The following is a 57671-nucleotide window of genomic DNA, read 5'->3' as shown; positions in this document are numbered from 1 at the left end:
CCTGTTGCATGCGGCCAGGCTTTGCGGCAAAAGCACGGCCGCCGGAAAGCCGGTGGCGTCGGGCTGCCAACTGACGGCCCAGGGCCTGCGCAATGCCGATGCGTTGGCGTTGCTGGCCGAGTGTTCCGTGCCGCTCAGTTATGCCGAGGTCAACCCGGTGGCCTTCGAGCCAGCTATCGCGCCGCATCTGGCAGCGCGCGAGGCGGGCGTCGGGCTCACGGTGCAATCGCTGCTCAAACCGATGCAGCAGATCTTGGCACGGGGCGCGGACTTCACCTTGATCGAAGGGGCAGGCGGTTGGCGCGTGCCCTTGGCCGACCAGGCCAACCTGTCGGACCTGGCCATGGCGCTCAAGCTGCCGGTGATCTTGGTGGTAGGCGTGCGCCTTGGGTGCATCAGCCACGCGTTGCTCACCGCCGAAGCCATCGCACGGGATGGCTTGCCGCTGGCGGGCTGGGTGGCAAATATCATCGACCCCAAGACCTCTCGTCTGGAAGAAAACCTCGCCACCCTGGCTGAGCGCCTGCCCGCGCCTTGCCTGGGGCGAGTGCCTAAACTCAAGCATGCCGGGGCTGCCGCGGTGGCCGAGTACTTGGAGCTGGACCTGCTTGACTGATTTTGGCTATCGCTAAGGCAATATGCCATTAGTGTTTTTGACGGGCCTTTTGCCAGGATGTCTGGTTCAATCGGGCTTCACGATTCTCTAAAGGCAGGCTTACGCCATGGACATCTCTGGAAGCAGCGCGTTTTATTCGGGCCTGAGCACTATTCAGACCGGGCAGAACCGTGTCGACCAGGCGGCCGGCAAGATTGCCAGCGCCGGAACCACCCAGCCATCTGCCGCGCAAAGCGACCGTCTGCAAGCCAATGACCGCGCCCAAGCGTCCAACTCGGCGAGCAACATGGTGGAAATGGCCCAGGGCAAGTTTCAAGTCGAGCTGGGGGCGAAAGTCGCCAAGGCTTCGGACGAAATGCTCGGTACCTTGATCGATACCTACGCTTAACTTCTCTATCGCTTGCCCGCTCCTCTCTGTGGGAGCTGGCTTGCCTGCGATAGCATCAACGCATACTGCCTGATAGATACACCCTGGCGTCTGCATCGCAGGCAAGCCAGCTCCCACAGTCGTTCCGCGACATTCTGCTTTCCTTAAATCATGAGGCATCCCGCCGCAGGCCTCGCCGTGCCTGGCTGACCCGCGTCAAGACAAACGGCATCTGGCCGACGCTTGACAACCCTGGGTGGTAAACGTATGTTTCAAACACCTGTTTGACCGCCATAACAAATCCACGCGGTTGTTCATCCCAGTTACATCAGCAGAGGTTTATCGCTATGCCTGACTACAAGGCCCCCTTGCGTGATATTCGCTTCGTTCGTGACGAACTGCTCGGTTATGAAGCGCACTATCAGAGCCTGCCGGCTTGCCAGGACGCTACCCCGGACATGGTCGACGCCATCCTCGAAGAAGGCGCCAAGTTCTGTGAGCAAGTACTGGCACCGTTGAACCGCGTGGGCGACATCGAAGGGTGTACCTGGAGTGAGTCAGGCGTTAAGACCCCTGCGGGTTTCAAAGAGGCCTACAAACAATTCGTCGAAGGCGGCTGGCCAAGCCTGGCCCACGACGTGGAGCACGGTGGCCAAGGCCTGCCGGAATCCCTGGGCCTGGCTGTGAGTGAAATGGTCGGCGAAGCCAACTGGTCGTGGGGCATGTACCCTGGCCTGTCCCATGGCGCGATGAATACCATTTCCGAGCACGGCACTCCCGAGCAGCAAGACGCTTACCTGACCAAGCTGGTGTCGGGCGAATGGACCGGCACCATGTGCCTGACCGAGCCACACTGCGGCACCGACCTGGGCATGCTGCGCACCAAGGCCGAGCCTCAGGCTGACGGTTCCTACAAAGTCTCCGGTACCAAGATCTTCATCTCGGCCGGTGAACACGACATGGCCGACAACATCGTCCACATCGTACTGGCCCGCCTGCCGGATGCACCGGCTGGCACCAAAGGCATCTCGCTGTTTATCGTGCCCAAGTTCCTGCCCAACGCCGATGGCTCGGTGGGCGAGCGCAACGCGGTCACCTGTGGTTCCCTGGAACACAAGATGGGCATCCACGGCAACGCCACCTGCGTGATGAACTTCGACGCGGCCACCGGTTTCCTGATCGGCCCGGCGAACAAAGGCCTGAACTGCATGTTCACCTTTATGAACACCGCTCGGCTGGGCACCGCGCTGCAAGGCCTGGCTCACGCCGAGATCGGCTTCCAGGGCGGCTTGAAATATGCGCGTGATCGCCTGCAAATGCGCTCCCTGACCGGCCCGAAAGCGCCAGATAAAGCCGCTGACCCGATCATCGTGCACCCTGACGTACGCCGCATGCTGCTGACCATGAAGGCCTTCGCCGAAGGTAACCGTGCGATGGTGTACTTCACTGCCAAGCAAGTGGACATCGTCAAGTACGGTACCGACGACGAAGCCAAGAAACAGGCGGATGCCCTGCTGGCCTTCATGACTCCGATCGCCAAGGCGTTCATGACCGAAGTCGGTTTTGAATCGGCCAACCATGGCGTGCAGATCTACGGTGGCCACGGCTTTATCGCTGAGTGGGGCATGGAGCAGAACGTTCGCGACAGCCGCATTTCGATGCTGTACGAGGGCACCACCGGTATCCAGGCGCTGGACTTGCTCGGCCGTAAAGTGCTGATGACCCAAGGCGAAGCGCTCAAGGGTTTCACCAAGATCGTGCACAAGTTCTGCCAGGCCAACGAAGGCAACGAAGCGGTTAACGAGTTCGTGGCACCGCTGGCGGCACTGAATAAAGAGTGGGGCGAGTTGACCATGAAGGTCGGCATGGCCGCGATGAAAGACCGTGAAGAAGTCGGTGCTGCTTCGGTGGACTACCTGATGTACTCCGGCTACGCCTGCCTGGCGTACTTCTGGGCCGACATGGCACGCCTGGCCGCCGAGAAACTGGCCGCTGGCACCAGCGAAGAGGCGTTCTACACCGCCAAGTTGCAGACTGCGCGCTTCTACTTCCAGCGCATCCTGCCGCGTACCCGCACCCACGTGGCAACCATGCTGTCGGGCGCCAACAACCTGATGGACATGAAAGAAGAAGACTTCGGCCTGGCTTACTAAGCCTTACCGGGTTCTTCTGAAAACCGCCGCCTCCTTCGGGACGCGGCGGTTTTTTTGTACGTGTGTAGGCGCGAGTCTAAAAAACCACAGCAATGCACTCAGGGATTGCGATGAGCTGCCGTTACAGTGATGGCAATGTGATACATGCCCGGTCGGTTGTGCTTAACTGACCGCCTAGAAGCACAGTGCCATTATTTGTTTGCGGGTCGGAGTTTTACCCTTGTCACGCGTGTCCGCTGTACGTTTCAGCCATTTCCTACCGTCGCTGCTGCTGTTGCTGGCCGGGCTCTCGGCTGCGTACGTCAAGGACCTCAGCGTCTTCTTCACCTCGCTGTTCAACGTACTGCCCACCCTGGTTCTGCTGCTCGGTGGCGCTTACTGCGCGGTGTATCGACGCCAACGTGAACTGTTCCTGATGGTCACGGTGTACGTCGCCTATTTCCTGCTGGACACCCAGACCGACTTCTACCGCGACAATGGCCGCGTGCGTGAAGACGCTGCGGTGGTGTTCCACCTGTGTTGCCTGCTGTTGCCCTTGCTGTTCAGCATTTATGCGCTGTGGCAGGAAAAAACCCATCTGTTTCGTGACTTCGTCGCCCGCTGCGCGGTGCTGCTGGCGGTGGGCAGTGTGGCGCTGGCCCTGGAGCAAAGTTTTCCCCAGGCCTTGCTGGGCTGGTTGGCGGAGATCCGTTGGCCGATGCTGCATGGCGCCTGGATGAGCCTGATCCAACTCTCGTACCCAATGTTCCTGATCGGCTTTCTCACCCTGGCCGCTCAATACTGGTACCAGCCGCGCCCGCTGCACGCCGCACAACTGGTGGGGCTGCTGGGCATGTTCTGGATGTTGCCGCAAACTTTCATCCTGCCGTTCACCCTCAACATCATGTGCAGCCAAGTGATGCTGATGATCGCTGCGGGCGTGGCGCACGAGGCGTATCAAATGGCGTTCCGTGATGAACTCACCGGCTTGCCGGGGCGCCGTGCCCTCAACGAGCGCATGCAGCGGCTAGGTCGCAACTATGTGCTGGCGATGAGCGACGTCGATCACTTCAAGCGTTTCAATGACACCCACGGCCACGACGTGGGCGACCAGGTGCTGCGCCTGGTGGCGAGCAAGTTGTCCAAGGTCAATGGAGGCGGGCGGGCCTACCGTTACGGCGGTGAAGAGTTTGCCGTGGTGTTTGCCGGCAAGACCCTGGATGAGTGCATGCCGCACCTGGAGGAGATCCGCGAGATCATCGCCAGCTACGACATCAAGTTGCGCAACCCGGACCGCCCCCAGGACGATCATCAAGGCCGCCAGCGCCGTGCCGGCAGCGGCGCGTCCAGTGTGTCGGTGACGGTAAGCATCGGCGTGGCCGAGCGCCAGGCCGAGCAACGCAGCCCCGACGAGGTACTCAAATCCGCCGACCAGGCGCTTTACACCGCCAAGGGCGCGGGGCGTAACTGTGTGGTCGCAGCCGGGCAAACCCGCCGTGGCGCGGTGCGCATGGAGAGCGCTGCCGGTTGAGTAATGGCGCTGTATTCAGCAGCGCTACAGTGATTGTCCACGGCCATGGCCGGCAGTAGGTTAACCCTATCTGCTGCCGGAGACATTGCCATGCCTGAGTACAAAGCTCCCCTGCGCGACATGCGCTTTCTGATCGACAACGTATTCGATTTCCACGGCCACTACGCGGCCCTGGGCGCCACGGATGCCAGCCCGGACATGGTCAGTGCGATCCTCGAAGAAGGCGCCAAATTCTGCGAAAACGTACTCGCGCCGCTCAATCGCAGCGGCGATGAAGAGGGCTGCCATTTCGATAATGGCGTGGTGACCACGCCCAAAGGCTTCAAGCAAGCCTTTGCCCAGTATGTGGACGGCGGCTGGCACGGCGTGGCGGCAGACCCAGCCTACGGTGGCCAGGGCCTGCCCCATTCCCTGGGCCTGGTGCTGAGCGAGATGATCGGTTCCAGCAACACCTCCTGGGGCATGTACCCTGGCCTGACCCACGGTGCCATGTCCGCCATCCACGCCCACGGCACCGACGAACAGAAAGCCACTTACCTGAGCAAACTCACCGCCGGCGAATGGACCGGTACCATGTGCCTGACCGAAGCCCACTGCGGCACCGACCTGGGCTTGATCAAGACCCGCGCCGTACCGCAGGCAGACGGCAGTTACGCGGTCACCGGCAGCAAGATCTTCATCTCGGCCGGCGAGCACGACATGAGCGCCAATATCATCCACCTGGTGCTGGCCAAACTGCCGGATGCGCCGGAGGGCACCAAGGGCATTTCGTTGTTTATCGTGCCCAAGTTCCATGCCGACTCCGGCGAGCGCAATGCGGTGCACTGCGGCTCCATCGAACACAAGATGGGCATCAAGGCCTCGGCCACCTGCGTGTTGAACTTCGATGGCGCCAAAGGCTATTTGATTGGCGAGGCGAACAAGGGCCTCAACTGCATGTTCACCATGATGAACCACGCACGCCTGGGCACCGGCATGCAGGGCCTGTGCAACGGCGAGGCGAGCTTCCAGGGCGCGATCAAGTACGCCAATGACCGTTTGCAGATGCGCTCGCTGACCGGCGCCAAGGCTCCGGAGAAAGCTGCCGACCCGATCATCGTGCACGCCGATGTACGCCGCATGCTGCTGACCATGAAAGCCTTCAACGAGGGCAACCGCGCGTTGACCTATTTCACCGCGCAACTGCTCGATACCGCGCACCTGGGCCGCGACGCTGGCCAACGCCAGGAAGCCGAGGACCTGTTAGCCTTCCTCACGCCGATCTGTAAAGCCTTCATGACCGAAACCGGCCTGGAGGTGACCAACCACGGCATGCAGGTATTCGGTGGCCATGGCTATATTCGAGAGTGGGGCATGGAGCAACTGGCCCGTGACGCACGGATTGCGCCGATCTATGAAGGCACCAACGGCATCCAGGCCCTCGACCTGCTTGGGCGCAAGGTCCTGGGCAGCCAGGGCAAGTTGCTGCGTGGGTTTACCAAGATTGTGCATAAGTTCTGCGCGGCCAATGCCGAGCATGCGCAACTCAAGGCCCATGTGGCGCAACTCAATGAACTGAACCAGCAATGGGGCGAACTGACCCTGAAGGTCGGCACGGCAGCGATGAAAAACCCTGACGAAGTGGGCGCGGCGGCCATGGATTACCTGATGTACAGCGGTTACATCATCCTCGCCTACCTGTGGTTGCGTATGGCGATCGCGGCGCACGGCCACGACGACCAAGAGTTTGCCCAGGCGAAGCTTGCGACCTGCGACTTTTATTTCAAGCGCTTGTTGCCGCGTACGGCCATGCACCGTGCTGCGGTAGAGGCAGGGAGCGAATGCCTGATGAAATTACCAGCGCAGGCCTTCGCACTGTAGAGGTCACTGATTGTTCGGGGCAAAATGTGGGAGCGGGCTTGCCCGCGAATGCGCTGATCCAGTCAAAGATGTACCGACTGGCACGCCGCATTCGCGACCAAGGCCGCTCCCACAATGAGTTTATGTGACTTATAAATACTTAGCGGTCACGAACTGACCCTATGTGTCTGAAAAGTTGTTCGGGTACACTCGACGTCTGTAAAACCGATCCTATCGAATTACTTTTCACGTTCTCACGAGGTTTGCCATGGCTGATTACAAAGCGCCGTTGCGTGATATGCGCTTCGTCCTCAACGAAGTGTTTGAGGTCGCTAATACTTGGGCCCAGTTACCGGCATTGGCAGACAGCGTTGACGCCGAAACCGTCGAAGCGATCCTGGAAGAGGCCGGCAAAGTCACCGCCAAATCCATTGCCCCGCTCAGCCGCGGCGGCGATGAGCAAGGCTGCCACTGGGCGGACGGCGCCGTGACGACTCCCGACGGTTTCCCCCAGGCCTACAGCACCTACGCCGAAGGCGGCTGGGTCGGTGTGGGCGGCGACCCGACCTACGGCGGTATGGGCATGCCCAAGGCCGTGTCGGCGCAGGTTGAAGAGATGATCAACTCGTCGAGCCTGGCTTTCGGCCTGTACCCGATGTTGACCTCCGGCGCCTGTGTATCGATCAACACCCACGCCAGTGAAGAACTCAAGGCTACCTACCTGCCGAAGATGTATTCCGGTGAGTGGGCCGGTTCCATGTGCCTGACGGAAGCCCATGCCGGTACCGACCTGGGCATGATCCGCACCAAGGCCGAGCCTCAGGCGGACGGCTCCTACAAGGTCAGCGGCACCAAGATCTTCATTACCGGTGGCGAGCACGACCTCACCGAAAACATCATCCACCTGGTGCTGGCCAAACTGCCGGACGCACCGGCCGGGCCCAAGGGCATCTCGCTGTTTCTGGTGCCGAAGTTCCTGGTAAATGCCGATGGCAGCCTGGGCGCGCGTAACCCGGTAAATTGCGGCTCCATTGAACACAAGATGGGCATCCAGGCCTCCGCTACCTGTGTGATGAACTTCGACGAAGCCGTGGGTTACCTGGTCGGTGAGCCCAACCGTGGCTTGGCGGCGATGTTCACCATGATGAACTATGAGCGCCTGGGTGTTGGCATTCAGGGCTTGGCGTCGGGTGAGCGGTCCTATCAGAACGCGATTGAATATGCCCGCGACCGTCTGCAGAGCCGTTCCCCGCTGGGCGCGCAGGCCAAGGACAAGCCGGCAGACCCGATCATCGTGCATCCGGATGTCCGCCGCATGTTGCTGACCATGAAGGCGGCGAACGAAGGCGGCCGGGCGTTCTCCACCTACGTGGCGACGCAGTTGGACATCGCCAAGTTCAGCGACGATGCCCAGGCGCGCGAGCGTGCCGATAACCTGGTGGCGTTGCTGACGCCGGTGGCCAAGGCGTTCCTCACCGACCTGGGCCTGGAAACCACCGTACTTGGCCAGCAGGTGTTTGGTGGCCACGGTTACATCCGCGAGTGGGGCCAGGAGCAATTGGTGCGTGACGTGCGCATCACTCAGATCTACGAAGGCACCAACGGCATTCAGGCCCTGGATCTGATGGGCCGCAAGATCGTTGGCAGCGGCGGTGCGTTCTATACCTTGTTCGCTGATGAGATCCGCCAGTTCATCGCCGCATCGGGCCCTGAGTTGGCCGAATTCACCAAACCGCTAAGTGCGGCAGTGGATAACCTGGATGAGTTGACGGCCTGGGTGCTGGACCGCGCCAAGAGCAATGCCAATGAAATCGGTGCGGCCTCGGTGGAATACCTGCATGCGTTCGGCTACATGGCCTATGCCTATATGTGGGCGCGCATGGCCAAGGCGGCGTTGGGCAAAGAAGGCGAAGAGGATTTCTACGCCAGCAAACTGGGAACTGCGCGTTTCTACTTTGCCCGACTGTTGCCGCGTATCCACTCGTTGAGTGCATCGGTAAAAGCCGGCAGCGAATCACTGTTCCTGATGGATGAAGCCCTGTTTTAAGGGCGAGGAGGGCGTGTAAGCATTCTCTTACATGACGTGCTGCTAATCGTCCTCTATCGCCACATTGGATCCACGGCTAATCTACTTCACATGGACGTCGCGCAGGAAGCGCAAAGCAACAACACGGACACGTAGGATTCTGCCAGGACGGCGGAGTGAAATGGATGTCAGGGAAACAGTCTGCAAAGCCCCGCTTCGGCGGGGTTTTCTTTTGGTGCGCCAGGCATGGCGCGTTGCGCGCAAGCGCAACCAGCTTGGCTGTGGTGGCCACGCTGGTGACTGGGAGGTGAAAGTCCTCTACACACCCGGCAAGGGGAAGTGTTAGCCAGAGGCAAGGGTGTCGCGGGTGACTGCGAATCTGAAGGAAGCCCGAGGCAAAATGCTGGCCTGACGAACAGGAAGCGGATAGAGGCGGCGCAGCGGGGTAAGAAGGCCAAAATCTTCAAAGCCCAATACTTGCACGGAACGCTGTGACGTAGATCCGACAGGCATAAGCAGGAAGGTCGCGCGAATTACCCTGGGAGATCTGCACGTTTGCCAGTGTGCTACCGAGCGTCGAGAGGCGATGGGATGAGCGTGCAGAAGTCAGCCGAAGCCGTAGTAAGTGGCGAATAACCGCGCCACCAAGGGCCGAACAGGTTATGCCGCCAGTAGGCGTCAGAGTCTCGTTGAATACCGAAATGCAGAAATTTCTCCAAGAGAAGACTGTGACTCCGAGTCCCGGACAGAATCCGAGGATGACGGCTGACAGCGCAAAGGTATCGACGGCATCTGTGACGTGGACGAACGCGGAGCCGGACACGCTGATGGCGCGGGTGCTTGCACCGGCCAACCTCAGACGTGCGTATCAGCGCGTGGTCAGCAACAAGGGCGCGCCGGGTGCCGATGGCATGACGGTCGACGACTTGGCGGACTACGTGAATCAGTATTGGCCGATCCTCCAGAGGAGGTTGCTGGCCGGCGAATACCACCCGCAAGGTGTACGCGCCGTCGACATCCCCAAACCCAAAGGCGGCACCCGACAACTGGGCATTCCCTGCGTCGTGGATCGCCTGATCCAACAGGCACTGCTGCAACAGCTCACGCCGATCTTCGACCCGCTGTTTTCGGATTACAGCTACGGCTTCCGTCCGGGCAGAAGCGCCCACCAAGCCATCGAGACAGCCCGCGCCCATGTGGCGGCAGGGCATCGCTGGTGCGTGGAACTCGATCTTGAGAAATTCTTTGACCGGGTCAACCACGATCTCCTGATGGCGTACGTGGCGCGCCAAATCGTAGATAAACGCGTGCTCAGACTGATCCGGCGGTACCTCCAAGCCGGTGAGATGTCGGGTGGGATCGCCAGCCGACGGCAGGAAGGGACGCCGCAAGGCGGCCCGCTCTCGCCGTTGCTGTCGAACATCCTGCTCAACGAACTCGACCGCGAGCTGGAACGGCGGGGTCATCGCTTCGTGCGTTATGCCGACGATGCGAACATCTATGTGCGCAGCCCTCGTGCTGGCGAACGAGTGATGGCCAGTGTTGAGCGCTTCCTGAATCAGCGCCTGAAACTAACGCTGAATCGGGATAAGAGCCGAGTAGCCGGGTCTTGGATGTGTGATTACTTGGGTTACGGGATGAGCTGGCATCAGCAACCGAGACTGAGAGTGGCGACGATGAGCCTGGGTCGCTTGCGCGACCGGCTCAGAGAGCTGCTACGTAAAGCGCGGGGCCACAAGGTGGCGACTGTCATCGAGCGGATAAACCCCGTGCTGCGCGGATGGGCGGGCTACTTCAAGCTGAGCCAGAGCAGACGGCCACTTGAGGAATTGGACGGCTGGGTGCGTCACAAGCTTCGCTGTATCGTCTGGCGTCAATGGAAGCGGCCCTCTACGAGGGCGCGCAACTTGATACGCTTGGGACTTAATGCGGCGCGGGCGTGGAAATCGGCAGTCAATGGCCGAGGCCCATGGTGGAACTCGGGAGCGCCCCATATGAATCAGGCGTTGCCGAAGAAGCTGTGGGACCGCCTCGGGCTGGTCTCGATACTGGATACGATAAACCGACTTAACCGTATAACCTGAACCGCCGTATACGGAACCGTACGTACGGTGGTGTGAGAGGACGGCGGATGTGAATCCGCCTCCTACTCGATCCCGCGAAAAAGTCAGGCGGTTGTCGACGGGGCATTCATCACGTCTTCCAGCAGGGTGCGCAGCAACGCCACCGTCGCCTGCTGGCGTTGCACATCGCGGCATACCAATCCTACTTTCAGCGGTACCCTGGGCTCGCTCAAGGGTTTCCACAGCAGCGCCTTGCTGTTGTGTTCATCCTGGGACCGCCCAGGCAGCACGGTCGCCAAACGGGTGTGAGGCAGGCTGTCGAGAATGCCCACCATGGTATTGAGTTCCGCCTGCACTTGCGGACGCCGCCCGAGGTTGGACAGTTGGCCTTGCCAGATCTGCCGAACCTGAAACTCTTCCCCCAGCAGCAACATCGGTAATTCGGCGGCTTGTTTGAGCGAGACTTTCTTGAACTCGCGCAACGGATGATCTTCGGGTATCACCACCTTCAACTCGTCTTCATACAGCAACACGCCGTGCAGGCCCGGCTGACGGGGTGGCAGATAGCTGATGCCGATATCGAGTGAGCCATTGAGCAACCGCCGCTCAATCTCAAGCCCGGTCAGCTCGTAGATCTGCACCACCAGATGGGGCTGGGCCTTGCGCACGCGCTCAAGCATCTGCGGTACCAGGCTGGTGTGCACGGTTTGCAGCACGCCGATGGCCAGGGTGCGCATGGCCTGGCCCTTGAAGTTGCGCAGTGCCTCCACGGCTTGCTGCATCCCATCAATGAGCGGCAACGCGTGGTTGTATAAAGTGTGCGCCGCCAGCGTTGGCAGCAGACGCTTGCTGCTACGTTCGAACAGACTTACATCAAGGTTCTGTTCCAGTTGGCGAATCTGTTGCGACAACGCTGGCTGGGAGATCGACAGACGCTCCGCGGCACGGCCTACATGGCCTTCCTCATACACCGCGACGAAATAACGCAGTTGCTTGAAATCCATAAGGTTTGCTTATCGAAAAAGCTGGAAAATCGAAATGGCCGCTGGCCCCCGAGGCGCCTAGTCTAGCGCCTATTCGCAGGGCTTACAGGGCCGGATCGGACAATGAACAGCGTTTTTGTTGATAGCGTTTACATAGGCAACGCAAAAAATCTGAAGGCCTTATTGGCAGGCGGCATCGACCAAGGTCAGGTTGCCAACGGAGGTGAAGTGTGAACTTGTTCCGTCGCTTCGCGCCGAGTCTGGATGACCTGCTTGTGCATGCCCCGCGTGCAGAGGTTTCCAGCCAGTGCCTGATGCCCACTGTGGCGCGCCCGCCCCAGGTGTTTGTGCAGGGGCAGGGCTCCTGGCTTTCGGACGCTGACGACCGCGCCTATCTGGATTTCAGTCAAGGCGGCGGCGCCAACAGCCTGGGCCACAGTCCTCAGGCCGTGCGCGACGCCATTGCCGAACAGATGCACACCGTGATCAACCCTGGCCTGGGTTTGCACAACCGCGCGCAACTGGACCTCGTCGACCGTCTGTGCCACCACACCGGCAGTGATCAGGCCTACTTGCTCAACACGGGTGCCGAAGCCTGTGAAGCGGCCATCAAGTTGGCACGCAAGTGGGGCCAGCTGCATCGTGGCGGCGCTTACCACATCCTCACGGTAAGCAATGGCTGCCACGGCCGGAGCCTTGGGGCGATGTCGGCGTCGGCCATGGCCTGCGAAAACCGGTTCGAACCGCAGCTGCCAGGTTTCAGCCAGGTGCCGTTTAACGATCTGCCGGCCCTGCATGCAGCGGTCGATGCGCAGACCGTCGCCATCATGCTGGAGCCGATACAAAGCGGCGGCGGTGTCGTCCCTGCGACAGAACATTACCTCAAAGGCGTCGAACGCCTGTGCCGTGAGCTCGGGATCCTGCTGATCTTCGACGAAGTGCAAACCGGTATCGGCCGCTGCGGCAGCCTGCTCGCCGAACAGCAATACGGCGTGCGCGCCGACATCATTGCCCTGGGCAAAGGCCTGGGCGGCGGTGTGCCCTTGGCGGCGCTGGTGGCGCGTGGTAATGCCTGTTGCTTCGAACCGGGCGAGCTGGACGGTACACATCACGGCAATGCACTGATGGCATCTGCGGGTATCGCCGTACTCGACGCTCTATTGGAGAACGGCTTTCTCGAGCACCTACGTGAATCTGGCTTGTACCTGGCAGAAGGCCTTGCCCGGCTGGCCTACCGTTACGACCATGGGCCCTTGCGCGGCAACGGGCTGCTTTGGGGCCTGACACTGTCGGACGATTGCGCCGCAGCAGTGGTCAAGGCCGCGCTGCACGAAGGCCTGATTCTCACTGCCTCACAACCTGACTGCCTGCGCTTTACCCCTGCGCTGAACATCAGCAAAACCCACATCGACGAAATGCTGCTGCGGCTTGCCCGCGCCTTTTCTCGGGTGCGCACCGCTCAAGTGCAATGCCGCAAGGGCATCGCCGTTTGACCCCAGTTTCCTGAACCGTCTCGCGGCATACGCGGCGCCTCCAGCCTGATTCTTTTGGCTGGGGGCGTTTTTTTGTCTGGGTAATTTCTGGTGTGAAAACGTTGATTGAGCCTCCCTGGGAACAGTGGTTTCTTAGCGGACGTCGGCAAGGACCGCCGATGGGGCACAGCGTGCTCGACTTTTAATCTATACCACTGGGTGGTATGTTTTTGGGAAGGGACCTCCATGAAGCTCAGGTTGTTTAAAACACGGCGATTTGCCGAGGCGGCCAACAAAGCCTGGATCTGCGATTCGGAGTTGAGGGAGGCGTTTGGCGAAATGCTGAGGGGGCAGGCAGATAATCTGGGCGGTGGTGTCTGGAAAAAACGCCTCAATCAAAATCGACATCGTTCAATCATATTGGCCAAGGGTAGGCACTATTGGGTTTATCAGTTGCTGTTCGCGAAGAAGGATCAAGGCAACATTACGCAGAGCGAACTTGTTTGGTTTCGATCACTGGCCAAAACTTATGAAAGGTTAAACGAAGCACAGATTCAGCAAATGCTGGATCTCAAGGAGTTTGTGGAGATACATCATGACCAAGAAGTATAAAAGCGAGGCGTTTGAGTCCATTCACCAGTCAGCCAAGGCACTTCATGCTGTCGGCGCCATCAGCAAAACCACTCTGCGAGAATATGATGAGGCGTGCTTATCCATGCCAGACCAAATACCTGCCGAACAGATCAAGCAACTACGTGAAAGCAGCCATGTCAGCCAACCTGTGTTCGCCCGCTACCTGAACACCAGCGCGTCCACCGTCAAAAAATGGGAGTCGGGAGAGAAACGGCCTAGCGGCATGGCGCTCAAATTATTGAGCATCGTGCAAAAGCATGGCCTGCAGATTCTGGCCTGAGATGGCCCAATGCCAGAATCCACTGAACCCTCACGAACCGCCAAGGTCGATTAGCTACACGGCTCACACGAGCCGATTTTCTGGAGCTGACCCATGGACATCATTCGTATCATCATCGCCATTCTGCTGCCGCCATTGGGTGTGTTCCTACAAGTAGGTTTCGGCGGTGCCTTCTGGCTGAATATCCTGCTGACCCTGTGCGGTTACTTCCCGGGCATCATCCACGCGGTGTACATCATCGCCAAGCGTTGAGGCGCTCAGCCTTTTGCAATGAGCCTTGAGTTGCGCTCATTGCGAAAGGCCAGTTGCTCGATGGTCTGGGTGGCCTGTTCGGCTTCTTCCCGCGCCTGAAGGATGATGCCGTGCTGCTCGGATTTGCTGCATACCGGGTCGGCGTTGCTGGCGTCACCGGTGAGCATGAAGGCCTGGCAACGGCAGCCGCCGAAATCCTTTTCTTTTTCGTCGCATGATCGGCACGGCTCGGGCATCCAGTCGTAGCCACGAAAGCGATTGAAGCCAAACGAGTCGTACCAGATGTGCTGCATGCTGTGGTCGCGCACATTGGGAAACTGCACGGGCATTTGCCTTGCGCCGTGACAAGGCAGGGCGGTGCCGTCGGGTGTGACTGTCAGGAAGATGCTGCCCCAGCCGTTCATGCACGCTTTGGGGCGCTCCTCGTAATAATCCGGTGTCACGAAGATCAGCTTGCACGGGTGGCCTTCGGCTTCCAGTTTGGCGCGGTACTCATTGGTGATGCGTTCGGCGCGCACCAGTTGCTCGCGGGTGGGCAGCAAACCCACGCGATTGAGCTGTGCCCAGCCGTAGAACTGGCAAGTGGCGAGCTCGACGAAATCTGCTTCCAGCGCAATGCACAGCTCGATGATGCGGTCGATCTTGTCGATATTGTGCCGATGGGTGACGAAGTTCAGCACCATCGGGTAGCCGTGGGCTTTCACGGCTCGGGCCATTTCCAGTTTTTGCGCGAAGGCTTTTTTGGAGCCGGCCAGCAGGTTGTTCACCTGTTCGTCACTGGCCTGGAAGCTGATCTGGATATGGTCCAGGCCGGCTTTCTTGAAGTCGCTGATTTTTTGTTCGGTGAGGCCGATGCCAGAGGTGATCAGGTTGGTGTAGAAACCCAGCTTGCGAGCCTCGCCGATCAGTTCGGCCAAGTCCTGGCGCACCAGCGGCTCACCGCCGGAAAACCCCAGCTGCGCAGCACCCATTTCACGGGCTTCGCGAAATACCTTGATCCATTGTTCGGTGCTCAACTCCTTGCCCTGCTCGGCGAAATCCAGCGGGTTGGAGCAATACGGGCACTGCAACGGGCAGCGATAGGTCAGCTCGGCCAGCAGCCACAGCGGTAGGCCGATGGCGGGTTTTTCAGGCAAGGGTGATCCAGTGCTCAGCACGGGCGACCTCCATGAATTGCTCGATGTCGTCACCCAGCTCCGGTACGCCGGGGAACTGCTTGTCCAGCTCGGCAATGATGGCCGCCACGTCGCGCTCGCCGTCGATCAGGCCGCCGATCAATGCGGCGCTGTCGTTGAGCTTGATCATGCCTTCGGGGTAGAGCAACACGTGGCCTTTCTGTGCAGGCTCGTACTGGTAGCGATAGCCCTGGCGCCAGGTCGGTTTTTTGCTGCGATCAAAGCTCATAGGGTAATCCCTTTATGCCATACCCGCTGTTCGGTCACGCTGTGATACGGCGGGCGTTTGAGTTCGTAGGCCATGCTCATGGCGTCCAGCATGCTCCAGAGGATGTCCAGTTTGAACTGGAGAATGTCCAGCATGCGCTCCTGCCCCTCGCGGGTGGTGTAGTGCTGCAGGGTGATCGCCAAGCCGTGTTCCACATCGCGCCGGGCCTGGCCCAGGCGGGTGCGGAAGTACTCGTAACCGGCCGGGTCGATCCACGGGTAGTGCTGCGGCCAACTATCGAGGCGCGACTGGTGGATTTGCGGCGCGAACAGCTCGGTCAGCGAGCTGCTGGCGGCTTCCTGCCAGCTGGCGCGGCGGGCGAAGTTGACATAGGCGTCCACGGCGAAGCGTACGCCGGGCAGCACCAACTCTTGGGAGCGCAGTTGATCGGGGTCCAGGCCCACAGCCTGGCCCAGGCGCAGCCAGGCTTCGATACCGCCGTCTTCACCGGGCACGCCGTCGTGGTCGAGCAGGCGCTGGATCCATTCGCGACGGATTTCACGGTTTGGGCAGTTGGCCAGGATCGCCGCGTCTTTCAGCGGGATATTCACTTGATAGTAGAAGCGATTGGCGACCCAGCCCTGGATCTGCTCACGGCTGGCGCGGCCTTCGTACATCGCCACATGGTAGGGGTGATGGATATGGTAGAAGGCGCCCTTGGCGCGCAGGGCGGCTTCGAACTCAGCCTTGCTCAACGGTGTGTCGGTCATTTCGATCGCTCCTACAATTCAATGCTCATGCCGTCGTAAGCCACTTCGACATTGCGCCGCACCAGCTCCGCTCGCTCGGGGGAGTCTTCATCGAGGATCGGGTTGGTGTTGTTGATGTGGATAAGCACTTTGCGCTGTTTGGGCAGTTGCTCGAGCACTTCAAGCATGCCGCCGGGGCCGTTCTGTGCCAGGTGGCCCATCTCACGCCCGGTGCGGGTGCCGACGCCACGGCGCTGCATTTCATCGTCGTCCCACATCGTGCCGTCCACCAGCAGGCAGTCACTGCCGGCCATGATGTCCAGCAGCGGTGCGTCGACCTTGCCCAGGCCCGGGGCGTAGAACAATTTGCCGCCGGTGCGCAGGTCTTCGACGATCAGGCCAATGTTGTCACCGGGGTGCGGGTCGAAACGGTGCGGCGAATAGGGCGGTGCGGCGCTGCGCAACGGCAGCGGGGTGAAGCGCAGGTTGGGGCAGGCCGGGATGGTGAAGCTGGCGTCCAACTCGATGCGGTTCCAGGCCAGGCCACCGTTCCAGTGGGTCAGCATGGTGAACAACGGGAAACCGGTGCTCAGGTCTTCGTGGACCATGTCGGTGCACCACACCTGATGCGGGCAGCCTTCGCGCAGGCTCAGCAGGCCAGTGGTGTGGTCGATCTGGCTGTCCATCAGGATGATTGCGCTGATGCCGGTATCGCGCAGGGCGCGGCCCGGTTGCATGGGCGCAAAGCCCTGGAGTTGCGCGCGGATATCCGGCGAGGCATTGCAGAGCACCCAATTCACGCCATCGTCGGAGATCGCGATGGACGACTGGGTACGCGCGTGGGCCCGCAGGCTGCCATCGCGAAAACCTGCGCAGTTCACGCAGTTGCAGTTCCACTGCGGGAAGCCACCGCCGGCGGCGGAACCTAGAATCTGGACAAACATGATCGCTCCATCAAGCACAGCTCAAAACAAAAACGCCCCGGGCGAACCGAGGCGTTGTATCACTCAGCCAATCAACGGCTGGCGAAGTACATGGTGACTTCGAAACCAATACGCAGATCAGTGTAAGCAGGTTTGGACCAGGTCATATTCTTACTCCTATCAAGGGATGGGACGTTCACTACCAAGTAATACATATAGTCCACCTCCTGTTGGAGATGTTCAGATATTGCTGCGCAATGTTACGCAATTTTATTCAAGTTAGCGCTGTCTCGGTGGAGAAAGCCTGTTGCAGGGTTGGCAATGATCACGGCGCTGCTTGCCAGTCGTCGCTGATACGCGGCCCGTTGGCCACGCATTGCCAGCCGCCTGCCGCGTCATTGAGTTGTTGCGCGGCGCGCTGCACATCCTCGCGTGTGCACGCTTGGATCAACTGTTGAAGCTGATCCAGATAACCCGACGAATGACCTGCCAGGTGCGCATGCCACAGCAAGTCGGCAGCTTCGTTGATGGGCAGCGTCTGGGCCGCGAACTGCTGTGCGAGGGCCTGGTTACCCAAGTCGGGGCTGCGTTCGATCAACGACGGCAGTTGCCCCAGGAAGGCCTGCAACTGTTGGACGATGCCGTCCAGGGAGGCGCTCGGCGATTGCACCCCAAACAGCAGGCCGGTTTGGCCGTTGATATGTCGGATGCCGCTGAACACGGCGTAGCCGATTTGCAGTTCGACTCTCAAACGCTGGTAGAACAGCCCCTGGAGCACGTGCCCGAGCAACCGCCAGTGGGCTTCATCGGCGAGGGATTGAGTCGGCGTTGGGCAAAATAGCAGTAGCGCTGCTTCGCTGGATTCGGTGCTGACTGCGTGCCAGCGCTTTCGTCCGTCAAGGGACTGAGGTGTAGAAGGCACGCTTGCCGGTTGCCCAGGCAGCCGGACCGCTGCGGCTTTGATCGCGGCTTCACAGGCGGGTGGCAGGCCTGCGCCCAGCGCCTGCCAGCGCGCGGTAGCCCATGATGCTGTCGTCTCCTGAGGCTGGGGCTGAACACCCGCGCAGCAAGCGGGCAACGCCTTGAGCAGTTCCCGGATGGCGATCATCGGCACGGGAGCGGTCGGTGGCAAAGGTTCATCCGAGTCACTCAGACACCGCGCCAACGCTTCGAGCACCGCCGGCATGGGCTCGTGGAGGCCGTGCATCTTCACCTGCCAATCCGTGGCGCAGGTTTCGCAAGACAACTCGACGCCGGCCTGGCGTGCCTGCTCGCGCAACGGCCGCAACAGACTTTCCAGCCCGCTGGGTACCGCCGAGTCAAACCGCCAGTGCAGGTACAGCGCGCCTTCGCCAGTGTCATCCGCCAACGCCTGGCTGAAGGTCAACGCTGACAGCTCCCGTCGGCCCCGTGAGCGATCCTGGGCAAAGGTGCGCAAGCCACGGTGGGCGCTGGTTTGGCCACGAATCAGGCCAGCGCGTTCTTCCTTGGCGGGCGCACGAAGCAAGGGGTTATTGGGCGGCAGTTGCCAAGGGTGCCGGGAGGCGGGCAGGTGCAGTGAATCGAGTATGGCCTTGAGGGCAACGACGCCTTGTTCCGACAGGTCTTGGGCATCGTTGCGCGCCAACGCCAGGGCGCCTTGGACCTGTTGCTGGCGAGCATTGAGCAAGGCGAACTCTTCGCGTAACGCTGTCCAGTCGCTGTGTGCGAAGAAACCCAGCCAGTCGTGCAGCAACTCTTCAATCTGCGTAGCCGGTTCGCGTTCGCTGGCGAGGGTGAAGTCTATATCCAGCACGGCTTGATCCGCGAATTGGTACAGCACGGACGCCTGCAGCGCGGTGGCGAGTCGTCGCGCTTGCAGTTCAGCGAGCAACCCGCCGGGGGCCGAGGCGTTGAGCCAGGTGCAGAGAAACGCCAGCGCTTCCCGTGGCGCGTTACACGTAATGACCTGATGCAGGTGTTGGCCGGCGACGTGCTGATAACGGCGCGCCGGGCCATGCATCAAGGCCGGTGGAGCGGCCTGCGGGTGCAATGGGCCGGGCGTCAGTTGGTCACTGAACTGCTGGGCCAAGGCCTGCAGGTCGGCCAGCGATTGTGGACCGGCGAGGCTCAGGGTCATCTGCCCGCTTTGATAAAAGCGTGCGTGGAACCCTCGCAAGGCGTGCTGAAACTCGTCGCTTTCCACCGGCAGGCTGTCGCGGTTGCCGGCATGAAAACCTCGTAGAGGATGATCCGCCGCCAAGCCTTGCAGCAGCGCCACTTGCTGTTGGGCCTTGGCATCCTGGGACCAGGCGATGAACTCCGCCTCCAGCACTTCGCGTTCACGTTGTTGATCGTCGAGGGCCAGGCGCGGGTGAGCCAGCATATCCGCCAAACGCGCCAGCCCGTCTGCAAAAGCCGGCACCGGCAGTTCAAAGAAGAACTCGGTGGTGCGCTCACGGGTGCTGGCGTTGACCTGCCCACCGTGGCGCTGCACGTAGGCCATCAGCCCTTCGCCGACTGGGAAACGTTCGGTACCGAGAAACAACAAGTGCTCAAGAAAATGCGCCAGGCCAGGCCAGGCCAATGGCACGTCATGGCTGCCGGCAGCCACGTGTAAAACGGCGGCGCAGCGCTTCAAGCGTGGCGCATGGCGCAGGCAAACCCGCAGGCCATTAGCGAGAGTCAGGTGAAGGGGATGAGGGTGAACCGGCGCAGGCATGGGCACTTCCGAGGCGTGGGAAGTGCCTATGCTAGCAAACCCAATGGGTCAGGGCTTGTGCAGTGCGCCGTAGAGTTCGGCGCGACGGTCTTGCAGGTAGTGGTTGGCGGCGCGGGCGTCGACAATAGATTGGCGCTCCAGGGTGCCGACGATCAAGGCTTCAACCAGGCCGGCCTGGGCAATTCGCTGGCCGTCCGGCGCGGCAATGCTGCTTTGCCCGCAGTAGTGAATCTCGCCTTCGTGCCCGCAATAGTTGGCATAGGCCACGAAGCATTGGTTTTCAAAGGCTCGCGCCCGCACGGTGACGTCGGCAACGAAGTCGAACGGCACCATATTAGCGGTGGGCACCAGAATCAGTTCGGCACCGGCGAGGGCCAGGCGCCGGGTGTTTTCCGGAAACTCCAGGTCGTAGCAAATCAGCATGCCCACCTTCCACCCGTTCAATTCCACCACCGGGAAATCATCGGGGCCGGCGCTGAACATTGAGTGGTCAAGATCGCCAAACAAGTGGGTCTTGCGGTAGTTGCACAGGCGCTTGCCCTGGGCGTCGATCAACTGCACGGCGTTGTAGACCTGGCCGTCTTCGGCCCGCTCCGGGTAGCCATACAGGATCGCCAGCCCGGCACTTTGCGCCAGTTCGGCAATCGCCTGCGCCGATGGCCCATCCTGTGCCTCTGCCAGTGCGCCAACGGCTTCGGCGCCAATGTTATAGCCGCTGAGAAACATCTCTGGCAGCACCAGCACATCGGCGCCGTGTGCCTCATGGGCCAGTTGATGCAGGCGCTGCAGGTTAGCGGCCACATTCAGCGGCAGCGGCGGGCATTGGTACAGGGCGACACGCATGCTCAACTCCTTATTCTGCCAGGGCGATTGGCCCTATTTCATCGAACACGTCGCCTGGGCCTGGGTTCTCCGGGTGGGTGCTGCCACCGAAGTGATTCATGATGCCCCATACCGCGTTGAGCGAGGTTTGTACCGCGCCTTCGACCCAGGCGGGCGTCCACGATACATCATCACCCGCGATGAAGATCCCGCGTTGTTCGGCGGGCATATCCTTCTGCATGAAGTGCGCATACATCCGCTGGTTATAGCGATAGTGACCGGGCAAGGCGCCTTTGAAGGCCCCGAGGAAATGCGGATCGGCCTCCCAGGACACGGTGATCGGGTCGCCGATGATGCGCGCCTTGATATCAACGTTGGGGTAGATCTTCTTCAGCGCATCGAGGGCCAGTTTCACCCGCTTGTCGATAGGCTGGGGCAGCATCTTCAGTGCGTCGCTCATCCACGAGTAGGACAGGCAGATCACCCCCGGCTTGTCGTCACCGTTATCGAACAGGTAGGTGCCCCGGGTCAGGCGGTCGGTGAGGGTCATGCTCATCAGGTCGCGGCCGGTTTGCGGGTCTTTGTCTTTCCAGAATGGGCGATCAACCATCACGAAGGTTTTCGATGACTGCATGTAGCGAGTGCGATCCAGGGCCATCCACATTTTTTGTGAGAACAGGGTTTCGTCGCATTCGATCTGTGTGGTCAGCAGCCAACTCTGGCAGGTGGTCAGCACCGCCGCGTATTCGCGCGTGTCGCCATAGTTGTCGGTAACAGCAAAGCGGCCATCGGCGGCGTGGGCAATGCGCTTCACGCCTGCCCGTGGTGCGCCTCTATGCAACGAGCTCAGGCTGGTGCCGGCCGGCCAATGGGCGCAGCGCTCTGGCACATGGCGCCAGATGCCCATGGGCACTTGTGCCACGCCACCGACGATCAGGTGTTGATGATCATCGCAGTTGGTCATTACCACACGGAAGATTTCCAGCATGGAGTTGGGAAAGTCAGAGTCCCAACCGCCGGTGCCGAAACCGACCTGGCCAAACACCTCGCGGTGGTGGAAGGACAATTTGGCGAAGGCTTTGGAGGTGGCGACGAAGTCGTAGAAGGTACGGTCATCCCACAGCGGCACGAGCTTGTTCCACAGTTCCTTGAGCCGTGGCACGTCGCGGTCGCGGATTGCCTGCTGGATATCGCCGAACTGCGAACCGGCCTCCAAGGCGTCGGCCCAGGCATCGGCGACTTCCTGGAACAGTGCCGGTAAATCGGAGAGTTTTTGCGCATAGTGAGTCTGGCCTTCCAGATCGATCACGGTGCTGCCGGACGCCGGTGTCAGCGGGTTGGGAAAGGGCTTGGTCTCCAGTCCAAGTTTGTCCACGTAATGGTAGAACGCCGTGGACGATACCGGGAACCGCATGCCGCCCAACTCGGCGATGATGCCTTCGGCGCCTTCAAAGGCCTGCGAGCGCAAGCGGCCACCCATCTTCGAGGCTTCATACACAACGGGCTTGAGCCCGAGTTTCATCAGCTCGTAGGCCGCAACCAGGCCCGCGATCCCGGCGCCGACGATCGCCACTTCGGCGCCATGATTGGCCGCAGGAATACTGCCCAGCCCGGCGGGGTGTTCGATCCAGTCATCAAAGGCAAACGGGAAGTCCGGGCCGAAAATGGTGATGGGTTTCTTACCGTCGCCCGGGTGGCGATTGGGCTTGCTGAGGGTGCTGGACGGAATGCTCATGGCTGACCTTACTGACGGCTCGGCGGGAGGAGGGCCCGTTGAGTATAGGAAAAGATGGCAGCCAGTTTAGGGAGCGTTGCGCTCGTTAATAAGACGCAATGTGTCGTCGGATTGTACTGGTTTTAGTCAATATGACGAAGGTAGTGATCAGATTGGTTGTCCGCGATCCAATTTGTTACTGAGGATGATCGAGGTGGTGGTTTTTTCCACGCCGTCAACACTGCCGATCTGGTCCAGCAATTGGTCCAGTTGCTCTGGCGAATCGGTGCGCAGCCAAGCCACGTAATCGAACTCTCCACTTACCGCGCACAACTGCTGCACTTGCGCCATGGCGCTCAGCCTGCGCAACACCTCTTTGCCCGAACGGGGTTGCACGGTAATGCCCACATAAGCTTGCAACCCCCCATCCGCAACGCGCTGGCCCAGGCGCACGCCGTAACCGGTGATGACCTGGGTTTTCTCCAGGCGGGCCAGACGCGACGTGACGGTGGTGCGCGCGATGCCCAACTGCCTGGCGAGCATGGCCACGCTTTCACGGGCGTTGAGCTGCAGGGCGGCGATCAGTTGGCGGTCGATTTCGTCTAGGGCGGGCAAGGGGGGCTCCAGTGCGGGGGCAATGAGCAAGCATGGTACAGGCTTGGCCTGGCTGAAAGAACCGTGATGCCAGATACGCAAAAGCCGCGCAATGCGCGGCTTTTTTTGGTGCGCCAGGCATGGCGCGTTGCGCGCAAGCGCAACCAGCTTGGCTGTGGTGGCCACGCTGGTGACTGGGAGGTGAAAGTCCTCTACACACCCGGCAAGGGGAAGTGTTAGCCAGAGGCAAGGGTGTCGCGGGTGACTGCGAATCTGAAGGAAGCCCGAGGCAAAATGCTGGCCTGACGAACAGGAAGCGGATAGAGGCGGCGCAGCGGGGTAAGAAGGCCAAAATCTTCAAAGCCCAATACTTGCACGGAACGCTGTGACGTAGATCCGACAGGCATAAGCAGGAAGGTCGCGCGAATTACCCTGGGAGATCTGCACGTTTGCCAGTGTGCTACCGAGCGTCGAGAGGCGATGGGATGAGCGTGCAGAAGTCAGCCGAAGCCGTAGTAAGTGGCGAATAACCGCGCCACCAAGGGCCGAACAGGTTATGCCGCCAGTAGGCGTCAGAGTCTCGTTGAATACCGAAATGCAGAAATTTCTCCAAGAGAAGACTGTGACTCCGAGTCCCGGACAGAATCCGAGGATGACGGCTGACAGCGCAAAGGTATCGACGGCATCTGTGACGTGGACGAACGCGGAGCCGGACACGCTGATGGCGCGGGTGCTTGCACCGGCCAACCTCAGACGTGCGTATCAGCGCGTGGTCAGCAACAAGGGCGCGCCGGGTGCCGATGGCATGACGGTCGACGACTTGGCGGACTACGTGAATCAGTATTGGCCGATCCTCCAGAGGAGGTTGCTGGCCGGCGAATACCACCCGCAAGGTGTACGCGCCGTCGACATCCCCAAACCCAAAGGCGGCACCCGACAACTGGGCATTCCCTGCGTCGTGGATCGCCTGATCCAACAGGCACTGCTGCAACAGCTCACGCCGATCTTCGACCCGCTGTTTTCGGATTACAGCTACGGCTTCCGTCCGGGCAGAAGCGCCCACCAAGCCATCGAGACAGCCCGCGCCCATGTGGCGGCAGGGCATCGCTGGTGCGTGGAACTCGATCTTGAGAAATTCTTTGACCGGGTCAACCACGATCTCCTGATGGCGTACGTGGCGCGCCAAATCGTAGATAAACGCGTGCTCAGACTGATCCGGCGGTACCTCCAAGCCGGTGAGATGTCGGGTGGGATCGCCAGCCGACGGCAGGAAGGGACGCCGCAAGGCGGCCCGCTCTCGCCGTTGCTGTCGAACATCCTGCTCAACGAACTCGACCGCGAGCTGGAACGGCGGGGTCATCGCTTCGTGCGTTATGCCGACGATGCGAACATCTATGTGCGCAGCCCTCGTGCTGGCGAACGAGTGATGGCCAGTGTTGAGCGCTTCCTGAATCAGCGCCTGAAACTAACGCTGAATCGGGATAAGAGCCGAGTAGCCGGGTCTTGGATGTGTGATTACTTGGGTTACGGGATGAGCTGGCATCAGCAACCGAGACTGAGAGTGGCGACGATGAGCCTGGGTCGCTTGCGCGACCGGCTCAGAGAGCTGCTACGTAAAGCGCGGGGCCACAAGGTGGCGACTGTCATCGAGCGGATAAACCCCGTGCTGCGCGGATGGGCGGGCTACTTCAAGCTGAGCCAGAGCAGACGGCCACTTGAGGAATTGGACGGCTGGGTGCGTCACAAGCTTCGCTGTATCGTCTGGCGTCAATGGAAGCGGCCCTCTACGAGGGCGCGCAACTTGATACGCTTGGGACTTAATGCGGCGCGGGCGTGGAAATCGGCAGTCAATGGCCGAGGCCCATGGTGGAACTCGGGAGCGCCCCATATGAATCAGGCGTTGCCGAAGAAGCTGTGGGACCGCCTCGGGCTGGTCTCGATACTGGATACGATAAACCGACTTAACCGTATAACCTGAACCGCCGTATACGGAACCGTACGTACGGTGGTGTGAGAGGACGGCGGATGTGAATCCGCCTCCTACTCGATTGTGGTGGGCCCAGTAGGACTCGAACCTACGACCAAGGGATTATGAGTCCCCTGCTCTAACCAACTGAGCTATAGGCCCTCAGTAGGTCGCGGATTATAGCGATGGTTTGTTCACTGTGCCATCCGAAAAATCCTTGTGCCGTGTACGAAGGAAGCTGGCGGCAAAAAGCTCCGGCGGCAGGGGCAGGCTGACGATGTAGCCTTGCATCTGTTCACACCCCTCGCTTGCGAGGAATGCTTGTTGCGCCGGAGTCTCCACGCCTTCGGCGATGATGGTGAATTGCATGCTGTGGCCGAGGGCGATGATGGCGCGCACGATGGCTGCATCGTGAGGGTCGTCGGGCAAGCCGCGCACGAAGGATTGGTCGATTTTGAGGAAGTCCAGGGGCAGGCGTTTGAGGTAGCTGAGGGACGAGTAGCCGGTGCCGAAATCATCGATCGCCAATTGGACGCCCAGGCGCTTGAGTTGGTGCAACACCGCGAGCGCTTCTTCGGCTTGGCTCATGATGAAGTTTTCGGTGATTTCCAGTTGCAGGCAGCCGGGTTCGAGGCGGTAATCGTGCAGCAGTTGTTCGATGCGTGATAGCAGGTTGGGGTGACGCAGTTGCGCGCCTGCGAGGTTGACCGACAGGGGGCCGAAATCCTCGAAAGCCGCTTGCCAGGCGTGCAGCTGCCGGCAGGCCTGTTCCAGTACCCAGTCGCCGATTTGCAGGATCATGCCGTTCTCTTCGGCCAAGGCGATAAAGTGTTCGGGCGGGACGTCGCCCAGAGTCGGGTGGTGCCAGCGGATCAAGGCTTCGGCGCCGATCAGTTGTTGGGTGACCAGGTTGCGCTTGGGTTGGTAATACAGGCTCAATTCTTCACGTTCGATGGCGCGGCGCAGTTCGTGCTCCAGCGCTACGCGTTCATTGGCTTGGGCAGTCAGGTCGCGGGTATAGCGCTCGACCCGGTTACGCCCCTTGGCCTTGGAGCGATACATTGCGGCGTCGGCATTTTTGACCAGGGTGGCGACGTCGGTACCGTCTTGCGGATACAGGCTGGTGCCGATACTGGCGCTGATAAAGAACTCATGCTCGCCGGCTTGGAATGGCGGGGTAAAACAGTCGAGCAGTTTGTTCGCCAAGTGCTGGGCGTCGCTGGCCTGTTGCAAGCCGGGCAACAGGATAATGAATTCGTCGCCGCCCAAGCGAGCAACGGTGTCTACGTCCCGCAACTGCTCCTTGAGGCGTACGGCGATGTCTTTGAGCAGCAGGTCGCCGACCGGGTGGCCGAGGCTGTCGTTGATGTGTTTGAAGCGATCAAGGTCGAGAAACAACACCGCGCCCTGTTTACCACTTTCTTGCTGGCCGTTGAGTGCGGCCTGCAGCCGGTTTTCAAACAGGGTGCGGTTGGGCAGGCCGGTCAATGGGTCGTGGTGGGCCTGATAATCCAGGCGTGCCTGGGCCAGCTTGAGGCTGGAGATGTCGGCGAACACGGCAACGAAGTGCGTGACCAATTGCTCGCGGTTACGCACGGCGCTGATGGTCAGCCAGCTCGGATACACCTCGCCGTTCTTGCGGCGGTTGGAGATCTCTCCTTGCCAATGACCGTGGGCCGTCAACTGGTGCCACATCGCCGCATAGAACGCGCTGTCATGCAGGCCGGAGGCGAGCAGGCGCGGGGTATGGCCAAGGGCTTCAACCTCGCTGTAGCCGGTTATCTCAGTGAAGGCGCGGTTGACGGCGCTGATGTTCTGCCGTGTGTCGGTGATCAAGACGCCTTCGGCGGTGCTTTCGAACACCGTGGCGGCCTGCTGCAGTTTTTCCTGCATCAACTGGCGTTCGGTGATGTCCCGGGCGATGGTCAGCATGCAATCTTCGTCGCCAATCGGCAGTGGGCGGCTGGACACTTCGCACAGGCGAATCTGGCCGTCGGCACGACGGATATGACAGATGAAATCGCGGACAAAGCCGTCGCGCTGCATCAACTCCAGCATGTGCTTGCGTTCGTTGAGGTCGACCCAGATGCCTAGGTCCAGGGTTGATTGGTCAAGTGAGGAGGCGCTGGTGAAGCCGGTCAGGTGGCTGAAACCTTCGTTCACTTCAATCAGCAGGCCATCGCTTTGGCGACTCAGTAGTAAACCGTCGGGGGAAGCATGGAATGCCTTGGCGAATTTCTCTTCGGAGGTTTGCAGCTGCTGTTGGGTTTCCTTGAGCTCGGTGATATCGCGCACCACCACCACCAGGGCTTCAGTGGTATCGAGTTGGAACGGCTCAGCTGAGATCAGCCCGGTAAATGCCTGACCATTGCTGCGCAGAAAGGACATTTCCAGGTTACGGATACTGGTGGTCTGTACCCGCTGCAGCAAATCCGGACCGACGCCCTGAATGCCCCATATATTCAGATCTGAGGCGGTTTTGCCTACCACCTCGTCGGCGCGCAGCCCAATCTGGTCCTCGAATGCCTTGTTGACCTCCAGCAGGCAGCCATCAGACAACTGGGCAATCACCAGGATGTCCGGGCACTGCTGAAACACCGAGGCAAATTTCTGCTCGGACAGTTGCAGGGCTTCCTCGGTGCGCTTGGCTTCGCTGATGTCGATCATCAGGCCGCGCAGCACTGGCTCGTGGCCGTGTTCGATCAGGCTGACAATGTCACGTACCCACAGACAGCGGCCATCAGCGGTGATGACCCGGTAATCAATGCTGTGATCACGGTTAGCGCGAGTTTCCCGATAGCAATAGGCCTCGGCGCGGGTCAGGTCGGCGGGGTGGATGATGTTGCGCCAGAAGCCTGGAATCAGCCAATGGGCGCGGGGATAACCGAGCAGGTCTTCGGCATGGGGCGACACGTAGCTGTAGGTGAAATCGCTGATGCTTGCTTCCCAGGCGATGGCGGACAAGCTCTCCACCAAGCCGCGATAGTGGTACTCGCTGCTTCGCAGTTCTTGTTCAAGGGCGACCCGGCGAGAAATTTCCGAACTGAGCCGGCGATTGATCCGAATAACGATGGCCAGCACCGTACTCAATAGCAGCACCGCTGGCAGGCCGTACGTGAGCAAGTCAGCCCAGAAGGTGCGGTGATCGGTGAAGCTGCCGACCCAATGTTGCTGGATTGCATCCGTTTCGGCTGAGCTGAGGTCGGCGAGGACTTTGTCCAGGATGCCCACCAGGATTTTTTCATCCCGCGGGACACCCATCGCCAGTTGGTAGCGGTAGGGCGTTTCGCCGCTGACGTATAAACCGTCGAGCTTGAGTTGGCGCAGGCTCCAGACGCTGGAGGCGAGGTCGCCGACCACGGCATCCACTTCATCGGTGGCCAGGGCTTGCAGCGTCGAACTGACGTTGGGCAGGGCGACCAGATTCAGGTCCGGATGGTGGGTGCGGAGCAATTCATGGGGCGCGTAGTTTTCCACCACGGCAATTTTAAGCCCGTACAGATCCTTGAGGCTGCGTGGTTTCGCGCCGCCTTCATGTGCCAGGATGACGATTGGAAAGTCGAGATAGGGGCGTGTGAACGCCAGGAAGTTTTGGCGTTCGGGGGTGGACATGATGCCAGGCAGCAGGTCGAGCTGATTATTGCGGGCTTGTTCAAGCACCGCAGTCCAGTTAACCGGTTCGATCAGTTTGATACGCACACCCAGGCGGTCCTGGAGCAGGCGTACGTAATCGGCTGCCAAGCCCTGATATCGGCCATTTTCATCGCGATATTCAAAAGGTGGCCAAGACGCATCCACGCCTAGGCGCAGCTCCTGATGGTCCGCCAACCAGCTACGCTCATCATCCGTAAGAGTCAACGCGCCAGCCGTTGCGGTCCAGGTCAGCAGCGACAGCAGTATCACGGTCGGCAATCTGGGCATAACGGTCTCGTTATGGCACGGGGAATGTCTCGAGTGTAGACGGGCATTGTGAGGGCGGGGTGGTGCGGGGCAGTTAATCTGTGCAAAGCAATCGGTAGAAAGCAAAACCCCCGGCCTGGGCCGGGGGTTCTGGTATCACTCGTCGAGGAAGGAGCGCAGATGCTCGCTTCGCGTCGGGTGGCGCAACTTGCGCAGCGCCTTGGCTTCGATCTGACGGATCCGCTCACGGGTCACGTCAAACTGCTTACCGACTTCCTCAAGGGTGTGGTCGGTATTCATGTCGATGCCGAAACGCATGCGCAGTACCTTGGCTTCACGGGCAGTGAGGCCGGACAGTACGTCGCGAGTCGCTTCTTTCAAGCTCTCAACAGTGGCGACATCGATTGGCGACTGCATGGTCGAGTCTTCGATGAAGTCACCCAGATGGGAGTCTTCGTCATCACCAATCGGTGTTTCCATGGAGATCGGCTCTTTAGCGATCTTCAATACCTTGCGGATTTTATCCTCAGGCATTTCCATGCGTTCGCCCAGCTCTTCCGGGGTCGGTTCGCGGCCCATTTCCTGCAACATCTGCCGGGAAATGCGGTTGAGCTTGTTGATGGTCTCGATCATATGCACCGGAATACGGATGGTGCGGGCCTGGTCGGCGATCGAGCGAGTGATCGCCTGACGGATCCACCAGGTGGCATAAGTCGAGAACTTGTAGCCGCGACGGTATTCGAACTTGTCCACCGCTTTCATCAAGCCGATGTTGCCTTCCTGGATCAGATCAAGGAATTGCAGGCCCCGGTTGGTGTACTTCTTGGCGATGGAGATCACCAGACGCAAGTTCGCTTCAACCATCTCTTTCTTCGCGCGGCGGGCCTTGGCCTCACCGATCGACATGCGACGGTTGATGTCTTTGATTTCTGCAATGGTCAGGCCGGTTTCGGCCTCAAGCGCGGTCAGCTTCTGCTGGCAACGGATGATATCGGGCTGCAGGCGACCGATGGCTTCGGCGTATTTCGCCTTGCCCTTGGCCAGTGCGTCGCTCCAGCTTTCGTCAACTTCGTTGCCCGGGAACTGGCGCAGGAAATCGGTACGCGGCATGCGCGCATCACGCACACAGAGCTGCATGATCGCACGCTCTTGTGCACGCAGACGCTCAAGGGCGCTGCGAACACGCTCAACCAGGCCTTCGAATTGCTTGGGCACCAGCTTGATTGGCATGAACAGCTCAGCCAGGGCCACCAGCTCGGCAATCGCCTGCTTGTTGCCACGACCGTGCTTCTTCAGGGCCTTGCGGGTGATTTCCATTTGATCGGAAACCGCACCGAAGCGCTGGGCAGCGATGACCGGGTCTGGACCGCTTTCGGCTTCTTCTTCGTCGTCGCTGCTTTCAGCTTCGTCGTCGTCGGAGTCGTCGTCCGCTTTTGCGGCTTTCGCATCAACAGGCGGCGGTACTTCGGCGGCAGGCGGCGCAATGCCGTCGTCCGGGTCGATATAACCGCTCAGGACGTCAGACAGGCGGCCACCTTCGGTGGTGACGCGAGTGTACTCGGAGAGAATGTGGTCAACCGTGCCAGGGAAGTGCGCAATGGCGCCCATCACTTCACGTATGCCCTCTTCGATACGCTTGGCGATTTCGATCTCGCCTTCGCGTGTCAGCAGCTCGACGGTACCCATTTCGCGCATATACATGCGCACAGGGTCTGTCGTGCGACCGATATCGGTCTCCACCGCAGCCAACGCGGCGGCAGCTTCTTCAGCGGCGGCTTCGTCGGTATCGGCGTCGGCCAGCATAAGGGAATCCTTATCTGGCGCAGTTTCGAATACGTTGATCCCCATGTCGTTAATCATGCGGATGATGTCTTCCACCTGCTCAGGATCTGAAATATCCTCAGGCAGGTGGTCGTTGACCTCCGCGTAAGTCAGGTAACCCTGCTCACGACCAAGAAGTATCAACTCTTTGATACGAGACTGCTGTTGCGCTTTTCCGGACATAACACCCTATCCACTGAAGGTCTTGGCGGGCAAAAAACAAGCCGAGGATTATACCCGAGCTATGACCTCACACGCCAGCTGAGGTCGGGTTTGATGCGTAAACATTCTGTTTTAAGAGGTCGCGCATCTGTTTTGCTATCTGAATTTGCTCTTCAGCCGATAATCCCGGCTGCCTTGCTCTCTTGATAAGTTCGTCGAGGGTCTGAGTGTGTTGACCCGCGGATAACCTATTAATGGTGTCTAAAAACTGTTGTTCAAGGTTGTCGCCGTCAATTAGCCACTCCTTTTCCGCCAGTGCCCGCAATAAACGGCCCTGTTCCGTGCCATGCCAGCGAGCCATCAACTGGATTGAGTTTAGCTTAGGGTTTTTCTGCACGGCTTCGATCAGTGCAATAAGCACCTGAGCATAGGTATTGCTCTCGTTGGCAAAGTGGTCGGCACTTTCAACCTTGCCGGCCAATTGTGGGTGGTGAATCAGTGTGCGCAGTGCAATCAGTGTGGGGGCTTCCACCGCTACGGGCGTGCGTGGCGCGTAGGCTTCATCGCGATCACCGCGCTTGCCGTTTTTGCTCCACGGCTTTTTATCCCACTTCTTGCCACCTGCGCCGGGCTTCTTTGGCGTCCATTCCTGCTGGGGCGCGAAGGCCTCCTGAGGTTGGTGGAAGTCGGCATAGTCCGACATGGCGTCGTAATCCATGCCGGGGTCGTAGGCTGGCGGCGCCTCTTGCGGGGCGCTGTGCACCAGCTGGCTGACGGCTTCACCGCTCAGACCGGTGATCTCCAGCAGGCGCTGGCGCATCAGTGTGCGCAAATTGGCGCCGGGGACTTTGTCGATCAGCGGCGCCGCAAGGGTGGCCATATGGGCCTTACCCTCCAGGGAGCGCGGGTCGGCTTCTTCGGTCAGTTGCTGGAAAAAATAATCCGCCAGCGGCTGTGCATGTTGATTGATGCGTGCACGGAACGCATCGGTACCTTCCGAGCGCACCAGCGTGTCCGGGTCTTCGCCTTCGGGCAGGAACAGGAAGCGTGCGCGACGCCCATCCTGCAGGCTCGACAGCGTGGCTTCGAGCGCGCGCCAGGCGGCGTTGCGGCCAGCCTGGTCGCCGTCGAAGCAAAACAGCACGCTGGGCACGACACGGAACAGGCGCTTCAGATGTTCTTCGCTGGTGGCGGTGCCGAGGGTCGCGACCGCGTTGCGCAGGCCTTGTTGGGCCAGGGCGATCACGTCCATATAACCCTCAACCACGATGATTTCGTCGAGGTTGCGGTTGTTCTTGCGCGCTTCGAACAGGCCGTAGAGTTCCTGGCCTTTGTGAAACACCGGGGTCTCCGGGGAGTTCAGGTACTTGGGTTTGTCATCACCAAGCACGCGGCCGCCAAAGGCGATGATGCGGCCACGGCTGTCGCGGATCGGGAACATCACGCGGTCGCGGAAGCGGTCATAGCGCTTGCCGGTCTCGGCGTTTTCCACCAGCAGGCCGGCGTCGATCATGGCCTTTTGCTGGAGGGTGTCGTTGCTAAGGTGTTTATACAGATTGTCCCAGCCCGGCGGAGCGAAGCCGAGACCGAAGTCCCGAGCGATTTCGCCGGTGAGGCCGCGGCCTTTGAGGTAGTCGACAGCGGCCTTGCGCTGCGGATGGCTCTTGAGTGCCTGGCGGTAAAAGTCGGCGGCAGCGGTAAGCAGCGGGTACAGCGGCGAATCGGTGGGTTGTCGGGGTTTGTGCGGGCGGCCACTTTCTTCGCGGGGCACTTCCATTCCTGCGGCTTTAGCCAAGTCCTCGACAGCCTGGGGGAAGTCCAGGTTGTCGTGGTCCATCAGGAAACCCAGGGCATTCCCGCCCGCCCCGCAACCGAAGCAGTAATAGAACTGCTTGTCGGGGCTGACGCTGAAGGATGGGGTTTTTTCTTTATGGAACGGGCAGCAGGCGGTGTAGTTTTTGCCGGCTTTTTTCAGCTGTACGCGTGAGCTGACAACATCGACGATGTCGGTGCGGTTCAGAAGGTCGTCAATAAAGCTCTGGGGAATCAGCCCGGCCATGGCGTTCTCGTCATCACTGCGTGTAAATGAGGACCCGTGAGGTGTTCAAGCGCACGTATAGGGGGCTTGATCATCATCGTCTGCATGGGTCATCAGGAAGTGTATCTGCCGAATATTCACTGAGGGTAGTTTCTGATCAGTCTTCGGCATGGAAATGTTGCCCGGGCGTCCGGTCTTGGCCAATGGCAGCCTCGGAAACGCATCGATGGGCACAGCCGACACGGTTGATCGTCTGTTTGAAGAATAGGTGTGCTCGTCAGTAGCCTTGTTAGGCTCGTCAGAAGAGACGTGCACCGCTGGCAAAAGAGCCAGCCCTGACGTGTGAAGCAGTGTCTCGGTCGCGTGTGCGGCGTCGACGGTGAAGCATCAAGCGATATCCGCAAATGCCAACAGCCCGGCTGAGGGCCGGGCTTGGCAGAAGCTTGCTACGAACGTCTGTGTATTAGTACAGACGAACGGCGCGGCGCTGTTCGCGCTGAACTTTCTTAGCGTGACGCTTAACAGCGGCTGCTGCTTTGCGCTTACGCTCAGAAGTTGGCTTCTCATAAAATTCGCGGCTACGAACTTCAGCCAGAACACCGGCTTTTTCGCAGGAGCGCTTGAAACGACGCAGAGCTACGTCGAAGGGTTCGTTCTCTTTTACTTTGACGGCTGGCATCCAGAGCTACCTTCTTTCATTACCGGGAATCAACGTTCTCGTCGCAAAAAATTCGCGGCTGAGGTCGTCGGTTTTTAAGGGTTGCGGATGTTAACCCCTCATTGCCCGGAATGCAAAGCCTCTGATCGAAAACCGCTAGTCGGGAGGGGGAGTGGCGACTATTATGCGCGCCTTCGAATTCAGCCTCTACAAGGCGCAAACCCATGCTAGTACTGGGACTTGAAACCTCCTGCGACGAAACCGGAGTCGCACTATACGACAGTGAACGCGGGCTTTTGGCCGATGCACTGTTCAGTCAGATCGACCTGCATCGCGCCTATGGCGGCGTGGTGCCGGAGCTTGCCAGCCGCGATCACGTCAAGCGCATGCTGCCATTGATCCGCCAGGTGCTGGATGAGGCCGGTTGTGTGGCAACCGAGATCGATGCCATTGCCTATACGGCAGGGCCCGGATTGGTCGGAGCCCTGCTGGTTGGGGCCTCTTGCGCCCAGGCGCTGGCCTTTGCCTGGGGTATTCCTGCTCTTGGTGTGCACCATATGGAAGGCCACTTATTGGCGCCCATGCTGGAAAAAACACCGCCGGAGTTCCCGTTCGTCGCTTTGTTGGTTTCGGGCGGGCATACGCAGCTGGTTCAGGTGGATGGGATCGGTCAATACACACTGTTGGGCGAGTCGCTGGACGATGCCGCCGGTGAAGCGTTCGACAAAACCGCGAAGATGATGGGGCTTAATTATCCGGGGGGGCCGGAAATCGCCCGCCTTGCCGAAAACGGCGTTGCCGGTCGCTACACCTTCCCGCGCCCGATGTGTGATCGTCCTGGCTTGATGTTCAGTTTCAGCGGTTTGAAAACCTCTGCCTTGAACACCTGGCAGCAGAGCGTCAGCGCCGGGGACGACGGCCAGCAAGCCCGTTGCGACATCGCGCTGGCGTTCCAGCAGGCTGTGGTGGAGACTTTGACCATCAAGTGCAAGCGCGCCCTGAAACAGGCGGACATGAAGCGGCTGGTGATCGCAGGCGGCGTCAGCGCCAACAAGGCGTTGCGCAGTTCCCTGGAAAAAATGCTCGGCGACATGAATGGCAACGTGTTTTACGCACGCCCTGAGTTCTGCACTGACAACGGCGCGATGATTGCCTACGCCGGTTGCCAGCGCTTGCAGGCCGGGCAGCACGAAAGCCTGGCGATCAGCGTGCAGGCGCGCTGGCCGATGGAGCAATTGCCGCCGTTGTAAGGTTCAAGGGCACCGGGTCCAGGCGGGGTATTTAAAAATGCCGTTCGCGCCCGGCAAACAGGTCGCGTAGATTGCCGCGGTGGCGCCAGACGATCAGCAGTGTCAGCACGCTCATCGGTAGCAGCGCTTCTGGTTCCTGCCAGGCCAGCAGCGGCAGGGTCAGCGGCGTGGCAATCAGCGCGGCCAGCGAGCTGGTGCGGGTCAGGTAGAACGTCAGCAGCCAGGCGAGCATGGCCAGTAACGCCGCAGGGGGGTAAATGCCCAGCAGCATGCCGGCCGCCGTGGCGACGCCCTTGCCGCCGCGAAAGCGGAAGTACAACGGGAACAGGTGGCCCAGGACGGCACACAGGCCCACCCAGGCTTGCTGTTGCAAGCTAAGGCCGACGAGGCTGGCGATGAGCACGGGCAGCAGGCCCTTGCAGACGTCGCCCAGCAAGGTCAGGACGGCGAGTTTCTTGCCGGCCAGGCGCAACATATTGGTGGCGCCGGCATTGCCTGAGCCACTCATTCGCGGATCGGGATTTCCCGTCAAGCGGCTGAGCAAAATGGCGAAGGACAGCGAGCCGAGCAGGTAGGCGAAAATCGCCAGTGACCAAAACATGCTAACTATTCCGGGCGAGGACGCCCTGATTCTAACGGGGCATCGCGCCCTTGTCGTGCTGCGGAGAAAAGTGCTTGGACAGAGTGTTTATCGAAGGCCTGGAAGTCGACACCGTGATCGGGGCTTACGACTGGGAGCGCGGAATCCGGCAATGCCTGCGCCTGGACCTGAGCTTCGCCTGGGATAATCGCCCAGCTGCGGCAGGTGACGACCTGACCCTGGCACTGGATTACGCCAGGGTGTCTGCGCGTATCCAGGCCTTTGCCGAGCATTCCCAGTACCAACTGGTGGAAACCTTTGCCGAGCGTCTGGCCGAAGTGCTGATGAGTGAGTTCCAGATTCCCTGGCTGCACCTCAAGTTGACCAAGCCCGGCGCGGTACCGGCTGCCAAGGGCGTGGGCGTGGAGATCGAGCGCGGATGTCGTTGACTCAGGTTTACCTCGGGCTTGGCAGCAATATCGACCGCGAGGCTCGTCTACGCGCCGGCTTGGATGCGTTGGCGGGCTTCTTGACGGATATGCGCTGTTCGGCGGTGTTCGAAAGCCAGCCGGTGGGGATCAAAAGTGGGCCGTTTTTCAATCTGGTGGTGTCGGCTTATACCGACCTGCCGTTGATGGAACTCGATCGCCGGTTGAAATCCATCGAGGCCGACAACGGCCGCTACGCGCCCGACCGCAAAGGCCTGCCGCTGGATATCGATGTGTTGTTGTATGGCGATTGGGTGGGCAATTTCGATGGCTTGATCTTGCCGCGAGCCGAAATTCTGAAAAACGCCTTTGTGTTGTGGCCGCTGTCGATGATGGCGCCGGAGCGTCTGCACCCGGAGGCGGGCAAGACAATGGCCGAGTTGTGGCGAGACGCGCAAATTGATCAGGTATTGGCGCCTGTGGCGTTCGAGTGGCAGGGTCAGCCACTCACGCCACAAGCTCTTTTGTAGGAGCCGAGCGTGCTCGCGAAAAACCTGAGGGCGCTGCGTCATCGTTGAGGTTCTTCGCGAGCAAGCTCGCTCCTACAAGGGCTTTTGCTGTTCTTTGTAGGCTTTAAGCGCCTTGAGCCGTTCGCGCTTGAGCGCCTCGCCCAGTTCGGGGCCTTTGAAACCCTTTTCTAGCAGCGGCGCGACCGGCACTTCGCGTGCCACCTTTGCCGCTCCGCGCAAATAATCGGCCTGTGGATAACTGCGTTGCTCAAAACCCTCGCGGCCACGAGCGTCCATTTCGCAGGCCGCCACGAACTCTTCAAAGCGTTGCGGCCGACGGTACACGTCGAAGCTTTGCAGCAACTCCAGCAACGTCGAGGCCTTGAGTTCAAGCGCGCGATGCCCGTGAGTATGATATTGCCCCACCAGCAACGCCAACTCCTGGCAATCCCTGGGCACCTTGAAACGCTCGTTCACCGCTTTGATCAGCTTCAGGCCGCGTTGCTCGTGGGCAATATGCTGAGGCAACTTATCCACAGGCGTCAGGCCTTTGCCCAGGTCGTGCAGCAGGCAAGCCCAGCGCACGCTCAGCGGTTGCTTGTGCAGGGCTGCTTGCTGCAGCACGCTCAAGGTATGCACGCCGGTGTCTATTTCCGGGTGGTGAGCTGCGGGCTGCGGCACCCCGAACAGCGCATCCACCTCCGGCATCAAGGTATTCAGTGCGTCGCAGTCACGCAGTACTTGGATAAATACCTGGGGTTGATCTTCCATCAGCGCCCGTGAGATTTCCTTCCAACTGCGCTCGGGGGTAAGGGCCTCCAACTCGCCGGACTCACTGAGTTGGCGCATTAATTCGAGGGTCTCAGGGGCGACTGTGAAGCCGAGAGGCGCATAGCGCGCGGCGAAACGCGCAACGCGTAGTACGCGGAGGGGATCTTCGGCGAACGCGGGAGAAACATGCCGTAAAAGACGCGCTTCAAGATCGCGTTGTCCCTGATAAGGATCAGTCAGGTTACCCTCGTCATCCTCCGCCATGGCATTGATGGTCAGGTCACGCCGGATCAGGTCTTCTTCCAGCGTAACGTCGGGGCTCGCATGGAATATAAAGCCACCGTAACCCCGGCCATTCTTGCGTTCGGTGCGAGCGAGGGCGTATTCGTCACCGTTTTTCGGATCGAGAAACACCGGAAAATCGGCGCCCACCGGTTTATAACCCTTGGCGAGCATCTCTTCAGCCGTCGCGCCAACGACGACGCGGTCTATATCGGTGACCTCGATGCCCAGAAGGCGATCACGCACGGCGCCGCCGACTTTGTAGATTTTCATGAAAAAGCCTCCATTAGCGGCACAGGATAACGCCTGAGCCTGGCCAATGGAGGCTTTGCTGTTTCAGAGATGCACGACGGCCATGTCCAGGCGGCCATAGTCGTTGTCGTTATGATCGCTGCGCGGTGGTACATGGTGGGTCTTCATCACTTGGTCGCCCTGCAGGGTTTCCAAATGAATATCAAAACCCCAGAGCCGATGCAGGTGCTTGAGCACTTCCTCAGTGGATTCGCCCAAGGGTTTGCGGTCGTGTTGCTGGTGACGCAGGGTCAGCGAACGGTCGCCACGCACATCAATGCTGTAGATCTGAACGTTAGGCTCGCGGTTACCCAGGTTGTATTGCGCGGCCAGGGTTTCGCGAATGATGCGGTAGCCGGGTTCGTCGTGGATGGCAGGCACCACCAGGTCATCCTTGAGGTCGTCGTCCAGGATGCTGAACAACTTGAGGTCGCGGATCACCTGGGGCGACAGGTACTGCAGGATAAAACTCTCATCCTTGAAGCTGCTCATGGCGAACTTGATGGTCGATAGCCAGTCGCTGCCGGCGATTTCCGGGAACCAGCGGCGGTCTTCCTCCGTGGGGTGCTCGCACATGCGGCGGATATCGCGGTACATGGCAAAACCCAGTGCATAGGGGTTGATGCCGTTGTAGTACGGGCTGTCGAAGCCTGGCTGGAAGACCACGCTCGTATGGGACGTGAGGAACTCCATCATGAAGCCGTCAGTGACCAGGCCTTCGTCGTACAGGTCGTTCATCAGGGTGTAATGCCAGAAGGTTGCCCAGCCTTCGTTCATTACTTGGGTTTGGCGCTGGGGATAAAAATATTGCGCGATCTTGCGCACGATGCGCACGATTTCGCGCTGCCAGGGCTCCAGCAGCGGTGCGTGCTTTTCGAGGAAATACAGGATGTTTTCCTGCGGTTCGGCGGGGAAGCGGGCATTGTCCTTGTCGCTGTTCTTGTCGGCGCGCTTGGGGATGGTGCGCCACAGGTCGTTGATCTGTTTCTGCAGGTGCTCCTCGCGCTCCTTCTGGCGCAGGCGTTCCTCTTCGGCGGAAATAGGATAGGGACGCTTATAGCGATCGACCCCATAATTCATCAGCGCGTGGCAGGAGTCCAACAGGTCTTCCACCGCATCGATACCGTGGCGCTCCTCGCACTGCATGATGTATTGCTTGGCGAACACCAGGTAATCAATGATCGAACTGGCATCGGTCCAGGTGCGAAACAGGTAGTTGCCCTTGAAGAAACTGTTATGCCCATAGCAGGCATGGGCCACTACCAGCGCCTGCATGCAGATGGTGTTTTCTTCCATCAGGTACGCGATGCACGGGTCGGAGTTGATCACGATCTCGTAGGCCAGGCCCATCTGGCCGCGTGTGTAGGACTTCTCGGTACTGAGAAAGTGTTTCCCGTAGGACCAATGGTGATAGCCCAGGGGCATGCCCACCGAGGCATAGGCATCCATCATCTGTTCAGCGGTGATGACTTCTATCTGATTGGGATAGGTGTCCAAGGCATAACCCGCCGCGATACGGCTGATTTCCCGGTCATAGGCCTGGATCAGTTCGAAGGTCCACTCGGAACCGGTGGAAATGGGTTGGCGCTTGTTCTCTTTTTTGGCGGTCATGTCACTAACCTGCGCTGGAAGAGTTCACGGAAGACCGGGTAGATATCGCCGGCCGAGACCAGTTGCTGCTGGGCGAACGTGTCGGCAAAGGCTTCGCCGATGCGCTCGTATTCGAACCAGAGGGCCTGGTGCTCACGGGGGGTGATTTCGACGTAAGTGTAGTACTGCACGAACGGCATGATCTGGTTGATCAAAATGTCCCGGCAGATCGGCGAGTCGTCGTTCCAGTTGTCGCCGTCGGAGGCTTGGGCGGCGTAGATGTTCCACTCGTTGGCGGGGTAGCGCTCGGCCATGATCTCCTGCATCAGCTTCAGTGCGCTGGAAACAATGGTGCCGCCAGTTTCCCGCGAATAGAAAAACTCCTCTTCGTCCACCTCTCGCGCGCTGGTGTGATGGCGGATGAACACTACGTCAATCTTGTCGTAGTTCCGTTTCAGGAACAGGTACAGCAGGATAAAGAAGCGCTTGGCGATGTCCTTGGTGGCCTGGGTCATGGAGCCGGAAACGTCCATCAGGCAGAACATCACCGCCTTAGAGCTGGGGTTGGGTTGCTTGACCAGCAGGTTGTATTTCAAGTCAAAGGTATCGAGGAACGGCACGCGGTGGATGCGCGCGCTGAGTTTTTCGATTTCCGCCTCGATTTCCTGGATATCGCCGAAGTTATCCGGTTCTTCGCGCTTCAAGCGTGCCAACTCTTCCTTGGCCTGCTTGAGTTTGGCGCGGCTGCTGCCGGAGAGGGCGATACGCCGCGCGTGGGCTGAACGCAGGGTGCGGATGATGTTGATGCGCGACGGGTTGCCCTCGTTGCTGATCCCTGCACGTACGGTCTTGAAGGTATCGGTGCCGGTCAGGTTGCGTTTGACCAGGTTGGGCAGTTCGAGGTCTTCGAACATGAATTCGAGGAATTCTTCCTGAGTGATCTGGAATACGAATTCATCCATGCCTTCGCCAGAGTTGCCGGCTTTGCCCGGGCCTTTGCCGCCGCCACCGCCTTGTGGGCGCTGGATATGTTCGCCAGTGGTGAATTCCTTGTTACCCGGGTGCACCACGGTCTGTTTGCCGCCGCGGCCATGGTGAAGTACCGGTTCGTCGATGTCCCGTCCGGGAATGCTGATTTGTTCGCCATGCTCCATGTCGGTGATGGAACGGCGGCTGACGGCCTCTTCTACCGCCTTTTTGATGTGGTCACGGTAACGCCGCAGGAAACGCTGGCGGTTTACCGTGCTCTTGTTCTTGCCATTGAGGCGTCGGTCGATCACATAGCTCATGGGGAGCCCTCCGGGCAGCTTCACGTTACAAGCTTCAAGCCGCGGGCTGGAAGCTTAGAGACAAGCGGTCAACTGCCAGGCCGGATGCCTGGCAGTGCGCGCTTGCCGCTGCCTTACTGCGATTTGCGAACCCGCAGGTACCACTCGGAGAGCAGTCGTACCTGTTTGTCGGTGTAGCCTCGCTCGACCATGCGTGTGACGAAGTCGTTGTGTTTTTGCTGATCCTCCTTGCTGGCCTTGGCGTTGAAGCTGATGACGGGCAGCAGGTCCTCGGTGTTGGAGAACATTTTCTTCTCGATGACCACCCGCAGCTTCTCGTAGCTGAGCCAAGTGGGGTTCTTGCCGTTGTTGTTGGCACGGGCGCGCAGTACGAAATTGACGATTTCGTTGCGGAAGTCCTTCGGATTGCTGATGCCGGCGGGTTTCTCGATTTTTTCCAATTCTTCGTTGAGGGCCACGCGATTGAGGATTTCGCCGGTTTCCGGGTCGCGGTATTCCTGATCCTGGATCCAGAAATCGGCGTACAGGACGTAGCGGTCGAAAATGTTCTGGCCGTATTCGCTGTAGGACTCCAGGTAAGCGGTCTGGATTTCCTTGCCGATGAACTCGATGTAGCGCGGCGCCAGGTATTCCTTGAGGAAGCGCAGGTAGCGCTCACGAGTTTCGGCCTGGAATTGCTCCTGTTCAATCTGTTGTTCCAGCACATAGAGCAAGTGCACCGGGTTGGCGGCAATCTCGTGGGGATCGAAGTTGAAGACCTTGGACAAGATCTTGAACGCAAAGCGCGTCGACAGACCGTTCATGCCCTCGTCCACACCGGCTGTATCACGGTATTCCTGGATCGACTTAGCCTTGGGATCGGTGTCCTTGAGGTTTTCGCCGTCGTAGACGCGCATCTTCGAATAGATATTGGAGTTCTCCGGCTCCTTGAGGCGCGACAGTACGGTGAACTGGGCAAGCATTTTCAGGGTGTCGGGGGCGCAATGGGCCTTGGCCAGGGAGCTGTTGAACAGCAGTTTGTCGTAAATCTTGATTTCGTCACTGACCCGCAGGCAGTACGGCACCTTGACGATATAGATCCGGTCGATGAAGGCTTCGTTGTTCTTGTTATTGCGGAAGGTATGCCATTCCGATTCGTTGGAGTGAGCCAGCAAGATCCCGGTAAATGGAATCGCCCCCAGGCCTTCGGTACTGTTGTAGTTACCTTCCTGGGTAGCGGTGAGCAGTGGGTGCAGCACCTTGATCGGTGCCTTGAACATCTCCACGAACTCCATCAGGCCCTGGTTGGCCCGGCACAATGCGCCCGAATAGCTGTAGGCATCGGCATCGTTCTGCGGAAACTCTTCCAGTTTTCGGATATCGACCTTGCCCACCAGTGCCGAAATGTCCTGATTGTTTTCATCGCCGGGTTCGGTCTTGGCCACGCCGATCTGGTTGAGGATCGACGGGTAGAGTTTCACCACCCGGAACTGGCTGATGTCACCGCCGAACTCGGCCAGGCGCTTGGTGGCCCAGGGCGACATGATGGTGTTGAGGTAGCGCCGCGGGATACCGAAGTCTTCCTCGAGGATCGCGCCATCTTCCGTGGCGTTGAACAGGCCCAAGGGGGACTCGAAGACGGGCGAGCCCTTGATCGCATAGAAGGGCACCTTCTCGATCAATTGCTTGAGCTTTTCCGCCAGGGACGATTTGCCGCCGCCGACCGGGCCGAGCAAATAGAGGATCTGCTTCTTCTCTTCCAGGCCTTGGGCGGCATGGCGGAAGTAGGAAACGATCTGGTCGATGCATTCTTCCATCCCATGGAAGTCTTCAAAGGCCGGATAGCGGCGGATCACCTTGTTGGAAAATATCCGCGACAGGCGCGAATTATTGGCGGTTTCCACCAGTTCTGGCTCGCCAATCGCCAATAGCAAGCGTTCGGCGGCAGAAGCGTAGGTGCTGCGGTCCTGTTTGCACAGCTCGAGATACTCCTGAAGCGTGAGTTCTTCCTGCTGTGTGGACGCGAAGCGTTGTTGGAAGTGGCTAAAGATACTCATGACGTCGTCACCTCGCTCGATACGTGGAGCCGACGCCGGATCAATCAGTCGATGCTGGCAGTCATTGACGCACGCCAATGGCTGTTTTCCCCCCAGAACACCCTGAAACGCTACCGATGACCCGTACGCCGGTGTACCGGCTCTCCCCTGATTCGGATGGCCTGCGCTTAAGGATAGTTCGGAATCCGGGAGGTCAAGGCGCGATGCGCAATTAGTTTAGCCGCGCCGTTCGTCAGAAACGGCGCAAGCCCAAGCGTCACGCGGGGTAGCGGGGTGTGAAAAAAATTATTGCGAATCGCCCGAGGAAATTTCCGCGGGATAGGTCGTACGCCACAGCTCAAACCCGCCGTCCAGGCTGTAGACGTCAGAGAAACCCTGGCTGATCAGATACGCGGCTGCACTCTGGCTGGAATTGCCGTGGTAGCAGGCGACGATCAGCGGTGCATCGAGGTCGGCGGCGCGGATGAAGTCGGCGATGTTGACGTTGTCCAAGTGCTGGGCGCCGGTGATGTGAGCGGCGGCATAAGTAGGCTGGTCGCGGATGTCGACGACTACGGCACCTTGCTCGCGCAGGGTCTGTGCTTCTTGGGGAGGGATACGTTTGAATTCGGTCATGACGGGCTCCTATTGCTTGGCGGTGGCCGGCAGGGTAATGGAAAGGGGCGATTCGCACTGGCAGTCGAGGCGCTTGCCCGTGTCGATGTTCATCAGGGTCATGGCACCGCCCCACACGCAACCGGTGTCGAGGGCGAACACGCCGGGTTCATCGCACTTGCCTTCCAGCGCGGCCCAGTGGCCAAAGATGATCTTTGTGTCTCGGGTCTTGCGTTCCTTGTAGGCGAACCAGGGCTTGTAGCCGGGCAGGGCGCTGTCGGCACCTTCCTTGCTCTTGAGGTCCAGTTTGCCTTCGGCCGTGCAGAAGCGCATGCGTGTGAAATAGTTGGTGATCACTCGCAGGCGGGCGACGCCGGTGAGCTCGTTGTCCCACTTCACCGGGTCGTTGCCATACATGCCGTCGAGGTAAGCGGTGTACAGGTTGTCATCGGCCAATGCACTTTCAACTTCGGCGGCGCACTTGAGAGCTTTTTTCAGCGTCCACTGCGGCGGGATACCGGCATGCACCAAGGCCATGTTGCGGTCCTCGTCATAGTGCATGAGTTTTTGCCGGCGCAGCCAGTCGAGCAGTTGAGCGCGGTCCGGGGCTTCGAGAATTTCCCGCAGGGTGTCGCCTTTTTTGAGGCGCTCGATGTTGTTGCCGGCCGCAAGCAAGTGCAGGTCATGGTTGCCCAGCACGCATACCAAAGAATCACGCAGGCTATAGAGGTAGCGCAGGGTTTCCAGGGACTGGGGGCCGCGGTTGACCAGGTCGCCCACCAACCACAAGCGATCATTTGCGGGGTCGAAGGCTACGCGATCCAGCAGGCGCTTGAGAGGGTCCAGGCAGCCTTGCAGGTCGCCGACAGCGTACGTCGCCATCAGTGCAGGGCTCCTGGCACGGCCAGGCGGAAGGGCTTGATGATTGCGTCGAACAGTTGGCCGTCGGTGGCCTTCATTTGATACGAGCCTTGCATGGTGCCGACCTTGGAGGTCATCACCGTGCCGCTGCTATAAGTGTGGCTGGCGCCGCTGTCGATCAACGGTTGCTGGCCGACAACGCCTGCCCCGCGCACTTCCTCGACCTGGCCGTCGCCATCGGTGATGACCCAGTGGCGCGACAGCAGCTTGGCCGGCACCAGCCCGTTGTTCTTCACTGTAATGGTGTAGGCAAAGGCGAAGCGGTTATGTTCGGGTTGCGATTGGTCCGCCAGGAAGCGGGTGACGACGCTGACGTCTATCTGATAGCGAGGATCGGACATGCAAGAGGCCTTAAAAGCGAAGGACAGCAGATGCGGGTCAGTCTAGGCCAAGAGGTGGGCACTAGGCCAGACATGCTGTCTGGGCTCTTGAACTTGATGAAACGACTCTATCAACGTAACGCGGTTAAACCTGTGGGAGCGGGCTTGCTCGCGAATGCGGTGCGTCAGTCAACTGATCTATAACTGATCCACCGCATTCGCGAGCAAGCCCGCTCCCACATTGGAGGGTGTTGAACCCTATTGCGCTGTTGGCGCTGGCTGGATGGCAAGCTGGTCAGCCAGGCGCACGAACGCGGCCAGGTCCAGTTGCTCGGGGCGCAGGCCGCCGTCGACGCCGGCGGCTTCGATTTCAGCATTGCTCAGCAGGGCTTTGAGTGTGTTACGCAAGGTCTTGCGGCGTTGGTTGAACGCTTCGCGTACCACACGTTCCAGCAGTTTGTGATCCTTGGCCGGGTGCGGCAGTACGGCATGCGGCACCAGGCGCACGATGGCTGAATCGACCTTCGGTGGCGGGTTGAACGCGCCCGGGCCGACGTTGAACAGGTGCTCTACGCGGCAGTGATACTGGACCATGATCGACAAGCGGCCCCAGTCACCACCGCCAGGGCCTGCGGCCAGGCGCTCCACCACTTCTTTTTGCAGCATGAAGTGCATGTCGCGGATGATCCCGGCGTTGTTCAGCAGGTGAAAAATCAGCGGCGTGGAGATGTTGTACGGCAGGTTACCCACCACCCGCAGGCTGTTGGGCGCAGCGCCAAGGCTGTTGAAGTCGAACTTCAGCGCGTCGCCCTGGTGCAGGTTGAAGTTGGTTTTGCCGGCGAACTGCTGGTTGAGGATCGGGATCAGGTCCTTGTCCAGTTCCACGACGTCCAGTTGCCCGCCGCTGGCCAGCAGGCCCTGGGTCAGCGCGCCCTGGCCTGGGCCGATTTCCAGCAGGCGGTCTTCTGGCTTGGCATGGATGGAGCGCAGGATGCGATCGATTACGCCAGCGTCATGCAGGAAGTTCTGCCCGAAGCGCTTGCGCGCCCGGTGTTGGTAATGCTCAGTCATATACGGGTCTCGGCCATCTGGTAGGCGGTTTCCAGGGCCACGTGCAGGCTGCCGGTATCGATCTTGCCGCTGCCTGCGAGGTCCAGGGCGGTGCCATGGTCGACGGAAGTGCGGATGATCGGCAGGCCCAGTGTCACGTTGACTGCGGCGCCGAAGCCTTTGTATTTCAGCACGGGCAGCCCCTGGTCGTGGTACATCGCCAGCACTGCGTCGCAGTGCTCCAGATATTTGGGGGTGAACAGAGTGTCTGCAGGCAATGGGCCGCGTAGGTCCATGCCTTCTTGGCGCAGGCGCTCTAATGTCGGTTCAATGATGTCGATTTCTTCATGGCCCAAGTGGCCGCCTTCACCGGCGTGGGGGTTAAGCCCACAGACCAGGATACGCGGTTGGGCAATGCCGAATTTGTGTTGCAGGTCGCTGTGCAGGATGCGCGTGACACGCTCCACACGCTCGGCAGTGATGGCATCGGCGATTTCACGCAGCGGCAAGTGGGTGGTCACCAGCGCCACACGCAGGCCGCGGGTGGCGAGCATCATCACCACTTGAGCGGTATGGGTTAGTTCCGCGAGGAATTCGGTATGGCCGGAAAAGGCGATACCGGATTCGTTGATCACACCTTTGTGCACCGGTGCGGTAATCATGCCGGCGAAGTCGCCGTCGATGCAGCCTTGGCCCGCACGGGTCAACGTCTCCAGCACAAATGCCGCGTTGGCCGTATTCAACTGCCCTGCAACCACTTTGGCTTGCAGCGGGGTGTCCCACACATACAGGCTGCCGGCGGGGGCCGGCAGGTCGGGCCAGTTGCCCGGCGCCACGTCCAGCAGGTTGACGGCCACACCCAGTTGCGCGGCCCGCTCAAGGAGCAGGTCGCGGCTGGTAATGGCAATCAGGGGGTGTGGCTGGGGTTGCGAGGCGAGCAGCAGGCACAGGTCTGGACCAATGCCGGCTGGCTCGCCGGGTGTCACCGCGAAACGCTGGGGTTTCACTGGGGTGCCTGGTCGGTGCCTGTTTGCTCGGCGCCTGGCAGCTTGTTCTCTACATACGCTTCGTCACGGATCTGACGCAGCCAGGTTTGCAGCTCTTCGTCGTATTTGCGGTTACGCAGTACGCTCAGGGCTTGCTGCTCGCGGGCCTGGGTGGTGTTGTCCGTGGCGCGACGGCCAAGCACTTCCAGCACATGCCAGCCGTACTGAGTCTTGAACGGCTTGGACAATACGCCTTGCGGTGTCTCGGCCATAACCTGCTGGAACTCAGGCACCAGAGCTTTCGGGTCGATCCAGTTCAGGTCGCCGCCGTTAAGGGCAGAACCTGGGTCTTCCGAGAAGCTTTTAGCCAGGGTGGCGAAGTCTTCACCGCTTTCAATGCGGTCGTAGATCTTCTGGGCCAGTTCCTTGGTTTGTGCCTCGGTGCGGATTTCGCTCGGTTTGACCAGGATGTGACGAACATGGACTTCGTCTTTCAGCGAAGTCTCGCCACCGCGACGTTCCAGCAGCTTCAGGATGATGAAGCCACCCGGGGTGCGGGCTGGCTGGGTAATGCCACCGACTTCCATGGCGCTCAATTCGCGATCAAACGGAGGTGGCAATTGAGCGGCTTTACGCCAGCCCATGTCACCGCCTTCGAGGGCGTTGTCGCTGCCGGACTGAGCAATGGCCATCTGGGCAAAATCTGCACCCGCTTTCAGGCGCTCATAGATCGCCTGGGTTTTAGCGGCGGCGGCATTAAGCTGCTCAGAGTTGGCTCCGTCCGGGGTTGGGATCAGGATATTGGCCAAGTGCAACTCTTCGGAGAGCTGCATCTTGCCCAGGTCCGAGGCCAGGAAGTTCTTCACTTCCTGCTCGGACACCTGAACCCGCTCGGCCACACGGCGCTGGCGCACACGGCTGATGATCATTTCGCGCTTGATCTGGTCACGGGCGTCCTCGTAGGACAAACCATCGCGAGCCAGGGCGGCGCGGAACTGATCAATGCTCATGTTGTTACGCTGAGCGATGGTGCCAACGGCCTGGTTCAATTCTTCGTCTGAAATACGGATGCCAGAACGGTCGCCAATCTGCAATTGCAGGTTCTCGACGATCAGACGCTCCAGCACCTGGGGTTCCAGGACGCTGCTCGGTGGCACACCACCGCCACGCTTGGCGATGGTTTGCTGAACTTCCTTGACCCGTTGGTCCAGCTGGCTCTGCATGATCACGTCGTTGTCGACGATGGCCGCTACTTTATCCAGCTGTTGAACCGCGGCGTGTGCCGAAACAGTACCCAGGAACAGCGCGCCCAGCACTAGCGGGCGCAAACACTCAGAAAGCTTTGTCTTCACGTTCACGATAACCTTCAATGCCTTTGTCGAGGAAGCTCTCTACCTTGGCGCCGGTCAGGCCGCCGAGTCCTTTAAGGACGATCTGGAAGAAGAGCCCGTGGTCACCCTTTTCGTTCTGAGGGGCGAGCTGCGTGTATTCGTCGTTGGAAACCCAGTAACGGTTGATGACGCGCAGTTTCCAGCAGCAGTTGTCGTACTCGAAACCACCGAAGGCTTCCAGGGTACGGTTGCGGGCATAGTCGTACTGCCAGCGGGTGATCAGGTTCCACTGAGGAACAATCGGCCACATCATCGAGAAGTCGTGTTGTTGGATTTTGTAGTAATCCTTCACGAAATCTTTGTCACCTTCCTGGCCAAAGTCGCCGCCAAACTGCCATTTGCCGGTCAGCTGGTTGTAGACAACCTGGTCGTTGCGATAGCGGTAGCCCAGGTTGACGACCTTGTTCGGATTGTCTTCCGGCTGGTAGTGGAACATTGCGCTGCCGGAGCGAGGACTATGGGTCTCGGTATCCCAGTTGTAGTCGGCTGTGGCGCGCCAGTCGCGGTTGAAGCGGAACTCGTACTCCAGTGCAACAGGAGATACGTTCGAGTGCGCATCATCACGTGTCTTGGCATCTACACCTGGCAATTGAACTTCGCGATCCTTGAAGTACATCGCTTGACCAATCGATGCACGCTGACGTTCGAAGCCATTTTCTTCGATCCAACGGCTGGTAAGCCCAAAGGACAGCTTGTTCTCGTCACCGATACGGTCAGAACCACTGAAACGGTTATCCCGGAACAGCGAGGAGTAGCTGAAAGAGTTTTCGCTGGTGTCGAAGACCGGGATCTCGGTTTGATCTCTATTCGGTACGTAGAGGTAGAACGCACGAGGTTCGAGGGTCTGGTTGTAGTCTTTGCCGAACCAATTGGTTTTACGGTCGAAGTACAGGCCGCTGTCGATGCTGGCGATAGGTACAGAGCGATCTTGCGAGCTGTCAAAGGTCTGGCCGACAGGTAATTGCGACTTGCCTTTACCATCAAGATCCAAATCATATTTGGTATAGACGTACTTCAACTTCGGCGTGATAAAGCCGTAGCTCCAGTTCATCGGGTAAGAGACAGCTGGAGCAACGTTCAGACGGGTACCGTTTGCACGGGTCAAACCTGTTACGTTGTCATCCAGCCGCTTTTCACCGAGAAGGCCTGTTACAGGATCGAACGGGCCGCCATCTTTGTCGAGCACTCTGCCGCTACGCAGGTCACGATCAAACCTGACTGCTTCGGTCTCATAAGAGAAGTTCAGCCCCGCCGGTTGAAACGGGAGCGTACCGTTAAAGGTGATCTGCGGTAGTCGATCATATGGCGTGATTTGGGAAATCGTCGCCAACTGGTACGACTGCAAGTTCACGGCAGCCTGGTAGCTGTCGCCACGGTAGCTCACGGTACCCTGTTGGTTCAGGAAGTCCTGGCTCTGAACGCCTTCCTGATAGGACTTCAAATCCTGGAAATAGAACGGATCACTGATCTTGGTGTAATCAACCAAGGTCGTCAGACGCGAATCTAACCCACCCTTATGCTGCCAATTGAGCATATAGCGGGTTTTTTCGTAATCAGTCTGCTTCTTGCGCTCGTCATTGTCGTCGTTGAGGTACGCCCCACCAAACTGCCCTTCACTCGACTTGGTCAGATAGCGGAACTCGCCCTCCATCAACATGCCGCGCTTGGTCATGTACTGCGGGTACAACGTGGCATCGTAGTTCGGCGCCAGGTTGAAGTAGTACGGTGTTACCAGCGTAAAGCCAGTTTCCCCACCGGTGCTGAAGCTCGGCGGCAGGAAGCCGGATTGGCGACGGTCGTCGATCGGGAAGTAGATGTACGGGGTGTACAGGATCGGGATGTTCTTGACCCGCAACGTCGCGTTGGTCGCCGTACCGAAACCGGTGGCCGGGTTCAACGTGATGTTGTTGCCCTTGAGCTGCCAGGCGTTGCTGTCCGGCTCGCAGGTGGTGTACGTACCGTCCTTGAGACGGATGATCGCATTCTCTGCACGCTTGGCGTACAGCGCGTTACCGCGGATGCGTGACTTGTGCATCACGTATTCGGCGTTATCGATCTGGGCGGCGCCGGTGTCGAGCTGGACTTGAGCGTGGTCACCCACGATCAGGGCGCCGTTGTCGCGCAGGCGCACCTTGCCATTTAGTTCGCCACGGTTCTCAGCCTGGTACAGGCTGGCTTCGTCCGCTTCCAGTTGCATGCTGCCCTGGCGCATGACCACGTCACCGGCCAGGGTAGCGACTTGCTGCTCCTGCTCGTAACGCGAGGCCTTGGCGCCGATGAAGGTCGGCGCATCGCTCTTGTTCGTCTTGTCGTTCATGCCAGGACGAGTCGGCTCGATGTACGCGCCGCCGCAGTAAGGGCCGGTTTCGGCCAACTGTGCTGCGGTCAGCTTGTCGCGAGGTACCCAGTCCAGGTGGCTGTAGTCGGCGCTGCGCGAGCGCAGGCCACGGCCCTTGGCTTCGGTGACCAGCATGGTCTTGGGCTCGGCGTCGACGCTGCCGCCAGCTTTGCCTTGCGGCGTGCTGTTGGCCGAGCTGACGGCAGCACCGTCATGCACCGGGCGCGGTGGCAATGGGGCGGCGGCCGTCTTCGGCGCACAATCCCAGGCACCCGAAGCAGAGACTGAGCAGTCATACTGTTCCGCGGCGACCACGAATGAGGTGGCGAAAGGTTGCAAGGCCAGCAGACTGCCGGTTACCAGCAACGGAAATTTTCTACGAAACGCGGGGGATTTCAATGCCATCTTATTAGTCCGGGCTTCCTGCGTGCCATCTGCCCGCGGTTTGGGCCGCACGCCTCTCGATGGTCTGAAAAAGATGCGTGATAATAAAGCATGCCCCGCTTGACGGCTAGCGCCGTCGGAGACCCTTGTAATGCCCGAGCACGATCTACGTTTACAACAGCTGGAAGTCTGGCTGGATGAGCAGTTGCCGATTCTTTTCAACGCTCAGGACTGGGGCCCCGTGCCCCCGGCCACATTGACCGCGGCCAGCAGCGACGCGAGTTTCAGGCGTTACTTCCGATGGGAGGGCGGTGCCCATACGTTCGTCGTCATGGACGCGCCACCCCCCCAGGAAAACTGCAAACCTTTCGTCGATATTGCGCATTTGCTCGCGAAATCGGGAATAAATGTGCCAAAAATTTATGCAGAAGATTTGCCCCGTGGCTTTCTTTTGCTCAATGACCTAGGCACAAAAACCTATCTGGACGTGATTGACGGTGAAAATGCCGACCAATTATTTGCCGATGCCATCGACGCGCTGCTGGCTTTCCAGCAATTGCCGATGGATGCACCGTTGCCCAGCTATGACGTGGCTTTATTGCGTCGCGAGCTGGAGCTGTTCCCGGAATGGTATGTGCGCCGTCACTTGGGCATCGACCTCGACCCTGAGCAACAAGCCCTCTGGCAACGTGCCAGCCAGCAGTTGATCGACAGCGCCCTGGCCCAGCCCAAGGTGCTGGTGCACCGCGACTACATGCCGCGCAACCTGATGATCAGTGAGCCAAGCCCTGGCGTGCTGGATTTCCAGGACGCGGTCTACGGCCCGGTGACCTATGACATCACCTGCCTGTTCAAGGACGCCTTCCTCAGTTGGCCCCAGGCCCGCGTGCGCGAATGGCAGCGTGGCTATTGGCAGCGTGCCGGACAGTTGGGGATTCCAGTACAGGACGACTTTGAGGAGTTCCTGCGTGCCAGCGACCTGATGGGCGTGCAGCGTCACCTCAAGGTTATCGGCATCTTTTCGCGTATCTGCCACCGCGACGGCAAACCACGCTACCTGGCCGACGTGCCGCGTTTCTTTGCTTATATAGAAGCGGTGCTGGCCGACCGACCCGAGTTGAGTGACCTGGGCGAGTTACTCGCCAGCCTGCGCGAACCTGCCGAGGCCAGCGTATGAAGGCGATGATCCTGGCGGCGGGCAAGGGCGAGCGCATGCGCCCGCTCACCCTGCATACGCCCAAGCCGCTGGTGCAAGCCGGCGGCAAGCGGCTGATCGAGTATCACCTTGAAGCCTTGGCGAAGGCCGGTTTTACCGAGATCGTGATCAACCACGCCTGGCTCGGCGAGCAGATCGAAAGCTACCTGGGCGACGGTGCCCAGTTCGGTCTGCGCATCCGCTACTCCCCGGAGGGTGAACCGCTGGAAACGGGGGGCGGCATATTCCAGGCATTGCCGCTGCTGGGCGACGAACCGTTTCTGGTGGTCAATGGCGATATCTGGACTGACTACGATTTCATCCAGCTCAAGCAGCCGATCCGGGGCCTGGCGCACTTGGTGATGGTCGACAACCCAGCACACCACCCCTCGGGCGGGGATTTCTACCTGGATCACGGTGTGCTTCATGATGCCGCGCCCGGTGCCGATAACCTGACCTTCAGTGGCATTTCAGTGCTCGACCCCAAGTTGTTCGCGGGTTGCAGCGCCGGTGCCTTCAAGCTGGCCCCGCTGTTGCGCGAGGCCATGGCCAAAGGTTTGGTAACGGGGGAGCACATGGCAGGACGCTGGGTGGATGTAGGGACGCTGGAGCGATTGGCGCAGGTCGAAACCTTGCTGACAGCGGGGCAGTAGGATGTTGTGGCCAGGGACGCTGATCGGCGCCGGGGCTGGCTTTGCCATTGCCAGTATCCCGGGGGCTCTGTTGGGGGCATTGCTGGGGCAGGCGCTGGATCGCCGTCTGCAACTGCACAGTTGGGCGCAGTTGCGTGAACGCCTGGGTGGGCGCCCGGCTTTGCGCAACGATGAACTGCTGTTTGTGCTGCTGGGACGCCTGGCCAAGAGTAATGGCCGGGTTGTCGATGGGCATATCCAGCAAGCGCGCCAGGAGATGCGCGCACTGGACATGAGTGAGCCGGCCCAGCGCCGCGCGATCAGCGCCTTCAACCGTGGCAAGTCCGGCAGCGACCGGGTTCGCCGTTACCTGCGGGTGCTCAAGACGCAGCCCCATGCGGCGGAAGGCGTGCTGCGCGCCTGTTGGCGCATGGCGTGGGCGGACGGTCGAGCGGATGCTGCCGAGCGCGACCTGATCGACCAGTGGGGCAAGTGGTTGGGCTGGACGCCACAGCAGCTTCAGGCATTGGCGACCGATTACGCGCCGGAGCGCAAGCCATTGGCCAATCGTGGCGGTGCCTATCAGGAGGCGTTGCGTATCCTGGGGGTGACGGCAACCACTGAGCCTTCGGTGATCAAGCGCGCCTACCGCCGCCTGCTCAGCCGTCACCATCCGGACAAGATCGCCGGCACGGGTGCCAGCCCCGCGCAAGTGCGGGAGGCGACCGAACGAACCCGAGAGTTGCATAACGCCTATGCGCTGATTCGCGAGCGGCGGGATTTTCGTTGAGACTATCGCCACTCAACGCCATGTGGGAGGGGGCTTGCCCCTGCCACATCGTTGTGCGACATGGTCGACTATGTGATCAGTCTGCGCTGCCCTGCGGGCTCAGCCACCCGCGAACCCTGCGGTACAACTGCTCTTGCTCCGCCGCGCTATTGCCGGGTAACGCCGTGAGCGACACCTGCTTATAGCTGTCATTCTTCGAGCGCTTGGCCGCCTGGAGTCGCTCCAGGGCGTTCTTGCGATCCTGGGCGCCCTCTTGATAGAACACATCCGCCGCGGGCACCTTCAAGGCCGGCGCCAGTTGCTGCAGGTCCGGTTGGCGAGCTGCGGGCGTCTTGCCGGCCACCATCACCAACCTCTGCACCTGGGAGGGTTGTTTCTCGCTGAGGTAGCGTGCCGCCCACCAGGCCCCGGTGCCATGGCCGAGCAACACCACGCTGCGGGCGCTTTGGGTCTGGGCGAAGGCGACGGCGGCGTCGATACGGTCGAAGATCCGCTTGGCGTCGGTCTTGTCCTGTTCATCCGCCCCCGGCACCACCGCCGGGTCTGTGCCCTCGGCCTCGGCACTGGCGGCTTGTTCGACCGGCTTGGCTGCGGTGCTGCCTTCCTTGCTGCTGGTATCGACCGCCGCTGTCGGCGGCTCGATGAGCCGTGGCGGCAGGGTGTCCACACTGACGTCAGGCAATGACAGGCTGAGGGTGCCCCAGGCGGCGTCCGGTAACTTGCGCCGCAGAGGCGCGATGGCCTGCGGCCAGTCCGCGTTCTCCCCGGCACCTGGTATGAGAATCACCACACCCTCGGCTTCGGCGCTGTTGGCGGGTTTCCATAGCGCCAGGAACGAATCGCTACCAGCTTGCAATTGCTGTTGCTCCTGCTGCGGCACCTGCCGTTCGAGCGCACTGGCTTCTTGCTGGCTACGCTCGGGCAAGGCCTGGCGTTCAGCCGGTTTTTCGACGGCAGGCGAGGGGGCATCCTCGGCCTGAACAGGCAAGACGCTGGTAAACAGCAGTGACAGGCACAATGCTGGCAGTGCCGAACGGTGAAGAAAAAGCATCGTTGATTCCCGGCCAGAAGTGATTCCAGCAGCCTAATGGGTAGGTCGGTATTTGTCAGGGGTATGAGGCGCGGTTCTCGCTACCGACAGGCTATCGGCGGTTTGTTAGCTGTCTTGATGGTCGCGGCGCGGCCATTCAACCAATGAATGGCAGACAACACGCCAGGGGCAGCTATTCTTGTGCCAGCCCATCATTCATAAGAGGCCGCGCACATGAGTACTTCCTCATTCAAGATCGCCCACAAACTGCTGACCGGTGCAGGTGCCATCGAACAACTGGCTGCCGAACTCACGCGCCTGGATGTGGATAACCCACTGATCGTCACTGACGCCGCGCTGGTCCAGTCCGGTACCGTTGCGCTGGCCTTGGAGCATCTGGGTGATCGAGCCTACGAAATCTTCGACCGCGTGCTGCCCGATCCGGAAATTGCCATCGTCGAAGACTGCATGCGTGCGTACCGCGAAGGGGGGCATGACGGCCTGATCGGTGTGGGCGGCGGCAGTGCCATCGACATCGCCAAGAGCGTGGCGGCCTATGCCGGTTATCACGGCGCGCTGGCGGACTTGTTTGGCGTCGATCAGGTGCCGCGCAAAGGCCCGCCGTTGATCGCCATCCCCACCACGGCCGGTACCGGCTCGGAGGTGACCAATGTGGCGATACTGTCCGACAAGGCTGCACAGCTGAAAAAAGGCATCGTCAGCGATTACTTGCTGCCGGATGTCGCGCTGATCAGCCCGCAAATGACCTTGACCTGCCCGCGAGGTGTTACGGCCGCCAGCGGCGTGGACGCCTTGGTGCATGCCATCGAGTCCTACCTGTCGCTGCATGCCTCGCCGATTACCGACGCCCTGGCCATCGGTGCGATCAGATTGATTGCCAGCGCGTTGCCCAAGGCTTACGCCAACCCGGCCAACCTGCAGGCCCGTGACGACATGGCCACCGCCAGCCTGATGGCCGGCATGGCATTTGGCAACGCGGGCGTCGGTGCCGTGCATGCGCTGGCGTACCCGTTGGGTGGGCGCTTCAATATTGCCCATGGCGTCAGTAATGCGCTGTTGCTGCCGTATGTCATGCACTGGAACAAATTGGCCTGCGTCGAGCGTATGCAGGACATCGCCCAGGCCATGGGCGTCAATATCGCCGGGCTGAGTGTGAATGACGCTGCCGACCAGGCTGTAGAGGCGATGACGCGGTTATGTGCGGCAGTGGAGATCCCGTCCGGCCTGCGCAGTTTCGGCGTGCCCGAGGACGCCATCCCGGCCATGGCCAGCGAAGCTGCAGGCATTGAACGCTTGATGCGTAACAACCCGCGCAAGCTCAGCGCCGCCGATATCGAAAAAATCTACCGGGCAGCTTACTAACCGTTGAGATAGGTCACGGTGCGCGCAGCAAAGCATGAGGTATACAATGCGCGCCATCGTGATTTAGCTCAAAAAAGGTGCGTCATGCAGCCCTTCGTCATTGCTCCATCGATTCTCTCTGCCGACTTCGCCCGCCTGGGTGAGGAAGTGGACAAGGTGTTGGCCGCCGGTGCCGACTTCGTGCACTTCGATGTCATGGACAACCACTACGTACCCAACCTGACCATCGGCCCGATGGTGTGCGCCGCGTTGCGCAAGTACGGCATCACCGCGCCGATTGATGCGCACCTGATGGTCAGTCCGGTAGACCGTATCGTCGGTGACTTCATCGAGGCGGGTGCGACTTACATCACCTTCCACCCGGAAGCTACATTGCACGTTGACCGCACCTTGCAACTGATCCGCGAAGGCGGCTGCAAGGCGGGCCTGGTATTCAACCCGGCCACTCCGCTGAGCGTGCTTGAGTACGTGATGGACAAGGTCGACATGGTCTTGCTGATGAGCGTCAACCCAGGCTTCGGCGGGCAGAAGTTCATCCCTGGCACCTTGAACAAGCTGCGTGAGGCCCGTGCGCTGATTGATGCGTCGGGGCGTGACATTCGCCTGGAGATTGACGGCGGCGTTAACGTCAACAATATCCGTGAGATCGCCGCAGCGGGTGCCGATACCTTCGTGGCCGGCTCGGCGATTTTCAATGCCCCGGACTACCAGGCCGTCATTGACAAGATGCGTGCCGAACTGGCGCTGGCGCGTCCATGAGCGGTTTTGAGCAGTTGTTCCCCGGCAAATTGCCACGGCTGGTGATGTTCGATCTGGACGGTACCTTGATCGACTCGGTGCCCGACCTGGCGGCCGCGGTGGACCAGATGCTGCTCAAGCTGGGGCGCAAACCGGCAGGCATCGAGTCAGTGCGCAAGTGGGTCGGCAATGGCGCGCCGATGTTGGTGCGCCGGGCCCTGGCCAACGACATCGATGCCACGGGCGTGGATGAGGTCGAGGCAGAACATGCCTTGGAGCTGTTCAATGCCGCTTACGAAAGCAGCCACGAACTGACCGTGGTTTACCCCGGCGTGCGTGACACCCTCAAGTGGTTGAGCAAGCAGGGCGTGGAAATGGCCCTGATCACCAACAAGCCGGAGCGCTTCGTTGCGCCGTTGTTGGACCAGATGAAAATCGGGCGCTACTTCCGCTGGATCATCGGCGGCGATACCTTGCCGCAGAAAAAACCAGACCCTGCGGCCCTGTTTTTCGTAATGAAAATGGCCAATATTCCGGCGTCTCAGTCGCTGTTTGTCGGCGATTCGCGCAGTGATGTGTTGGCGGCTAAAGCGGCGGGCGTGCAGTGCGTGGCCTTGAGTTATGGTTACAACCATGGCCGGCCGATTGCGGAGGAGTCCCCCGCTCTGGTCATTGATGACCTGCGACTGCTAATCCCCGGTTGCTTGGGCGCGGGCGCTGAGATAACGTTGCCCGACATTGATTCGTCCCCTTCTGGAAATTCCATCGTGGTGGTCACTCGCAAACTCTGGATGAAAGTCATCAAGGCCCTGGCCCGCTGGCGTTGGCGCGCCTGACTGATCCAGGCCGCGTGTGCGGCACGTTTGCCTACCTGACTTGACCCTCACACCACGAGGCACCTCATGACCCGCGAAGAATTCCTGCGTTTGGCCGCTGCCGGCTACAACCGTATCCCCATGGCTTGCGAAACCCTGGCCGACTTCGATACGCCGCTGTCGATCTACCTGAAGCTGGCCGATGAGCCCAACTCTTACCTGCTTGAGTCGGTACAAGGCGGCGAGAAGTGGGGCCGTTACTCGATCATTGGCCTGCCATGCCGCACGGTGCTGCGGGTGCACGACCATCATGTGAGCATCACCCATGACGGCGTGGAGATCGAAAGCCATGACTTAGAAGACCCGCTGGCCTTTGTCGAAACCTTCAAGGCGCGCTACAACGTGCCGACCATTGCTGGCCTGCCGCGCTTCAATGGCGGCCTGGTGGGGTAC

At 60.0% G+C, this 57671-nt stretch carries 49 protein-coding genes and 1 tRNA gene (2 of these 50 running past the window's edge); 22 read left to right on the top strand and 28 right to left on the bottom strand.

Annotated features, from left to right (window positions below):
* From bioD to ltrA (RHM69_RS18420), 7 genes are all read left to right on the top strand, one after another.
* Positions 1-616, top strand: partial view of a dethiobiotin synthase gene (gene bioD / locus RHM69_RS18450; RefSeq protein WP_014720205.1) — the 3' portion only. Its footprint begins 65 nt before the window's first position; only the last 616 of its 681 coding nucleotides appear in the window; its start codon lies beyond the left edge, outside the window; its stop codon occupies positions 614-616.
* 106 nt (positions 617-722) lie between these two features.
* Positions 723-1004: a hypothetical protein gene (locus tag RHM69_RS18445; RefSeq protein WP_003194792.1), complete on the top strand. Its 282-nt coding sequence runs from the start codon at positions 723-725 to the stop codon at positions 1002-1004.
* A 326-nt stretch (positions 1005-1330) separates the two neighbouring features.
* A complete protein-coding gene (locus RHM69_RS18440; protein ID WP_003194790.1) occupies positions 1331-3136 on the top strand; it encodes a phenylacyl-CoA dehydrogenase in 1806 nt (601 codons plus the stop codon).
* A 220-nt stretch (positions 3137-3356) separates the two neighbouring features.
* Positions 3357-4646: a sensor domain-containing diguanylate cyclase gene (locus tag RHM69_RS18435; RefSeq protein ID WP_014720203.1), complete on the top strand. Its 1290-nt coding sequence runs from the start codon at positions 3357-3359 to the stop codon at positions 4644-4646.
* Between the two features lie 90 nt (positions 4647-4736).
* Positions 4737-6506: an acyl-CoA dehydrogenase C-terminal domain-containing protein gene (locus RHM69_RS18430; protein ID WP_200645891.1), complete on the top strand. Its 1770-nt coding sequence runs from the start codon at positions 4737-4739 to the stop codon at positions 6504-6506.
* A gap of 247 nt (positions 6507-6753) precedes the next feature.
* Positions 6754-8532, top strand: a complete 1779-nt coding sequence (locus RHM69_RS18425) for an acyl-CoA dehydrogenase C-terminal domain-containing protein (protein WP_060766712.1) — start codon at positions 6754-6756, stop codon at positions 8530-8532.
* Positions 8533-9173: 641 nt separating this feature from the next.
* Positions 9174-10595: a group II intron reverse transcriptase/maturase gene (gene ltrA / locus RHM69_RS18420; RefSeq protein WP_011805433.1), complete on the top strand. Its 1422-nt coding sequence runs from the start codon at positions 9174-9176 to the stop codon at positions 10593-10595.
* 83 nt (positions 10596-10678) lie between these two features.
* On the opposite strand, the gene RHM69_RS18415 is transcribed toward ltrA (RHM69_RS18420), so the two are convergent.
* Positions 10679-11578 (bottom strand): LysR family transcriptional regulator, encoded by a 900-nt coding sequence (locus RHM69_RS18415; RefSeq protein WP_014720200.1) that lies wholly within the window; start codon positions 11576-11578, stop codon positions 10679-10681.
* A 209-nt stretch (positions 11579-11787) separates the two neighbouring features.
* Between RHM69_RS18415 and RHM69_RS18410 the strand changes: the two genes are divergently transcribed.
* The 4 genes from RHM69_RS18410 to RHM69_RS18395 all read left to right on the top strand — a co-directional run bounded on the left by RHM69_RS18410 (position 11788) and on the right by RHM69_RS18395 (position 14194).
* Entirely contained in the window at positions 11788-13050 is a 1263-nt protein-coding gene (locus RHM69_RS18410) for an aspartate aminotransferase family protein (protein ID WP_014720199.1), read from the top strand.
* A gap of 225 nt (positions 13051-13275) precedes the next feature.
* Positions 13276-13641 (top strand): type II toxin-antitoxin system RelE/ParE family toxin, encoded by a 366-nt coding sequence (locus RHM69_RS18405; protein WP_014720198.1) that lies wholly within the window; start codon positions 13276-13278, stop codon positions 13639-13641.
* Positions 13625-13942: a helix-turn-helix domain-containing protein gene (locus tag RHM69_RS18400; RefSeq protein ID WP_014720197.1), complete on the top strand. Its 318-nt coding sequence runs from the start codon at positions 13625-13627 to the stop codon at positions 13940-13942. Before RHM69_RS18405 ends, RHM69_RS18400 begins: the two co-directional genes overlap by 17 nt.
* A gap of 93 nt (positions 13943-14035) precedes the next feature.
* Entirely contained in the window at positions 14036-14194 is a 159-nt protein-coding gene (locus RHM69_RS18395) for a YqaE/Pmp3 family membrane protein (RefSeq protein ID WP_003194776.1), read from the top strand.
* 5 nt (positions 14195-14199) lie between these two features.
* Here the strand turns inward: RHM69_RS18395 and pqqE are convergent, their stop codons facing one another.
* From pqqE to RHM69_RS18350, 9 genes are all read right to left on the bottom strand, one after another.
* Complete coding sequence (gene pqqE, locus RHM69_RS18390) at positions 14200-15330, bottom strand: pyrroloquinoline quinone biosynthesis protein PqqE (protein WP_019817403.1); 1131 nt, start codon at positions 15328-15330, stop codon at positions 14200-14202.
* Positions 15323-15598, bottom strand: a complete 276-nt coding sequence (pqqD, locus tag RHM69_RS18385; protein WP_003194772.1) for a pyrroloquinoline quinone biosynthesis peptide chaperone PqqD — start codon at positions 15596-15598, stop codon at positions 15323-15325. Before pqqD ends, pqqE begins: the two co-directional genes overlap by 8 nt.
* Positions 15595-16347 (bottom strand): pyrroloquinoline-quinone synthase PqqC, encoded by a 753-nt coding sequence (gene pqqC, locus RHM69_RS18380; RefSeq protein ID WP_014720195.1) that lies wholly within the window; start codon positions 16345-16347, stop codon positions 15595-15597. The genes pqqD and pqqC overlap by 4 nt, the downstream gene beginning before the upstream one ends.
* A gap of 11 nt (positions 16348-16358) precedes the next feature.
* The gene (pqqB, locus tag RHM69_RS18375) at positions 16359-17270 is read right to left on the bottom strand and encodes a pyrroloquinoline quinone biosynthesis protein PqqB (protein WP_014720194.1); all 912 of its coding nucleotides are present in this window, start codon (positions 17268-17270) and stop codon (positions 16359-16361) included.
* Between the two features lie 71 nt (positions 17271-17341).
* A complete protein-coding gene (pqqA, locus tag RHM69_RS18370; RefSeq protein WP_003194766.1) occupies positions 17342-17416 on the bottom strand; it encodes a pyrroloquinoline quinone precursor peptide PqqA in 75 nt (24 codons plus the stop codon).
* 158 nt (positions 17417-17574) lie between these two features.
* Positions 17575-19950, bottom strand: coding sequence for a pyrroloquinoline quinone biosynthesis protein PqqF (gene pqqF / locus RHM69_RS18365; protein WP_014720193.1), 2376 nt, complete (start codon positions 19948-19950; stop codon positions 17575-17577).
* Between the two features lie 48 nt (positions 19951-19998).
* Entirely contained in the window at positions 19999-20793 is a 795-nt protein-coding gene (locus tag RHM69_RS18360; protein WP_200600076.1) for a carbon-nitrogen hydrolase family protein, read from the bottom strand.
* Positions 20794-20803: 10 nt separating this feature from the next.
* On the bottom strand, positions 20804-22507 hold the full coding sequence (locus RHM69_RS18355) for a flavin monoamine oxidase family protein (protein ID WP_014720191.1): 1704 nt from the start codon (positions 22505-22507) through the stop codon (positions 20804-20806).
* Positions 22508-22654: 147 nt separating this feature from the next.
* Positions 22655-23101 carry an Lrp/AsnC family transcriptional regulator gene (locus tag RHM69_RS18350; RefSeq protein ID WP_003194755.1) on the bottom strand — a complete coding sequence of 149 codons (447 nt, stop codon included), beginning with the start codon at positions 23099-23101 and terminating at the stop codon, positions 22655-22657.
* A gap of 535 nt (positions 23102-23636) precedes the next feature.
* Here RHM69_RS18350 and ltrA (RHM69_RS18345) point away from each other — a divergent pair.
* Positions 23637-25058: a group II intron reverse transcriptase/maturase gene (gene ltrA / locus RHM69_RS18345; RefSeq protein ID WP_011805433.1), complete on the top strand. Its 1422-nt coding sequence runs from the start codon at positions 23637-23639 to the stop codon at positions 25056-25058.
* A 73-nt stretch (positions 25059-25131) separates the two neighbouring features.
* Here ltrA (RHM69_RS18345) and RHM69_RS18340 read toward each other — a convergent pair.
* The 5 genes from RHM69_RS18340 to rpsU all read right to left on the bottom strand — a co-directional run bounded on the left by RHM69_RS18340 (position 25132) and on the right by rpsU (position 33646).
* Positions 25132-25208, bottom strand: a tRNA-Ile gene (locus RHM69_RS18340).
* Between the two features lie 15 nt (positions 25209-25223).
* Positions 25224-28967 (bottom strand): bifunctional diguanylate cyclase/phosphodiesterase, encoded by a 3744-nt coding sequence (locus RHM69_RS18335; RefSeq protein WP_103451810.1) that lies wholly within the window; start codon positions 28965-28967, stop codon positions 25224-25226.
* Between the two features lie 135 nt (positions 28968-29102).
* Positions 29103-30950, bottom strand: a complete 1848-nt coding sequence (gene rpoD / locus RHM69_RS18330) for an RNA polymerase sigma factor RpoD (RefSeq protein WP_014720189.1) — start codon at positions 30948-30950, stop codon at positions 29103-29105.
* Positions 30951-31017: 67 nt separating this feature from the next.
* On the bottom strand, positions 31018-32988 hold the full coding sequence (gene dnaG, locus RHM69_RS18325; RefSeq protein WP_200600074.1) for a DNA primase: 1971 nt from the start codon (positions 32986-32988) through the stop codon (positions 31018-31020).
* Between the two features lie 442 nt (positions 32989-33430).
* Positions 33431-33646, bottom strand: coding sequence for a 30S ribosomal protein S21 (rpsU, locus tag RHM69_RS18320; RefSeq protein WP_002551877.1), 216 nt, complete (start codon positions 33644-33646; stop codon positions 33431-33433).
* Positions 33647-33849: 203 nt separating this feature from the next.
* Here rpsU and tsaD point away from each other — a divergent pair, with 203 nt between their 5' ends.
* Positions 33850-34875: a tRNA (adenosine(37)-N6)-threonylcarbamoyltransferase complex transferase subunit TsaD gene (gene tsaD / locus RHM69_RS18315; protein WP_058410099.1), complete on the top strand. Its 1026-nt coding sequence runs from the start codon at positions 33850-33852 to the stop codon at positions 34873-34875.
* A gap of 31 nt (positions 34876-34906) precedes the next feature.
* On the opposite strand, the gene plsY is transcribed toward tsaD, so the two are convergent.
* Positions 34907-35476: a glycerol-3-phosphate 1-O-acyltransferase PlsY gene (gene plsY / locus RHM69_RS18310; protein ID WP_014720187.1), complete on the bottom strand. Its 570-nt coding sequence runs from the start codon at positions 35474-35476 to the stop codon at positions 34907-34909.
* 74 nt (positions 35477-35550) lie between these two features.
* On the opposite strand from plsY, the gene folB reads away from it, so the two are divergent.
* Positions 35551-35904 (top strand): dihydroneopterin aldolase, encoded by a 354-nt coding sequence (gene folB, locus RHM69_RS18305; RefSeq protein WP_014720186.1) that lies wholly within the window; start codon positions 35551-35553, stop codon positions 35902-35904.
* A complete protein-coding gene (gene folK, locus RHM69_RS18300) occupies positions 35895-36413 on the top strand; it encodes a 2-amino-4-hydroxy-6-hydroxymethyldihydropteridine diphosphokinase (RefSeq protein WP_200600072.1) in 519 nt (172 codons plus the stop codon). Before folB ends, folK begins: the two co-directional genes overlap by 10 nt.
* Before the next feature lie 72 nt (positions 36414-36485).
* Here folK and RHM69_RS18295 read toward each other — a convergent pair whose 3' ends face one another.
* The 11 genes from RHM69_RS18295 to RHM69_RS18245 form a co-directional block, all read right to left on the bottom strand.
* Positions 36486-37718, bottom strand: coding sequence for a multifunctional CCA addition/repair protein (locus RHM69_RS18295; protein ID WP_200600070.1), 1233 nt, complete (start codon positions 37716-37718; stop codon positions 36486-36488).
* A gap of 63 nt (positions 37719-37781) precedes the next feature.
* A complete protein-coding gene (locus RHM69_RS18290) occupies positions 37782-39347 on the bottom strand; it encodes a SpoVR family protein (protein WP_003194736.1) in 1566 nt (521 codons plus the stop codon).
* Positions 39344-40615, bottom strand: a complete 1272-nt coding sequence (locus tag RHM69_RS18285; RefSeq protein ID WP_003194735.1) for a YeaH/YhbH family protein — start codon at positions 40613-40615, stop codon at positions 39344-39346. Before RHM69_RS18285 ends, RHM69_RS18290 begins: the two co-directional genes overlap by 4 nt.
* Before the next feature lie 113 nt (positions 40616-40728).
* Positions 40729-42651: a PrkA family serine protein kinase gene (locus tag RHM69_RS18280; protein ID WP_003194732.1), complete on the bottom strand. Its 1923-nt coding sequence runs from the start codon at positions 42649-42651 to the stop codon at positions 40729-40731.
* Positions 42652-42936: 285 nt separating this feature from the next.
* On the bottom strand, positions 42937-43266 hold the full coding sequence (gene glpE, locus RHM69_RS18275; RefSeq protein WP_014720183.1) for a thiosulfate sulfurtransferase GlpE: 330 nt from the start codon (positions 43264-43266) through the stop codon (positions 42937-42939).
* Positions 43267-43275: 9 nt separating this feature from the next.
* Positions 43276-44127, bottom strand: coding sequence for a symmetrical bis(5'-nucleosyl)-tetraphosphatase (locus tag RHM69_RS18270; RefSeq protein WP_058410098.1), 852 nt, complete (start codon positions 44125-44127; stop codon positions 43276-43278).
* The gene (apaG, locus tag RHM69_RS18265; protein ID WP_003194726.1) at positions 44127-44507 is read right to left on the bottom strand and encodes a Co2+/Mg2+ efflux protein ApaG; all 381 of its coding nucleotides are present in this window, start codon (positions 44505-44507) and stop codon (positions 44127-44129) included. The genes RHM69_RS18270 and apaG overlap by 1 nt, the downstream gene beginning before the upstream one ends.
* A gap of 237 nt (positions 44508-44744) precedes the next feature.
* On the bottom strand, positions 44745-45557 hold the full coding sequence (gene rsmA, locus RHM69_RS18260) for a 16S rRNA (adenine(1518)-N(6)/adenine(1519)-N(6))-dimethyltransferase RsmA (protein ID WP_020302176.1): 813 nt from the start codon (positions 45555-45557) through the stop codon (positions 44745-44747).
* Positions 45554-46543 (bottom strand): 4-hydroxythreonine-4-phosphate dehydrogenase PdxA, encoded by a 990-nt coding sequence (gene pdxA, locus RHM69_RS18255; protein WP_003194722.1) that lies wholly within the window; start codon positions 46541-46543, stop codon positions 45554-45556. Before pdxA ends, rsmA begins: the two co-directional genes overlap by 4 nt.
* Positions 46540-47874 carry a peptidylprolyl isomerase gene (locus tag RHM69_RS18250; RefSeq protein ID WP_137271085.1) on the bottom strand — a complete coding sequence of 445 codons (1335 nt, stop codon included), beginning with the start codon at positions 47872-47874 and terminating at the stop codon, positions 46540-46542. Before RHM69_RS18250 ends, pdxA begins: the two co-directional genes overlap by 4 nt.
* The gene (locus RHM69_RS18245) at positions 47855-50656 is read right to left on the bottom strand and encodes an LPS-assembly protein LptD (protein ID WP_106110918.1); all 2802 of its coding nucleotides are present in this window, start codon (positions 50654-50656) and stop codon (positions 47855-47857) included. Before RHM69_RS18245 ends, RHM69_RS18250 begins: the two co-directional genes overlap by 20 nt.
* 130 nt (positions 50657-50786) lie before the next feature.
* Here RHM69_RS18245 and RHM69_RS18240 point away from each other — a divergent pair, with 130 nt between their 5' ends.
* From RHM69_RS18240 to RHM69_RS18230, 3 genes are read left to right on the top strand one after another with little or no spacing between them, the layout of a single operon-like run.
* Positions 50787-51812 (top strand): aminoglycoside phosphotransferase family protein, encoded by a 1026-nt coding sequence (locus RHM69_RS18240; protein WP_014720177.1) that lies wholly within the window; start codon positions 50787-50789, stop codon positions 51810-51812.
* Positions 51809-52483 carry an N-acetylmuramate alpha-1-phosphate uridylyltransferase MurU gene (gene murU / locus RHM69_RS18235; protein ID WP_014720176.1) on the top strand — a complete coding sequence of 225 codons (675 nt, stop codon included), beginning with the start codon at positions 51809-51811 and terminating at the stop codon, positions 52481-52483. Before RHM69_RS18240 ends, murU begins: the two co-directional genes overlap by 4 nt.
* 1 nt (position 52484) lies before the next feature.
* On the top strand, positions 52485-53252 hold the full coding sequence (locus RHM69_RS18230; protein WP_014720175.1) for a TerB family tellurite resistance protein: 768 nt from the start codon (positions 52485-52487) through the stop codon (positions 53250-53252).
* Positions 53253-53328: 76 nt separating this feature from the next.
* Here RHM69_RS18230 and RHM69_RS18225 read toward each other — a convergent pair whose 3' ends face one another.
* A complete protein-coding gene (locus RHM69_RS18225) occupies positions 53329-54303 on the bottom strand; it encodes an alpha/beta hydrolase family protein (protein ID WP_200600068.1) in 975 nt (324 codons plus the stop codon).
* Positions 54304-54516: 213 nt separating this feature from the next.
* On the opposite strand from RHM69_RS18225, the gene RHM69_RS18220 reads away from it, so the two are divergent.
* The 4 genes from RHM69_RS18220 to trpE all read left to right on the top strand — a co-directional run.
* The gene (locus RHM69_RS18220; RefSeq protein WP_014720173.1) at positions 54517-55665 is read left to right on the top strand and encodes an iron-containing alcohol dehydrogenase; all 1149 of its coding nucleotides are present in this window, start codon (positions 54517-54519) and stop codon (positions 55663-55665) included.
* Between the two features lie 84 nt (positions 55666-55749).
* Complete coding sequence (gene rpe, locus RHM69_RS18215) at positions 55750-56424, top strand: ribulose-phosphate 3-epimerase (protein ID WP_003194703.1); 675 nt, start codon at positions 55750-55752, stop codon at positions 56422-56424.
* Entirely contained in the window at positions 56421-57239 is an 819-nt protein-coding gene (locus RHM69_RS18210) for a phosphoglycolate phosphatase (protein WP_014720172.1), read from the top strand. The genes rpe and RHM69_RS18210 overlap by 4 nt, the downstream gene beginning before the upstream one ends.
* A gap of 66 nt (positions 57240-57305) precedes the next feature.
* A protein-coding gene (trpE, locus tag RHM69_RS18205; RefSeq protein ID WP_200600066.1) for an anthranilate synthase component I crosses the window boundary here: on the top strand, positions 57306-57671 show its beginning. Its footprint extends 1116 nt past the window's final position; the window shows 366 of its 1482 coding nt (coding positions 1-366); its start codon is at positions 57306-57308; its stop codon lies off the right edge, out of view.

The sequence above is a fragment of the Pseudomonas sp. CCI1.1 genome (genome assembly GCF_034348165.1).
In the GTDB taxonomy this organism is placed as follows: domain Bacteria; phylum Pseudomonadota; class Gammaproteobacteria; order Pseudomonadales; family Pseudomonadaceae; genus Aquipseudomonas; species Aquipseudomonas paracarnis.
This window is presented reverse-complemented; position numbering and strand designations above follow the sequence as displayed.

Bases quoted from the DNA above. Each gene is read 5' to 3' on its own strand.
- rpoD (WP_014720189.1), bottom strand. From the start codon at position 30,950: ATGTCCGGAAAAGCGCAACAGCAGTCTCGTATCAAAGAGTTGATACTT.
- folK (WP_200600072.1), top strand. From the start codon at position 35,895: ATGTCGTTGACTCAGGTTTACCTCGGGCTTGGCAGCAATATCGACCGC.
- RHM69_RS18400 (WP_014720197.1), top strand. From the start codon at position 13,625: ATGACCAAGAAGTATAAAAGCGAGGCGTTTGAGTCCATTCACCAGTCA.
- murU (WP_014720176.1), top strand. From the start codon at position 51,809: ATGAAGGCGATGATCCTGGCGGCGGGCAAGGGCGAGCGCATGCGCCCG.
- pqqB (WP_014720194.1), bottom strand. From the start codon at position 17,270: ATGTTTGTCCAGATTCTAGGTTCCGCCGCCGGCGGTGGCTTCCCGCAG.
- plsY (WP_014720187.1), bottom strand. From the start codon at position 35,476: ATGTTTTGGTCACTGGCGATTTTCGCCTACCTGCTCGGCTCGCTGTCC.
- RHM69_RS18430 (WP_200645891.1), top strand. From the start codon at position 4,737: ATGCCTGAGTACAAAGCTCCCCTGCGCGACATGCGCTTTCTGATCGAC.
- RHM69_RS18445 (WP_003194792.1), top strand. From the start codon at position 723: ATGGACATCTCTGGAAGCAGCGCGTTTTATTCGGGCCTGAGCACTATT.
- RHM69_RS18355 (WP_014720191.1), bottom strand. From the start codon at position 22,507: ATGAGCATTCCGTCCAGCACCCTCAGCAAGCCCAATCGCCACCCGGGC.
- RHM69_RS18285 (WP_003194735.1), bottom strand. From the start codon at position 40,615: ATGAGCTATGTGATCGACCGACGCCTCAATGGCAAGAACAAGAGCACG.
- RHM69_RS18280 (WP_003194732.1), bottom strand. From the start codon at position 42,651: ATGAGTATCTTTAGCCACTTCCAACAACGCTTCGCGTCCACACAGCAG.
- glpE (WP_014720183.1), bottom strand. From the start codon at position 43,266: ATGACCGAATTCAAACGTATCCCTCCCCAAGAAGCACAGACCCTGCGC.
- pqqF (WP_014720193.1), bottom strand. From the start codon at position 19,950: ATGCCTGCGCCGGTTCACCCTCATCCCCTTCACCTGACTCTCGCTAAT.
- dnaG (WP_200600074.1), bottom strand. From the start codon at position 32,988: ATGGCCGGGCTGATTCCCCAGAGCTTTATTGACGACCTTCTGAACCGC.
- RHM69_RS18210 (WP_014720172.1), top strand. From the start codon at position 56,421: ATGAGCGGTTTTGAGCAGTTGTTCCCCGGCAAATTGCCACGGCTGGTG.
- RHM69_RS18335 (WP_103451810.1), bottom strand. From the start codon at position 28,967: ATGCCCAGATTGCCGACCGTGATACTGCTGTCGCTGCTGACCTGGACC.
- RHM69_RS18225 (WP_200600068.1), bottom strand. From the start codon at position 54,303: ATGCTTTTTCTTCACCGTTCGGCACTGCCAGCATTGTGCCTGTCACTG.
- RHM69_RS18220 (WP_014720173.1), top strand. From the start codon at position 54,517: ATGAGTACTTCCTCATTCAAGATCGCCCACAAACTGCTGACCGGTGCA.
- RHM69_RS18240 (WP_014720177.1), top strand. From the start codon at position 50,787: ATGCCCGAGCACGATCTACGTTTACAACAGCTGGAAGTCTGGCTGGAT.
- ltrA (WP_011805433.1), top strand. From the start codon at position 23,637: ATGCCGCCAGTAGGCGTCAGAGTCTCGTTGAATACCGAAATGCAGAAA.
- rsmA (WP_020302176.1), bottom strand. From the start codon at position 45,557: ATGACTGAGCATTACCAACACCGGGCGCGCAAGCGCTTCGGGCAGAAC.
- RHM69_RS18295 (WP_200600070.1), bottom strand. From the start codon at position 37,718: ATGAAAATCTACAAAGTCGGCGGCGCCGTGCGTGATCGCCTTCTGGGC.
- pqqC (WP_014720195.1), bottom strand. From the start codon at position 16,347: ATGACCGACACACCGTTGAGCAAGGCTGAGTTCGAAGCCGCCCTGCGC.
- tsaD (WP_058410099.1), top strand. From the start codon at position 33,850: ATGCTAGTACTGGGACTTGAAACCTCCTGCGACGAAACCGGAGTCGCA.
- RHM69_RS18290 (WP_003194736.1), bottom strand. From the start codon at position 39,347: ATGACCGCCAAAAAAGAGAACAAGCGCCAACCCATTTCCACCGGTTCC.
- rpsU (WP_002551877.1), bottom strand. From the start codon at position 33,646: ATGCCAGCCGTCAAAGTAAAAGAGAACGAACCCTTCGACGTAGCTCTG.
- RHM69_RS18440 (WP_003194790.1), top strand. From the start codon at position 1,331: ATGCCTGACTACAAGGCCCCCTTGCGTGATATTCGCTTCGTTCGTGAC.
- RHM69_RS18395 (WP_003194776.1), top strand. From the start codon at position 14,036: ATGGACATCATTCGTATCATCATCGCCATTCTGCTGCCGCCATTGGGT.
- RHM69_RS18360 (WP_200600076.1), bottom strand. From the start codon at position 20,793: ATGCGTGTCGCCCTGTACCAATGCCCGCCGCTGCCGCTGAATGTGGCC.
- apaG (WP_003194726.1), bottom strand. From the start codon at position 44,507: ATGTCCGATCCTCGCTATCAGATAGACGTCAGCGTCGTCACCCGCTTC.
- RHM69_RS18425 (WP_060766712.1), top strand. From the start codon at position 6,754: ATGGCTGATTACAAAGCGCCGTTGCGTGATATGCGCTTCGTCCTCAAC.
- RHM69_RS18405 (WP_014720198.1), top strand. From the start codon at position 13,276: ATGAAGCTCAGGTTGTTTAAAACACGGCGATTTGCCGAGGCGGCCAAC.
- RHM69_RS18415 (WP_014720200.1), bottom strand. From the start codon at position 11,578: ATGGATTTCAAGCAACTGCGTTATTTCGTCGCGGTGTATGAGGAAGGC.
- RHM69_RS18230 (WP_014720175.1), top strand. From the start codon at position 52,485: ATGTTGTGGCCAGGGACGCTGATCGGCGCCGGGGCTGGCTTTGCCATT.
- pqqD (WP_003194772.1), bottom strand. From the start codon at position 15,598: ATGAGCTTTGATCGCAGCAAAAAACCGACCTGGCGCCAGGGCTATCGC.
- ltrA (WP_011805433.1), top strand. From the start codon at position 9,174: ATGCCGCCAGTAGGCGTCAGAGTCTCGTTGAATACCGAAATGCAGAAA.
- rpe (WP_003194703.1), top strand. From the start codon at position 55,750: ATGCAGCCCTTCGTCATTGCTCCATCGATTCTCTCTGCCGACTTCGCC.
- RHM69_RS18245 (WP_106110918.1), bottom strand. From the start codon at position 50,656: ATGGCATTGAAATCCCCCGCGTTTCGTAGAAAATTTCCGTTGCTGGTA.
- RHM69_RS18270 (WP_058410098.1), bottom strand. From the start codon at position 44,127: ATGGCGACGTACGCTGTCGGCGACCTGCAAGGCTGCCTGGACCCTCTC.